Origin of the sequence: Sphingomonas floccifaciens, assembly GCF_042681125.1 — a bacterium.
Taxonomy (GTDB): domain Bacteria; phylum Pseudomonadota; class Alphaproteobacteria; order Sphingomonadales; family Sphingomonadaceae; genus Sphingomonas; species Sphingomonas floccifaciens.
The window spans coordinates 53,172-109,229 of the sequence record NZ_JBHUFC010000023.1; the positions used below are offsets into that span (position 1 = coordinate 53,172).

Annotated in this window: 55 protein-coding genes (1 of these 55 cut by a window edge); 27 read left to right on the top strand and 28 right to left on the bottom strand. The window is 65.5% G+C overall.

The genetic code is table 11. The features are described from left to right. The 4 genes in view from ACFSC3_RS18530 to ACFSC3_RS18545 are tightly spaced (at most 17 nt apart) and all read left to right on the top strand, a layout consistent with a single transcriptional unit that may run on beyond the window. A protein-coding gene (locus ACFSC3_RS18530; protein ID WP_066488100.1) for a hypothetical protein crosses the window boundary here: on the top strand, positions 1-3 show its 3' end. It extends 2,364 nt beyond the left edge of the window; only the last 3 of its 2,367 coding nucleotides appear in the window; its start codon lies off the left edge, out of view; its stop codon occupies positions 1-3. Between the two features lie 9 nt (positions 4-12). Further along, positions 13-957, top strand: a complete 945-nt coding sequence (locus ACFSC3_RS18535; protein WP_066488102.1) for a ParB/RepB/Spo0J family partition protein — start codon at positions 13-15, stop codon at positions 955-957. Positions 958-959: 2 nt separating this feature from the next. Then, complete coding sequence (locus ACFSC3_RS18540) at positions 960-1,301, top strand: hypothetical protein (protein ID WP_066488104.1); 342 nt, start codon at positions 960-962, stop codon at positions 1,299-1,301. A 17-nt stretch (positions 1,302-1,318) separates the two neighbouring features. Beyond that, complete coding sequence (locus tag ACFSC3_RS18545) at positions 1,319-1,837, top strand: hypothetical protein (protein ID WP_156445754.1); 519 nt, start codon at positions 1,319-1,321, stop codon at positions 1,835-1,837. Positions 1,838-2,202: 365 nt separating this feature from the next. Here the strand turns inward: ACFSC3_RS18545 and dpdD are convergent, their stop codons facing one another. The 3 genes from dpdD to ACFSC3_RS18560 are packed head-to-tail and all read right to left on the bottom strand — an operon-like array spanning position 2,203 to position 7,585. Next, the gene (gene dpdD / locus ACFSC3_RS18550; RefSeq protein WP_066488108.1) at positions 2,203-4,359 is read right to left on the bottom strand and encodes a protein DpdD; all 2,157 of its coding nucleotides are present in this window, start codon (positions 4,357-4,359) and stop codon (positions 2,203-2,205) included. Beyond that, the gene (gene dpdK, locus ACFSC3_RS18555) at positions 4,356-4,883 is read right to left on the bottom strand and encodes a phospholipase D-like domain-containing protein DpdK (protein WP_066488111.1); all 528 of its coding nucleotides are present in this window, start codon (positions 4,881-4,883) and stop codon (positions 4,356-4,358) included. The genes dpdD and dpdK overlap by 4 nt, the downstream gene beginning before the upstream one ends. After that, on the bottom strand, positions 4,883-7,585 hold the full coding sequence (locus ACFSC3_RS18560; protein ID WP_380941579.1) for a hypothetical protein: 2,703 nt from the start codon (positions 7,583-7,585) through the stop codon (positions 4,883-4,885). Before ACFSC3_RS18560 ends, dpdK begins: the two co-directional genes overlap by 1 nt. A 10-nt stretch (positions 7,586-7,595) precedes the next feature. On the opposite strand from ACFSC3_RS18560, the gene ACFSC3_RS18565 reads away from it, so the two are divergent. Beyond that, a complete protein-coding gene (locus ACFSC3_RS18565; protein WP_380941580.1) occupies positions 7,596-8,564 on the top strand; it encodes a ParB N-terminal domain-containing protein in 969 nt (322 codons plus the stop codon). Between the two features lie 21 nt (positions 8,565-8,585). Here the strand turns inward: ACFSC3_RS18565 and queC are convergent, their stop codons facing one another. From queC to ACFSC3_RS18595, 6 genes are read right to left on the bottom strand one after another with little or no spacing between them, the layout of a single operon-like run. Further along, positions 8,586-9,305, bottom strand: coding sequence for a 7-cyano-7-deazaguanine synthase QueC (queC, locus tag ACFSC3_RS18570; RefSeq protein WP_066487324.1), 720 nt, complete (start codon positions 9,303-9,305; stop codon positions 8,586-8,588). Further along, positions 9,295-9,657: a 6-pyruvoyl trahydropterin synthase family protein gene (locus tag ACFSC3_RS18575; RefSeq protein WP_066487322.1), complete on the bottom strand. Its 363-nt coding sequence runs from the start codon at positions 9,655-9,657 to the stop codon at positions 9,295-9,297. Before ACFSC3_RS18575 ends, queC begins: the two co-directional genes overlap by 11 nt. After that, positions 9,657-10,289 (bottom strand): 7-carboxy-7-deazaguanine synthase, encoded by a 633-nt coding sequence (gene queE, locus ACFSC3_RS18580; protein ID WP_066487320.1) that lies wholly within the window; start codon positions 10,287-10,289, stop codon positions 9,657-9,659. The genes ACFSC3_RS18575 and queE overlap by 1 nt, the downstream gene beginning before the upstream one ends. After that, entirely contained in the window at positions 10,289-11,425 is a 1,137-nt protein-coding gene (gene dbpB / locus ACFSC3_RS18585; RefSeq protein WP_066487312.1) for a DGQHR domain-containing protein DpdB, read from the bottom strand. The genes queE and dbpB overlap by 1 nt, the downstream gene beginning before the upstream one ends. Then, entirely contained in the window at positions 11,422-12,708 is a 1,287-nt protein-coding gene (gene dpdA, locus ACFSC3_RS18590) for a tRNA-guanine transglycosylase DpdA (protein ID WP_066487342.1), read from the bottom strand. The genes dbpB and dpdA overlap by 4 nt, the downstream gene beginning before the upstream one ends. A gap of 40 nt (positions 12,709-12,748) precedes the next feature. Further along, complete coding sequence (locus ACFSC3_RS18595) at positions 12,749-13,429, bottom strand: hypothetical protein (RefSeq protein WP_380941581.1); 681 nt, start codon at positions 13,427-13,429, stop codon at positions 12,749-12,751. A 69-nt stretch (positions 13,430-13,498) separates the two neighbouring features. On the opposite strand from ACFSC3_RS18595, the gene ACFSC3_RS18600 reads away from it, so the two are divergent. The 4 genes from ACFSC3_RS18600 to ACFSC3_RS18615 are packed head-to-tail and all read left to right on the top strand — an operon-like array spanning position 13,499 to position 16,005. Further along, a complete protein-coding gene (locus tag ACFSC3_RS18600; RefSeq protein ID WP_380941582.1) occupies positions 13,499-13,963 on the top strand; it encodes a hypothetical protein in 465 nt (154 codons plus the stop codon). Next, positions 13,963-14,844 carry a hypothetical protein gene (locus ACFSC3_RS18605; protein ID WP_066487293.1) on the top strand — a complete coding sequence of 294 codons (882 nt, stop codon included), beginning with the start codon at positions 13,963-13,965 and terminating at the stop codon, positions 14,842-14,844. Before ACFSC3_RS18600 ends, ACFSC3_RS18605 begins: the two co-directional genes overlap by 1 nt. A gap of 9 nt (positions 14,845-14,853) precedes the next feature. Then, a complete protein-coding gene (locus tag ACFSC3_RS18610; protein WP_066487291.1) occupies positions 14,854-15,234 on the top strand; it encodes a multiubiquitin domain-containing protein in 381 nt (126 codons plus the stop codon). A gap of 12 nt (positions 15,235-15,246) precedes the next feature. After that, the gene (locus ACFSC3_RS18615; RefSeq protein ID WP_066487289.1) at positions 15,247-16,005 is read left to right on the top strand and encodes a ThiF family adenylyltransferase; all 759 of its coding nucleotides are present in this window, start codon (positions 15,247-15,249) and stop codon (positions 16,003-16,005) included. A 15-nt stretch (positions 16,006-16,020) separates the two neighbouring features. Here the strand turns inward: ACFSC3_RS18615 and ACFSC3_RS18620 are convergent, their stop codons facing one another. Together ACFSC3_RS18620 and ACFSC3_RS18625 are read right to left on the bottom strand one after the other, a co-directional pair. Then, positions 16,021-16,869, bottom strand: a complete 849-nt coding sequence (locus ACFSC3_RS18620; RefSeq protein ID WP_380941583.1) for a hypothetical protein — start codon at positions 16,867-16,869, stop codon at positions 16,021-16,023. 49 nt (positions 16,870-16,918) lie between these two features. Then, on the bottom strand, positions 16,919-17,215 hold the full coding sequence (locus tag ACFSC3_RS18625; protein ID WP_066487285.1) for a hypothetical protein: 297 nt from the start codon (positions 17,213-17,215) through the stop codon (positions 16,919-16,921). A gap of 149 nt (positions 17,216-17,364) precedes the next feature. Here ACFSC3_RS18625 and ACFSC3_RS18630 point away from each other — a divergent pair, with 149 nt between their 5' ends. Further along, a complete protein-coding gene (locus tag ACFSC3_RS18630; RefSeq protein WP_269450473.1) occupies positions 17,365-17,499 on the top strand; it encodes a hypothetical protein in 135 nt (44 codons plus the stop codon). A gap of 43 nt (positions 17,500-17,542) precedes the next feature. After that, complete coding sequence (locus tag ACFSC3_RS18635; RefSeq protein WP_380941584.1) at positions 17,543-19,345, top strand: recombinase family protein; 1,803 nt, start codon at positions 17,543-17,545, stop codon at positions 19,343-19,345. A gap of 253 nt (positions 19,346-19,598) precedes the next feature. Here the strand turns inward: ACFSC3_RS18635 and ACFSC3_RS18640 are convergent, their stop codons facing one another. From ACFSC3_RS18640 to ACFSC3_RS18680, 9 genes are all read right to left on the bottom strand, one after another. Next, on the bottom strand, positions 19,599-20,867 hold the full coding sequence (locus tag ACFSC3_RS18640) for an enoyl-CoA hydratase-related protein (protein WP_380941585.1): 1,269 nt from the start codon (positions 20,865-20,867) through the stop codon (positions 19,599-19,601). After that, positions 20,864-22,246: an AMP-binding protein gene (locus ACFSC3_RS18645; protein WP_380941586.1), complete on the bottom strand. Its 1,383-nt coding sequence runs from the start codon at positions 22,244-22,246 to the stop codon at positions 20,864-20,866. Before ACFSC3_RS18645 ends, ACFSC3_RS18640 begins: the two co-directional genes overlap by 4 nt. Continuing rightward, positions 22,246-23,175 carry a 3,5-dioxohexanoate:acetyl-CoA acetone transferase gene (kce, locus tag ACFSC3_RS18650; protein WP_380941588.1) on the bottom strand — a complete coding sequence of 310 codons (930 nt, stop codon included), beginning with the start codon at positions 23,173-23,175 and terminating at the stop codon, positions 22,246-22,248. Before kce ends, ACFSC3_RS18645 begins: the two co-directional genes overlap by 1 nt. Positions 23,176-23,189: 14 nt before the next feature. Further along, complete coding sequence (locus tag ACFSC3_RS18655; protein WP_380941591.1) at positions 23,190-24,407, bottom strand: acetyl-CoA hydrolase/transferase C-terminal domain-containing protein; 1,218 nt, start codon at positions 24,405-24,407, stop codon at positions 23,190-23,192. Next, positions 24,408-25,202 (bottom strand): enoyl-CoA hydratase-related protein, encoded by a 795-nt coding sequence (locus ACFSC3_RS18660; protein ID WP_380941593.1) that lies wholly within the window; start codon positions 25,200-25,202, stop codon positions 24,408-24,410. A 3-nt stretch (positions 25,203-25,205) separates the two neighbouring features. Continuing rightward, positions 25,206-25,631 (bottom strand): PaaI family thioesterase, encoded by a 426-nt coding sequence (locus ACFSC3_RS18665; protein WP_380941595.1) that lies wholly within the window; start codon positions 25,629-25,631, stop codon positions 25,206-25,208. Position 25,632: 1 nt separating this feature from the next. Next, positions 25,633-26,394, bottom strand: coding sequence for a glucose 1-dehydrogenase (locus ACFSC3_RS18670; protein ID WP_380941597.1), 762 nt, complete (start codon positions 26,392-26,394; stop codon positions 25,633-25,635). 13 nt (positions 26,395-26,407) lie between these two features. Next, positions 26,408-26,869 (bottom strand): MarR family winged helix-turn-helix transcriptional regulator, encoded by a 462-nt coding sequence (locus ACFSC3_RS18675; RefSeq protein ID WP_380941599.1) that lies wholly within the window; start codon positions 26,867-26,869, stop codon positions 26,408-26,410. Between the two features lie 74 nt (positions 26,870-26,943). Next, complete coding sequence (locus ACFSC3_RS18680; RefSeq protein ID WP_380941601.1) at positions 26,944-28,137, bottom strand: acyl-CoA dehydrogenase family protein; 1,194 nt, start codon at positions 28,135-28,137, stop codon at positions 26,944-26,946. 367 nt (positions 28,138-28,504) lie between these two features. On the opposite strand from ACFSC3_RS18680, the gene ACFSC3_RS18685 reads away from it, so the two are divergent. Genes ACFSC3_RS18685 through ACFSC3_RS18715 form a run of 7 tightly spaced genes read left to right on the top strand, consistent with a single transcriptional unit; the run spans position 28,505 to position 35,380 of the window. Further along, a complete protein-coding gene (locus ACFSC3_RS18685) occupies positions 28,505-29,917 on the top strand; it encodes a 3-oxoacyl-[acyl-carrier-protein] synthase III C-terminal domain-containing protein (RefSeq protein WP_380941603.1) in 1,413 nt (470 codons plus the stop codon). A gap of 4 nt (positions 29,918-29,921) precedes the next feature. After that, positions 29,922-31,121 (top strand): acetyl-CoA acetyltransferase, encoded by a 1,200-nt coding sequence (locus ACFSC3_RS18690; protein WP_380941605.1) that lies wholly within the window; start codon positions 29,922-29,924, stop codon positions 31,119-31,121. A gap of 13 nt (positions 31,122-31,134) precedes the next feature. Further along, entirely contained in the window at positions 31,135-31,587 is a 453-nt protein-coding gene (locus tag ACFSC3_RS18695; RefSeq protein WP_380941607.1) for a MaoC family dehydratase, read from the top strand. Beyond that, positions 31,584-32,459, top strand: coding sequence for an HpcH/HpaI aldolase/citrate lyase family protein (locus ACFSC3_RS18700; RefSeq protein ID WP_380941609.1), 876 nt, complete (start codon positions 31,584-31,586; stop codon positions 32,457-32,459). Before ACFSC3_RS18695 ends, ACFSC3_RS18700 begins: the two co-directional genes overlap by 4 nt. Further along, positions 32,456-33,634, top strand: a complete 1,179-nt coding sequence (locus tag ACFSC3_RS18705; protein ID WP_380941611.1) for an acyl-CoA dehydrogenase family protein — start codon at positions 32,456-32,458, stop codon at positions 33,632-33,634. Before ACFSC3_RS18700 ends, ACFSC3_RS18705 begins: the two co-directional genes overlap by 4 nt. Before the next feature lies 1 nt (position 33,635). Further along, positions 33,636-34,550 carry an SDR family oxidoreductase gene (locus ACFSC3_RS18710; protein ID WP_380941613.1) on the top strand — a complete coding sequence of 305 codons (915 nt, stop codon included), beginning with the start codon at positions 33,636-33,638 and terminating at the stop codon, positions 34,548-34,550. Then, on the top strand, positions 34,547-35,380 hold the full coding sequence (locus ACFSC3_RS18715) for a MaoC/PaaZ C-terminal domain-containing protein (protein WP_380941615.1): 834 nt from the start codon (positions 34,547-34,549) through the stop codon (positions 35,378-35,380). The genes ACFSC3_RS18710 and ACFSC3_RS18715 overlap by 4 nt, the downstream gene beginning before the upstream one ends. Positions 35,381-35,424: 44 nt before the next feature. Here ACFSC3_RS18715 and ACFSC3_RS18720 read toward each other — a convergent pair whose 3' ends face one another. From ACFSC3_RS18720 to ACFSC3_RS18740, 5 genes are all read right to left on the bottom strand, one after another. Continuing rightward, positions 35,425-36,777: a 2-hydroxyacyl-CoA dehydratase subunit D gene (locus ACFSC3_RS18720; RefSeq protein WP_380941617.1), complete on the bottom strand. Its 1,353-nt coding sequence runs from the start codon at positions 36,775-36,777 to the stop codon at positions 35,425-35,427. A 25-nt stretch (positions 36,778-36,802) separates the two neighbouring features. Next, positions 36,803-37,939, bottom strand: a complete 1,137-nt coding sequence (locus ACFSC3_RS18725) for a 2-hydroxyacyl-CoA dehydratase subunit D (protein WP_380941619.1) — start codon at positions 37,937-37,939, stop codon at positions 36,803-36,805. Positions 37,940-38,008: 69 nt separating this feature from the next. After that, complete coding sequence (locus tag ACFSC3_RS18730; RefSeq protein ID WP_380941621.1) at positions 38,009-38,902, bottom strand: acyl-CoA dehydratase activase; 894 nt, start codon at positions 38,900-38,902, stop codon at positions 38,009-38,011. Positions 38,903-39,102: 200 nt separating this feature from the next. After that, positions 39,103-39,759: a TetR/AcrR family transcriptional regulator gene (locus tag ACFSC3_RS18735; protein ID WP_380941623.1), complete on the bottom strand. Its 657-nt coding sequence runs from the start codon at positions 39,757-39,759 to the stop codon at positions 39,103-39,105. A gap of 106 nt (positions 39,760-39,865) precedes the next feature. Next, complete coding sequence (locus ACFSC3_RS18740; protein WP_380941625.1) at positions 39,866-42,052, bottom strand: TonB-dependent receptor; 2,187 nt, start codon at positions 42,050-42,052, stop codon at positions 39,866-39,868. Between the two features lie 238 nt (positions 42,053-42,290). Here ACFSC3_RS18740 and ACFSC3_RS18745 point away from each other — a divergent pair, with 238 nt between their 5' ends. The 4 genes from ACFSC3_RS18745 (at position 42,291) to ACFSC3_RS18760 (ending at position 48,276) form a co-directional block, all read left to right on the top strand. Next, complete coding sequence (locus ACFSC3_RS18745) at positions 42,291-44,213, top strand: AMP-binding protein (protein WP_380941627.1); 1,923 nt, start codon at positions 42,291-42,293, stop codon at positions 44,211-44,213. Beyond that, positions 44,210-46,375 (top strand): molybdopterin-containing oxidoreductase family protein, encoded by a 2,166-nt coding sequence (locus ACFSC3_RS18750; protein ID WP_380941629.1) that lies wholly within the window; start codon positions 44,210-44,212, stop codon positions 46,373-46,375. Before ACFSC3_RS18745 ends, ACFSC3_RS18750 begins: the two co-directional genes overlap by 4 nt. Continuing rightward, the gene (locus ACFSC3_RS18755) at positions 46,372-47,154 is read left to right on the top strand and encodes an SDR family NAD(P)-dependent oxidoreductase (RefSeq protein WP_380941631.1); all 783 of its coding nucleotides are present in this window, start codon (positions 46,372-46,374) and stop codon (positions 47,152-47,154) included. Before ACFSC3_RS18750 ends, ACFSC3_RS18755 begins: the two co-directional genes overlap by 4 nt. A 72-nt stretch (positions 47,155-47,226) precedes the next feature. Then, entirely contained in the window at positions 47,227-48,276 is a 1,050-nt protein-coding gene (locus ACFSC3_RS18760) for a CaiB/BaiF CoA transferase family protein (RefSeq protein ID WP_380941633.1), read from the top strand. A 12-nt stretch (positions 48,277-48,288) separates the two neighbouring features. Here ACFSC3_RS18760 and ACFSC3_RS18765 read toward each other — a convergent pair whose 3' ends face one another. After that, positions 48,289-49,287 (bottom strand): LysR family transcriptional regulator, encoded by a 999-nt coding sequence (locus ACFSC3_RS18765; protein ID WP_380941635.1) that lies wholly within the window; start codon positions 49,285-49,287, stop codon positions 48,289-48,291. Between ACFSC3_RS18765 and ACFSC3_RS18770 the strand changes: the two genes are divergently transcribed. The 5 genes from ACFSC3_RS18770 to ACFSC3_RS18790 all read left to right on the top strand — a co-directional run bounded on the left by ACFSC3_RS18770 (position 49,277) and on the right by ACFSC3_RS18790 (position 54,511). Next, on the top strand, positions 49,277-50,779 hold the full coding sequence (locus tag ACFSC3_RS18770; protein WP_380941637.1) for a CoA-acylating methylmalonate-semialdehyde dehydrogenase: 1,503 nt from the start codon (positions 49,277-49,279) through the stop codon (positions 50,777-50,779). The genes ACFSC3_RS18765 and ACFSC3_RS18770 overlap by 11 nt on opposite strands. Before the next feature lie 2 nt (positions 50,780-50,781). Beyond that, the gene (locus ACFSC3_RS18775) at positions 50,782-51,858 is read left to right on the top strand and encodes an enoyl-CoA hydratase/isomerase family protein (protein ID WP_380941639.1); all 1,077 of its coding nucleotides are present in this window, start codon (positions 50,782-50,784) and stop codon (positions 51,856-51,858) included. Between the two features lies 1 nt (position 51,859). Next, a complete protein-coding gene (gene mmsB, locus ACFSC3_RS18780; RefSeq protein ID WP_380941641.1) occupies positions 51,860-52,744 on the top strand; it encodes a 3-hydroxyisobutyrate dehydrogenase in 885 nt (294 codons plus the stop codon). Next, entirely contained in the window at positions 52,741-53,490 is a 750-nt protein-coding gene (locus ACFSC3_RS18785; protein WP_380941643.1) for an electron transfer flavoprotein subunit beta/FixA family protein, read from the top strand. The genes mmsB and ACFSC3_RS18785 overlap by 4 nt, the downstream gene beginning before the upstream one ends. Before the next feature lie 91 nt (positions 53,491-53,581). Continuing rightward, the gene (locus tag ACFSC3_RS18790; RefSeq protein WP_380941645.1) at positions 53,582-54,511 is read left to right on the top strand and encodes an electron transfer flavoprotein subunit alpha/FixB family protein; all 930 of its coding nucleotides are present in this window, start codon (positions 53,582-53,584) and stop codon (positions 54,509-54,511) included. Between the two features lie 244 nt (positions 54,512-54,755). Here the strand turns inward: ACFSC3_RS18790 and ACFSC3_RS18795 are convergent, their stop codons facing one another. Together ACFSC3_RS18795 and ACFSC3_RS18800 are read right to left on the bottom strand one after the other, a co-directional pair. After that, positions 54,756-55,388 (bottom strand): hypothetical protein, encoded by a 633-nt coding sequence (locus ACFSC3_RS18795; protein ID WP_380941647.1) that lies wholly within the window; start codon positions 55,386-55,388, stop codon positions 54,756-54,758. Positions 55,389-55,391: 3 nt separating this feature from the next. Then, positions 55,392-55,922 carry a hypothetical protein gene (locus tag ACFSC3_RS18800; protein ID WP_380941649.1) on the bottom strand — a complete coding sequence of 177 codons (531 nt, stop codon included), beginning with the start codon at positions 55,920-55,922 and terminating at the stop codon, positions 55,392-55,394. Between the last annotated feature and the right edge of the window lie 136 nt (positions 55,923-56,058).

Here is a 56,058-nt window from a genome sequence, read left to right on the forward strand (position 1 = left end):
TGAGCGATCACGATGTCCCTCGCACTTACATGGCTGCCGCACGACGACCTCGACCAAGGCTGGGTGACCACCAGCCAAGAGGACCGCCCGATGACCGACCAGTTGCCGCTCGTTACCACCGCCCCGCGCTCGACGACGCGCGTCGTGCTCGTCGATCCCGCCGCGTTACGCATCTCGCCGCTCAATCCGCGCGTCGACACGCCGCACGCGCCCGACGCAATCGAGCGGCTCGCAGACGAGTTGAAGGCGGTCGGCCAGATCAACGACGCACATGGCGAGACCGCCGCCGACGGGATCGTGGAGATCCTCGCCGGCTCGCGTCGCTGCGCCGCCTGCCTCGCCGCCGGGCTTCAGCTCCGCGTCCGCCTTCATCCGGATCTTCCGCGCGATGAGGCGATCGGGATCGCCTACCGCGACGACCGCGAGGCGCTCCGCCCGAGCTTCTGGGATCTGGCAGGCGGCTGGGAGACGCTGCTCGGCCGGCGCATCGTCACCTCCGACAGCGCGCTCGCCCGGCTGGTCGGCGTGGACAAGTCCACGATGTCGCGTGGGCTCTCCTTCCGCAAGGCGCCCGAATCGATCCTCGCCGCCTTCGCCGACCGCCGCGAGATCAGCCTCAGCCAGTGGACCGATCTCGCTCCGCTGATCGAGAACGACGACACCCGCGAGGCCCTCCTGACCCGCGCCGCGCTGATCGCCGGCAAGGGCTATGCCGCACCCCGCGTCGCCGCCGAGCTGAAGGCCGCCGCCGCCGGCAAAGTGGCGATCCCGGCGATCGAGGTGCGTAACCGCCACGACCGCGTCATCGCCACCATCCAGCCGGGACACCGCGGTGACCTCACCGTCAAGTTCAAGCCGATGGCCGAGGCGCATCCCAGCTACCGGCTCGAATATGCGAGGCTCGTCCACGAGAAGCTGGTCGAGGTCATCAAGACCTTCTTCGACAAGGACGCCTGACGATGGCGAATCAATCCAGCGCCGTCGACCTGTTACCCACTGAGGAGGTCCAGCTCTGGTTCGGAGCTGCCAGCCGGCTCGTCGGACGCCACGACAGTCCCGTCCTCGCCCAGCTGCCCGTCAGCGTGTATCCCGATCCCGTGCCCGCCTGTGCGAGCTGCCCGGCCAAGGACTGGTATCTGACCGCCAAGGGACTGCGCTGCTTCTGCACGGAGAAGAACGTCGTCGCCTGGGTGTCCAATGCCGACCCGGTGCTCGCCTGCGACGCCCGCGAACGGCTTATCGCGGAGGACGTCGCCGACCGAAGCGACGACGCCGCGCCGAACCCGTGGGGCCGGACGTGAATCGGGCGGCGGCGCGGATGATGGCACGTGACCCGCGGATATCCGCCAGCGGCCTCCGCTTCCTGCTAATGGGGAACATCAGTGCCCGCGAATTCTGCGCCGGGTTCAGGATGCGGACCTGCGGCGAATGCCTCGCTCTCTCCACGCCATCGGCGCAGCGCCTCCCGGTCGCGCGCAAGTCGAGGATCCACGGCGGCAGGGGCGACTTCTTCAGCACGCGCTACGGCAGGATCATGCTCACCTATCACACCGACCGGTTCAGCTACGTCGAGGACTTGGTGTACGACGGCCCGCGCCGTGGCGCGGCCGACGTGCGGCTGACGCTGTGGAATGAGTATTTGCCCGACACCGTGGTAGACGCCCTGCCTAGCCGCCGCCTGGCCGATCTGATCGGCAATGGTGGGATCTTCCTCGCGGCGAAGGCGACCAGGATCATGCGGGCCGAGGTCGCGATCTATCCCGGCACAACCGCACTTCGGCTTGGTCTGCAAGTGCCTTGGTATCCCGCCTCGCGCGCATTTCCGATGATGGGCTGATCGTAGCAGCCGTTATCGGAGGCCTGAACGACTAACCACTATACCGAGGGCGCATCCCGCCAAGAGGCGCGACAGCTGGCGAGCATCAGTCACGTGACGTCCCTGCCGATGCTCAATGTCTGCATTTCGGCAAAGTTTGCGGAACTCAGACCTGCATTCATGGGTGGATTGCCGCATGTCCGATTTGAAGCACCGCGAAGCCATCGGTCATTCAGAAAGTAGCTGTGGCCTAAGATGCGGAATCGTCGCGCGACTACTTTATAGCAACTCCCAAGTTCGTCCGCCGATCGTTGGCGCGGGAAATCTTGTAGACATATTGAGTTCATAGGAGCCCACCAAAGGAGATGCGCGCTGCCCAATATATATTAGTCGGCTGATCTGCCGAAGAAGTCTTCGACGGCTCGGAGCAGGCTTGATAAACCCTTCCCCTCTGCATAAACTAGAGGGCGTCCTCCACGGTGCTCGCGTATGAAGTCGGTGGCCGCGTGCTTAGCGGCAGCCCATGCGATCACGAAAAGGTCGCTGTTTGTGGCGAGTGCGCGGAGGCGTGAGGTGCCCACATGTTCGCTGCTGAGCTGGACGTCGACGCTACTTGACAGACTCTCGAGCACCGCCTTCGCCTGTCGGTTCGCGTTCTCGACAAGCGAATAGATCGCTATCGACTTGTCGCTGAGGCGGGTACTCAAATCGTCTCTCGAGGCACTCGCAGCGATAGGAGCGGCGTTCAGCGACCAGCCAAACTCTTGGGCGAGACCGCGCACGGCTGCTTGCTGGAAGCTGCTGAGTCGTCCGCCGATCGGCGCCAGCCGGGCCAAGATTGAGTGTACCAACCGCTCCCGTTCCACTTCGTCGGGAGCGGCAGAGCGCATAAACAACTCGACCAGTTCAAGCGTCCAATAGGCCATGTCCACTCCGAGCCCTTGGCCGGCGATCTCGTCGACGTCGGCGATGAGTTCGCGATACCGTCCGCGATCCGTGCCGACGCTTAGCAGAGCATCGACGAGCACGAGGCTCGACCCGTAGGTTGCCGCGCCTCGAGCACTGCCCAGCGCCAGCAAGGTGAGCAGGCTGGAGTAGACCGGCATCAAGGCGGAGTTTGGAAAGGCCGGATCGCGGCGAAGTGCCGCCACCAAGTATGGCAGGGCCTGAGAAGTGCGTTCAGCGGCGAGGGGATCGGCTTGCGCCGCATCCAGTCCGTCAAGGAGAAGTCCCACCTCTCGCGGGTCGGCAGCGTTGCCGCCCATCGACCACTCGTCCGCACCCATCCGCGCCAAGTCGAGCGCGTTGACGAAGTCAGGGCTTGACGATCGGGCGAGCCACGTTGCCCACGAGGTCGGAACCTCGGCCGCTCCTGCTTCGTGTTGGAGCGCACGGAGTGCCGACCGGAACGGTTCTGCCTGGGCAATCTCCGCGCGTTGCGCTTCGCTCAGGCGAGCAAGGGCGGCCAGCGCCATCGCCATGGCATCGACGCTCTCCACCGCTTCGGCTTCGAACAAGCGTTCTCGCGCTTTGTCCGCCGTGTCCGACACCAGTGACTGATCCGGTGCCGGTGGGGAGGCCTGCGCGGGATCGGGCACTCCGGCCAGTCGCTCGGCAAGCCATCCAAGCTCTCCAATGCGGGAGGCGGCGAGGATCTTCAGGTCGCCGCGTGCTGGAACAGTCAGCGCTTCCAGGCCGGCGATCCGCAGCCCGCCCGTGCGTAGCGAGGGCGAGACCGGTGCCTGCAGCATCGGTGCCGCAAGGGCGCGCACCTCGTCGACGTAAAGTCGCTCGACCGCCGCCCGATCCCCCTTAGCAAAGAACTCCGCTAGCCGATCCCGGTACAAGGCTTCGAGAAGAATGGCCGTAGTCGCCGGCGTACGGCGCGCCTGCACGAGATTGGCGAAGCCCTGCAGCGAGACAATGCCGCTCCAGTCTTCAAAGGTCGCAAGGAGCTGGACTTGGAGAGCTCGAAGATTGAGCGCGTCGAGCCGCAGTTCGTCCCCAAGACGCTCAAGGACCCGTTCGGCAGCATCACGACGCCCGACGTTGAGGTGATCCTGAAAGCGGGCCAGCAGCCAGCTCGTCGGTTCCGGAGCACTCTTGGTCAGCAGTGGCGCGCGCGTCAAAGTATCGCGGGCGCGCGTGAGCGCGCGTAGCGCCGTCTCCCGTCCGGCGGGCTCGGCTGGTAGCCGGATGATCGCGGAAACGTGCGCCCCTGCCTCAGCGAGGATCGACGCGAGCTCAGGCGTGGGCAGGCCATCGGATGGCAGGCCATCGAAGGAGGTGAGCGTCGGGCCGGCAAAAGCACGCAACACCGGGCTGAGGCGGCGCCAGTCGGAGGGCGTCGCGGCGGCGACCACAACGAGTTCGGTGTCGGAGAGTTGCTCCGGGATCAGCGCGCCTGGGAAAGTCGGCAGTTCGGCTGTTTCGAGCAGGCGGCCGCAGAGCTCGGCCGTAGCCGCCGGCAGCAGGAACGCAGTTGCCCGCGCCCGCAAGTGCGTGGCGACCGCTCTTGCCACCTCCACCTCGGAGGCGATCACGACATCCTTCCTTCCCACTGGAACTCGAGCTGCTCGGCCTGCTCGGCGATCGCCGCCGGATCTGTCCGGAGAACGAGATGTTCGCCATTGACTGAAATTCCGCTGAACGTCAGATTCATGGACCCGCTGAGAAAGTAGTCGTCGCCGAGCAGCCCTTTTGCGTGGAAGTCCTTCTCGACGACCCACTTAAGCTGATCACCATAGCGGTCTCGAAGCGTGCGAAGCCGGCCGATGAAGAACTCGTTGTGGCCGTGTTCGCGTATCACGAGCCGGACGGATGTTCCGCGCGCCAGCAGCGCGCCCAAAACTTGTGAGAGCCTTATTGGTGCAGCCGGCCAGTCTGGCTCGATCGCGGCGAACCGCCGAGCGGAGTTATCGAGTATTTCGACATCGGAGATCCATGCGAAGAAGAGCCAGAGTTTCCGGCTTGGGCTCAGGAGTTCGGCGGCGAAGAGCGTCTGGAAGAGATCACGGACGCTCCGGGCTTGCGCTGGACCATGTAGATCGCGGGTCGGATGAGCCATCAGGCGTGCTCGCGCAGGATGAGATCGACGAGCACCCGATCCTCGCCGCGTTCAATCCGCTCGATCGCCGGGAAGAACTGTAGCACCCCGACATCGACCGGGGTCGCCCCCAACAACACGAGCGCGCGGCGCAGGTCGCGCGACTGCGCGTTGGTCGCGCTCAAGCGGCAAGCGCCGTCCTCGGCGAACGCCGACTGGAGTGCCTCCTGCCAATCGGCCGCTGCTAGTTCGACCGTCCTGATGGTCCGCCGCAGGACCAATGCTCGCACGATGGCGGGGTCGGTCGCCCTCGCGTCGCGGTAGGGATTGTACGACTGCAGGCTGGTCCGACGCACTTCGCTCTCGCGCGCCCAGAGCATGCTGAGGAGAGCCGCGTACACCGATGTGCCCGAGGCGGCACCGGCAGGCAGTGTCGCCGCGAGGTACTGCTCGACGCGGCCTCGCCAATGTTGCTCCCGGCTGGCGGCGTAGGCAAATTCGCGCATACCGAGCGACAGTCCGAGCCGATCTTCCAGGTCGTCCCACCAGGCAGTCAGGTCCGAGAGGAGGGCGTCGAGCGCCGGGCCGGCGCCGGACCGGAGCAGACGGCTGTTGAAGGCCACCACCAGCGCGTGGCTGAGGTCGATGCCGCCGCGCTGAGTCAGTGTTCGGGAGAAATCGCGCCAGATCTCGGCCGATTGGGCGTGCGATTCCGTGCCTCGCAGGCGGCTTAGGTCTTCGGCGACAGCAGGATCGCTGCCTGCCAGTGTCAGGATACGCCGCAAACCGCCATCGACCAGTTCGAGGTCGGTTGGAGCGAGCGCGGCTTCGACCGCATCGAAGAAAGAGTTGGGCTCGGCCGCGAACCGTTCGGCGAACGACTGCAGCGCGCCGGCGCCGCCGAGCGTGGTTTCGGTAATCCAGATCGAGGAAGGTTGATCCCCTGCCCCCTCGCGAATGTCGACTAGCAGGTTGTCGAGCGTCGCCTGGCGCGGCGCCGCGGCGATGCAGGCCTGCAGCATCGCTTCGCCGAGCGTCTCGAGCATCAGGCGTCGAAGCCAGCGCCCAAACAACGCGGGGTCGGGCGAAAGCGCTTCCTGCGCGAGCGCCCGCAATCGCTCGCGCACCTCCGGACGTGACAGGTGGAAGGTCAGGATTTGCTGCAGGCGTCCGGCGGCTCGGGTCGTCTGCGGCTGCGACGCCGATCCATGCTCATTGTCGTCATCAATCTCGTCCTCGGACACGTCCTCGTCGTCCGGGACGGGCGACAGGCCGGACCCGAGGAATTCATCCATAGCGCCAAGGAAGGTTGCATCGATGTGATCATCGCCAAGCAGGTCCGCGGCGGCTGTCGACAATTCGCCTCCGGCCGCGGCATGGGCGGCGATGACCGCGAACAGCATCTGGAAGATCCCTTCGCGCTGGAATGGGTTCAGGTCAGCCGGAAGGTCAGGATCGAGCCGGAATCGGTCTCGCAGGTAGGAGAGCCGCGACGCGCCGAGCAGTCGTGCGCTGAGGAGATGGCCGCCGACGCTCGCGTGGGAGGGCAGCACCAGGTCGAGCCGGAAACCGTCCACCTCGATCTCGAACCCGATCGCGGCTGGCCGATCGTCGTCGCTCCGGAAGGTCAACTCCACGGGAAACTCGTCCTGGAGGGTCCTGACGGTCGCATGCGCGGTTGGGGCAAAGCGGCGGACCGCCGCGCTGGCGCGGAACCGATGCAAAAAGAAGTCTACGCTGGAGACGAACGGGCGCCAGGGCGACCGAGGGGTCACCGGCACGCTCACTGGCTCGCCCTTCGCCACGATATCGGTCCGCCATGTCAGCAGGGCATTGCTGCTTGGAAGCGCCTCGGTACGCGCCACCTTGGCCAGCCTGACCGTCCACGGGCGGAAGACGAGGAGCGGCCCCTCCTCTCCCTCGTCGTTCAGCGAGGCGGTGAACTCGCCGACGAACTCGTGTTCCTCGGCGTAGTCGCTGATGCGGCGATGCTGGACGGGCAGCGCCGGATCTACCGGCACCCAGTGTGACAGGCCGCCACGCTCGAATGCGAACCGTCGTGTGACGCGCCCCGGAACGAGTTGCCGGAGCGCTTGGAGAACCGGCATGACGTCGGTCCGCCAGTCGTGGTTCACCGTCGCTGGCGGCACCAGGATGCGAACCTCTGGTAGGCTCAGATCGCTGAACAAGTTGCGGGGCACGAAGTCCGGGAGGGGGTGAAAGGGCTCGTGCAGGTCGAGGGCGGCTCCGCCCGATGGGAGGGCCAAGCGCCAACGGCGAAACAGCCGTCTTACAAGGGTCGGGACCGCCTCGAGGAGCAGCGAGCGCGGTGCCTCCCACAGCAGTCCCTCCGCGGTCTCCTCGTCGACCTGCAGAGCGCCGATCAGATGGGACCGCAGGCTCACGATCGCCGCGTCGTCACCCTGCACCAGGCGTGTGAGCAGGTCCCGCATCCGCTGAAGCACCGCTGCAGAAGAAGCCGAAGGCTGGTCGATCGGCCGGCTGAGGATGTCCCACGCCCATGCCTTTTCGTAGCCGGAGGTCTCCGCCGCGAGCCAGTCCAAGAAGGCAAAGGTCGCCTGCATCTTCAGCACGTAGGGATTGCCGACGGGGAGATATTGCGGATCGAGTTCCGGATCGAACAAGCGTTCGTAGGACTGGTACAACGCGCGGTCGCGGCCGTAAATCAAAAAGTTCTTCGCCGCCAATCCGAACAACGTCATCCCGACCAGTGTGACAATCGCCCTCGACGACACGGTAGAGCGCGTCGCCCAAGCCGCGGACGTGGACGGCAGGAAGGCCTATGCGCTCGAGGAACTCGGCGACGGCCTCACGCGGATCACGTTTGGCCCGGAGGTTCGCGGTTCGGCGTTCATCATCGACGGCCAGCACCGCCTCAAAGGTATGTCGGAGGTCGACGGCGACGTGCTGGTGCCGATTTGCCTCTTCATCGACCTGCCGACGATCGAGCGCGCCTTCCAATTCGTCACCATCAACAACAAGTCGCACAAGGTCCCGACCAGCAACCTCAAGTCGCTCATCGCAAACTTTGAGGCAATCGAGAGTCCGCTGAAAGCGCGTCTGACACAGGCGTCCATTACCGCGCCGCAGTTCGCGAGCGCGGTCGACGTGCTCAACGAGGACCCCGAGAGCCCCTTCCACAAGATGGTGGACTGGGTGAACAACCGCCACGCAGACGGCGTGCACCTCGTCCCGCCGACCGCCCTGGAGAACTCGCTCCGCGCGATCGTGCGGGCGTTCCCGGAGACGAGGGACGACGAGGGCGACGCGCTAGCGGTGCTCTACGCGATCTGGAAGCAGGTCTTTGGGCTCTACGGTGTCACCTTTGCGAATGCCGGCGAGTTCCCGAACCTAATGCTCAAGGCGACGATCCAGAAAGTGTCGGAGATGGTCGTGGACAAGCTCCGCTCCGACTTCGACCCCGCGTTCACTACCGATCCGGTGATGGGCGACAACGGCTCGCAGGCGGCCCGTACGGCTCAGGCGCTGGTCGGCGGCATCCCGTCGGAGTTCTGGACGCAGCCGTGGACGCTTAAGAGTCTCGACACCTCGGCCGGGCGCGCCCTCATCGAAGAGGGGATCCGCGAGATGAAGCGCCTGCTCCGCGAGGGCGGCGAGCCTCCCGCGGACGCGGTCAGGCGGGTCAGGCTGTTCAGTCCGGCGGGGAACGTCGACGACTAGGCGCGGCTCGCTGCATTGATCTCAGGCTTGTTGGCGAGCCAAGTAGCCTCGGTAGCCCGTCGCGCGTAGTTCGCATGCCGGGCACGCGCCGCAACCGTGGCCCCAGTCGTGAATGTGCTCGCGGTCGCCCTCGTAGCAGGTATGCGTCTGCGTGCGCACGACGTCCACAAGTTCGTCGCCGCCCAGCAGCTTGGCGAGTGCCCAAGTCTCGGCCTTGTCGATCCACATCAGCGGAGTGTGCAAAACGAACCGAGTGTCCATGCCTAAGTTAAGGGCCAACTGCATCGCCTTGATCGTGTCGTCGCGGCAGTCCGGGTAGCCGGAGTAGTCCGTTTCGCACACGCCGGTCACGATGTGCCTAATCCCCCGCCTGTAGGCGACCGCTGCGGCGAACGTCAGGAAAATGAGGTTGCGGCCGGGAACGAAGGTGTTCGGGAGGCCGTCGTCGGCCATGGCGATGGCCATTCCTTTGGTCAGCGACGTCTCGCTGATCCGGCCGAGGACCTGGAGGTCGACCATGTGATCTTCGCCGAGTCGGTCGCCCCAATCGGGAAAACTTCTCCTGATGCCGTCTGCCACGACGGATCGCACCTCGAGTTCGACCGCGTGGCGCTGCCCGTAGTCAAATCCGACGGTCTCAACGTGATCGTACCGGTCGAGCGCCCAGGCGAGCGTCGTAGTCGAATCTTGGCCGCCGGAGAAGAGAACCAGAGCGGTTCGATCCAAGAGTTCAATCCCCATAGTAGGTGCACGCCTCCCCGCTGGAGTCGCGGTGTATAACGATTCGGGAGAGGCCCGCACAGGTAGGCTTGAGCGTGCGCCAGACCCAGACCGCCAGGTTCTCCATGGTCGCGGGGCCGAGGTCCGGCACATCATCGAGGAACCGGTGGTCCAGGCCGTCGCGGGCCGCCTCCAGCAAGCGCTCGAAGTGCCCGAGGTCGATGATCATGCCGGTCTCGGGATCCGGCCTACCCCTCACGACCACCTCGGCACGATACGAGTGGCCGTGCACGCGCCGGCTCGGCTCGGCGTCGATGTCCCGGTGAAGGGTATGGGCCGCGTCGAAGCGAAACTGCTTGCTAAGTTCGTGCATCAGCGGATCCCCACGTGCTTGTGGTTCTGGAGGGTGAGCCGCCAGTGCGGGTTGTCGAGGCAGAAGGCGACGGCGGCGGCCGTGTTCGCCGCGGCATCGGTGTCGTCCATCGGCTGGAGGAGGAGGTGGCGGAAGCCCAGACCCTCGACGTCCGCGGGCGAGAGACGGGGGTTCGGGTAAACCAGCTTCAGCTCGTCCCCGCGCCGCGCGACAAGCGGCAGCGCCTTGGGGCTGACGCAGATCCAGTCGATGCCCTCGGGCGGCTCGATCGTCCCGTTGGTCTCCACGGCGATCTCGAAGCCCTTGGCGTGCAGCGCTCGGATCAGCGCGTCATCGACCTGAAGCAGGGGCTCGCCCCCGGTGAGCACCGCGAAGCGAGGCGCCGCGCCCGACCCTCGCCAGGTCGCCTCGACGGCGTCGGCGAGGTCGTCGGCGGACCCGAAGCGTCCCCCGCCGGTACCGTTGGTGCCGACGAAGTCGGTGTCGCAGAAGCCGCAGACGGCGCGGTGCCGGTCCTCGGCGCGGCCTGACCACAGGTTGCAGCCGGCGAAGCGGCAGAACACCGCCGCCCGGCCAGCGTTCATGCCCTCACCCTGCAGCGTGTAGAACACCTCCTTTACGGCGTAGCCCATCAGGCCACCCGGACCTTAGACCGCGCATGCGCGCGGCGCAGTTCCTGAACGAGGTGCATGGACAGCTGACGAACGTCGGCCGGCACGTTCTGTAGGCCGTTCCAGCGCCTGCGCTCGTCGCCGAACGTCCATTCCCCCTCGCTCCAGGCGGTCCGACCCCTGAGGAGCCGCAGTCCGTCCGCGAACGCCTCGCGCGTCGTAGCGCCCGTCGACGCGTGGATCTCCTCCATCACATACCCCATCGCGATTACGCCCGCACCGTGGACCAGGCGGGAGGTCTTGGGTGTCTTGCCGTCCCAGTCGCTCGCGAAGATGTGTCGGACCGCGTGGAAGAATTCGCTGATGAGCGTCGCGCCGCGGTCGAGCAGGAGCTGGTCGCTGTCGGCATAGAGCCCCAGCGCGCCATCGCTAATCGAGTTCATGATGACGCGCTGCAGAACCGTGTCGCGGATGATACCCTTGGGATTGGTCTGTTGCTTGATCAGGCCCCGGAGCGAGGAGCCTTCGCTGTAGTTGAGCTTCTCCGTGACGAGCGCCGCCTGACTACGGCTGGACATCCTGAACGGCAGGTCCCCGACCTGGGGGAGCAGCTCGTAGACAAGGGCCTTGGGCAACGGCCGGGTGTTGTTGATGAGGATGAACTGCTTCTGCAGCTCCTCGTCGTCCTCGCAAAGGAAGCCGGACACCAGCACCTCGAAGTCGCCGTCCGGAATCTCCGACAGGGCCGTGAACCTCTGCTGCCCGTCAACGATGAGCCCCGGGGCACCAGCCGAGAGATCGATGGTGAGGGTTCCCAGTCCGCTGGGTCTCGGCGACCTGCGCACCGATATGCGCCTGCCCCGCGGCGGCACGGGTTCCGGCAACACGAGCGGCGTCAGCTTCGCCCCGGCCGTGAAGGCAACGACGATCGGGTTCGGCAAGATCGCATTCGGCTTGACCAAGTAATCCCTGATCTCACGGATGTGGCCGGCGATCTGCGGACGCTGAAAGCCGCGCAGGGCACCGTCGTCGTCGCGTCCCGCACGCTGGATCCGCGCGAAGCGCGAGATCTCCGATGCAGATGCGGCGAACGTAAAGACCTTGTGGCGCTCGCTTTGCCGGGGGAGGACCACGGTGAAGGTCAGCTTGTCGGTCATTCGGCGTTGGTCCTGAAGGTCTTGAGGTGCTCGTGGAAGACGTGGAGGTTGTGCATCCCGCGTCGCTTGTTGCGGTTCGAGTTCCGGAAGATTAGTGCCTCGACGCCGATCTCGCGGCAGACCCGACAGGAGCAGGTCTCCCACGGCCTGTCTCCAAGCGTGCGCTCGTAGACAGTGCGCTGCTTCGCCATCGTGATCCGCCGCTGGATCTCAGACGTCTCTTCGGTCCAGTTCAGCTGTGCCCAGTATGCCATGACCGCGTCGAGTGCCGCATCGAGCCCGCCCCCTCCCGAGGCGAGCGCCCGGACGGAGTCGAGCGCCGTCGCCTCGAGCAGCTTGATCTCCTCCTGGTCGACCTGGCCGCGCATAGCCTTGGTCTTCAACCGGTTGTTCTCGATCGCCTGCGGGATCCGGACAGCGGTGTAATAGTCGAGGGCCCCCTCGGTCCGGGCCCAGTAGTTCTTCCTGGCGTCCTTGAAGGCGCGCACGAGCGGCGAGGTCGTGTCGAAGCTCGCGACGCCATGGCGCTCGATGTCAGCGAGGTTCTCGATCTTGCCGAACCCGAGCACGTGCAGCCGTACGCCCGGCGGGATCGCGGCGCGGATCGCCGCTAGCGCGCGGCAAAGCTGGTCGATCTTGAGCGGCACCGTGCCGCCGACCGCCAGGTAGTCGTACCCCATCTGTGCAAGGGCCGTGGCGGAGTCCGCCATGCTCGAAGCCGACCACCCTTGGATGACGCCCATTGGTGTGAACTCCGGCCCGAGACGGGCGGCCTCGACCTTGAACTCAGCAGCGTTCTGCAGGGTGACGTCGAAGCGGGTGAGCACGTCGGTGGGCACCTCTGACCGCGGCCGGTCGGCGCCGGCCTGGTCGAAGTCGAAGATCAGGTGGTCGGGCGAGCAGCCGTGCGAGAAGCCGCCGTCCGCGTAGAACTCCACGGTATCGGCCGCCTTATACGGAGGCTCCGCCATGTTGCGGTAGGTGAAGGCGCCGCAGTCGCCGACCATCATGCTGCCGGGGAAGTCGCTCTCCATGTAGCGGAGGAAGCGCCGCGCGCCCTCGCGCCGGAATCGCATGAGCTGCGACTCCGAGTACTTTCCGTTGTGAAGGACGTCGCCGACGATGCCACGCGACACGAGGATCCCGTCGTATGGCGCGACATCAAGGTATTCGTGCGGGAACTGATCGTCGCGGTGGATCGTGCGGCGCGCGCCGTTGCGGTCCGCGATGAAGTCGAAAGCCGGATCGACGAAGTCGAGCGAGTCGGCAAATACGAATTTCATCGACGTGCTCCGGCATGCATGAAAATGCACGATGGCCTGGTCATTGGACGGCACCCTGCTGGACTGCGGCATGGTACAGGCGCGTGAAGCGGCGCTGTTCGCACGCGATCTGGTCCTGCTCCCGGAGGCGCCGCAGTATGCGGCCAATGCCGCTGGTCGCGCGGAGGTGGCGGCGAATCGCCATGATCAGCACGTCGTCACCGGCGCGCGGCCGCTCGATCCTTTCGGGCGCGCGGTGGTCTTGGAGCGCTCGCGACACGGCAGCGGCGTCGTCGGCGGGGTCCTCGGAATGAACGACTGCCTTTGCGAAGTGCGCGAGCGCGCGCTGGGCGAAGTCGGTCCGGGTCCCGGGCCACAACGCGTCGAGGCGCGCATCGTAGGGCATGATGCTCGACCTGAGAGCGGCGGGCAGCACCTGGTCCAAGCCCGTGCCGAAGAAGCGCATGCGGCGGACGTCGATCGGGTTCATCGCGCTCAGGTCTTCGGCGATCAGGCCGGCGTAGGCCTGGCTGAGCGCAATGAGGACCAGCCCCCCAACTTCGACCACCGACTGCCACTGCATGGAGAATGGGCCGCCGGTGACCGTCCGCCACCATGCGGCTGAATCGATGCCGCCGGTCATGCGCGGTCCGATCGCGTCGTCGGTGCGCGTCCCGACCGTCAGGCCGTAGCTTGGTACCGCGCGTGTCCCCGCCACGACGCCCAGCCGCGCGGCAGCCATGCCGAACCGGTCGTCATCTGGAGCTGCGGCTTCGCCGACGACGACGGGCGCGATGCGCTGCTGAACGCGGTGAACGGTGGCGAGCTCGACATCACCTTCCTGGGACGGCTCACCATGATGTTCGGCGGAGCGGCCCTGGATGACCTTGCCAAGGCGCGCGTCGCCGCGGCCGTGGCCGAGCGCGCAGAGGCGCTGGAGGCGGAGGCGAAGCGCGCGCGTGACCGCCTGATCGTCAATCTCTACGCGCGCGAGGGCAAGTACGGCCGCCATCTGCTCGAACTGCAGCGCAAGAGCAGCGACGAGGCCGACTGGTCGATTCGGTACGATCGCGCGATCGAGCGCGACCGTCTGTGCGACTGGATGCGGTGGCAAAAGGATCGGTTCTTCGCCTTCCTCGATCACGCTGCCGAACATGGCGACGAGTCGCTCGCGCGGATGCTGGTCGACGAGATGTTCGCGACCGAGCGGCGCGTGAAGAAAGAGGGCCGCGGTGCCGGCGGCATGCGGCCCTTGCGGATGTGGAGGGGCGACTGATGGCGACGCTCGCCACTTTCCAGCCCGCGACGCCTGCGATGATCGTCGGCCACGGTTCGGGCGACGAGCCGCTGCCGCTCGAACTCGGCGAGCCGTTCGCGCTGCTCGGCGGCGATCGGCTTGGGCCCGACGGCATTCCGTTTCTGGTCATGCACGAGCACCAGCCCGAGTTTTTGGCGTGGGTGCGTGAACGCTGCGCCGCGATGCTCGTCGCCGAGCGGCCGTGGTTCGGCGGCGGCACGCTGATCCTCGGCGGCGTGCCCGGCGCGGGCCGCACGCATGCCGCACGCTGGTTGGCCCGAGTCGCCGGGGTGCCGCACGCCGTGGTCAACCTCACCGATCCCATCATCGCCGCCAACCTCGCGGCTTCCGGCGAGGTCGGCGAGGCGATCGGCGCGTCGTCCGTCACCATCGCAATGGCGACCGCCCGCTGCGCCAACCCCATCGTCACCGTGCTTGGCGCCGACCGGGTCGGTGAGGACGTCCTCGCCGGGCTCAACGCAATGCTCGATCCGGCGCGCTGCCGCCGCTGGCGCGAGGACCGGCTGGGGGTCGATGTCGATCTCGGCGAGGTGACCTGGGTGCTTCAGCGTGATCTCCAGCGCGGTGTTCCGTCCTGGGTCGCGCCGGAGGCGGACGCCGTCGCGCTGCGGCCGATCCCGGGGGGCAAGGATCACGTGCTGGCGCTGTCGATCTGCCTGGAGGCGATGGGCGATCTCGGCGTTGATCCGCGCAGCGGCGCCTGTTCGTGGGAGCGGATCAGCGCGCGATTGTCCCGCTACTCCTACTCCTCCGTCAAATCACTCTACGCCGATATGGTCAATGCGCTGCGCGAATGCCTGCGCCCGACCGACAGCCGTTCCGACCCCGAGCCCTTCTAGACAAGGAGAATGACCATGCTGCCCGCCGTCGCCGCTTCCGCAAGCACGTCCCTGTTGCCGTCCGTCCTGCCGGTGCCGGTCGCGCCGCGCCGCCGCGCCCTGTATCTCGTGGGCGAGGCAGAACGCTCCGCGCCGAAGCCCGCCGCCGCGGCGGGGCGCACGATGATCTCGATTAACGGGCGCTGGACCGCATTGCGCGGCCGCACCGTCAGCTACGCGCAGCTGCTGCGCATCGCCTATCCCGATCGCGAGGGGCAGAGCCCCGGCTCGGCGACGGTCTCGTATCGTCATGCGCACGATACCGCGCTGACCGGTCTGCTGACGCCGGGCGACGTCGTGCCGCTCGCCGACGGCCTCCTCGTCAACGTCAACGCCACCTTCGCCAGCTGAGGACGGCAGGACGTGGACGCCAGCATTCGCCCGAGCCCGTTCGTCTACCCGGACACCGCCTCGACGCGCGCCGGCATTGAGGCGGTGTCGGACCGGCTCGCCGGCGGCACGATCGCGATCGTCGGCCTGGGCGGCACCGGGTCAGTGGTGCTCGATCTCGTCAGCAAGACGCCTGCGACGCGCATCCTGCTGGTCGACGGCGACGCGGCCGAGCAGCACAATGCCTTTCGCTGGCCCGGCGCGATGGCGATCGAGGATATCCAGGCCGGGATGACCAAGGTCGAGTATTTCGCGCGCGTGTATGGCCGCATGCATACCGGCATCGAAGCGCATCCGGTGCATCTTACGGCCGACACGCTCGATCTGCTCAACGAGGCCGACTTCGTGTTCGTCTGCGTCGACAGCGTCGCTGCCCGTGCCTCGATCATTCCGGCACTCGAAACTCGCGACCTGCCCTATATCGACTGCGGCCTCGGGCTCAGCCTCGTCGACGACCGGCTGATGGGGCTGGTCCGGGTCACCACCAGTACCCCGATGATGCGCGACCACGTCCACGCGCATGACCGTATCCCGATGACCGGGGACACGGACGACGCGCTCTACCGCAGCAACATCCAGGTTGCCGACCTCAACATGCTCGCCGGCACGCTGGCGGTCATCCAGTATAAACAAATGCGCGGCTTCTACCTCGACACCGAGGCCGAGTATCACGCCATTTACGCGACCGACGGCAACGCGATCATCAACGCGGATCGCGCCGCGGGCGCGTGAGCGAGCGGACGTGTCTCACGCCGGGCCGCCGACCAGACGTCGTCCCGCTTCGACCAGCCGGTCATGCTCGCGGATCTCGCGCGCGGTCGGCCGCCACGGGTACGCCGGATCGGCATCCCGCGGCAGTACGGCCCAGGCTTCCTTCGGCACCGGTGCGAGCGGCGCCTGGTGGCTCTCCACCTCGAACACGACCGCCGCGCCATCATGGTTCACGCCAGCGAGCTTCAGGTCGGCTGCGGCGATGAACGGATGATCGACGATTTCCGAGAGGCTGCGCGGGGCATTGCGCCCGCTGTCCTGCTGCAGGGCACCGAGCAATGTATCCGGGAATGCGGCGACATCGATGCGGATGCACGCCCTGTCGCCGAGCACTGCGACGCTGACCGGGCGCTCGGCGAGTTCGATCGCCTCGGCCACGGCCACGCCCTGCCGCACCCGGATCCTGGCGGCGTGCTGGCCAAGCTCCCGCCGCGCGCGCCGCGCCAGATGGCCGGAGACAGGCGCCTGACCCAGCGCGTCGCTCAGGCGGAGCGTCTTGCGGAGCGCCTTCCCCGATCCCGACCAGCTGAGCCAGCGTGCCAGTACGTCCGATCCGCTGACCAGCCACAGGGGCAGCGGCCCGGCGGTCGGTGCCGCCGCCAGCATGGCGTGGGCGCGCTCGAACGCGATCCGCGCTTCGACCGCGAAGGCGAGCTGCTCGAACGCCTGTCCGACGGAAGCTGCGCTCGCATCGAATACGATGCTGGTTCCCGTAATCGCTATCCTGAACGCCGCGGCCTTGCCGGTCAGCTGCCAAGCCGCGGGATCGACCGTCGCCAGCAGTCGTTCGGCGATGGCGCGCGGCGAACCCCCTGCTCCTGTCATGGCTGCCCCGTTGGTCTGCTCCGGCGCGCCCGTCACCATCGCAGCGGCTTCAGAACGCAGCGAGCTTATGCGCGCGGACCGCCACGTGCGGCAACAGGCTCGTGAACACCGTCATGTCGAGAGCAGCCTTTAAGCCACGCCGCAACGCCCGGCGCTCGGCACGGGTCGGCGTTCGGTCCCAGCCGGCGGCGCCAACCGGACAAGCGCATTCCAGCAGCCTCCGGCGGGCGCGACGCCCGGCACGGACGAGGACCATGCCGACGATGGTTGCGACCAACTCGGCGAGCAGGCGCGGCGCAATGCGGCAGGCAAGACAGGCGAAGGCGATGACGAGCAGCATGGACATGACGATCTCTCCTTTTCCCCGGCTCCCGCCGGATCACTCCAGCTCTTCCCTTCCGGCTTCCAGGCCGTTCCCGGCGGCAGAGCCACCCCATCCATATCGTGCGGGACTTACATGGCTGGCGTACATGGCAACGCCGCATTGCCGAGCGCGTGGAGCCTACCCATCCTATCCCGGCCTCGACGCCCCCCGAACTGCTGGCGTTCGTCAAGGCGCTGGCTCGCGACCTGGCGCGCAAGGATGCCGAGCGCGTCCGCGCAGTCGTGCGATCACCCGACGATCTTTGAACACCGCGGCCGGCGAGCCTGCGAGCAAAATGGGAGCGTTCGGATGACGACCACCGGCATGAAAGTGGCGATCTACGCCCGCTATAGCTCTGACCGGCAGTCGGAGCGCTCGATCGAGGACCAGATCCGGCTTTGCCGCGAACGGGCCGCCCGCGAGGGCTGGACCGTCGTCGAAGTGTTTCCCGACTTCGCGCTCTCCGGCGCGACACGCGACCGCCCCGGCCTCAACGCCATGGTCGCACGCGCTGCGGATTTCGACATCGTCATGTCCGAGGCGCTTGACCGGATCAGCCGCGACCAGGAGGACATCGCGGCGATCTGGAAGCGGGTCGAGTTCGCGGGCTGTCGGCTCGTGACGGTGTCCGAGGGGCTGATCAGCGAACTCCAGGTCGGTTTTACCGGCACAATGTCGGCGGTGTTCCTGAAGAACCTCGCGGACAAGACGCGGCGCGGCCAAGTTGGCCGGGTCGCGGCTGGCCGCATCCCGGGCGGGCTGTGCTACGGCTACGAGGCCGACGTCCAGGTGCTCGCCAACGGAGAGATCGATCGCGGGCGGCGACGGATCGTGCCGGAACAGGCCGAAGTCGTGCGGCGCATTTTCACCTGGCGCGCGGAGGGCCGGAGCACCAGCTTCATCGTGAAGCGGCTCAACCGCGAGGGCGTTCCGGGGCCGACCGGCGGCCCGTGGCGCATCTCGACGATCTGCGGCAGCCGGCAGCGGCGCAACGGCATCCTTCACAACGAGCTCTATATCGGGCGGATCGTGTTCAACCGCCAGCGGTTCGTCCGCGACCCGGCGACGCGCAAACGCGTGTCGCGCCCCAATCCGGAGGGCGAGTGGAAGGTACAGGCGGTTCCCGAGCTGCGCATCCTCGATCAGGCGCTGTGGGACACGGTCGCTGCGATAGAGGGCGCGCCCGAGCGGACGGCCGGCATCCGCCGGCAACCTTCCAAACGCCTGCTATCGGGCCTCATCACGTGCGGCGTCTGCAGCGGTTCGTTTACGGTCGTCGGGGCAGAGCGGTGGGGCTGCAGCACCTCTCGGGCGACGGGGACGTGCACCAACACGCGCACCATCGGCACCGCCCAGCTCGAGCACCGCATCCTGGACGCGCTACGCCATCGTCTGCTCCAGCCCGACCTCGTCGCCGCCTTCATCGAAGAATACCGTCTTGCTAGCGAAGCGAGCCGTAAGGCCGCTGCGGCCAGTCACGCGAAGATCGAGCGGAACAGGGCAAAGGTGACCGGGCGTATCGAGCGACTGACCGACATGATGGCAGATGGCGTCGGCAATTATGTGGAAATGAAGAAGCGACTGCTGGCGGCACTCGCCGAGCGTGAGGAGATCGACCGGCAGTTGGAGGATGTCGAGGTCGCTCCTGCGATCGCGCTGCACCCGAACCTTGCCGACGCCTATCGGCGCAACATCGAGACGCTGGTCGAGGCGCTCAACACGCCTGAGTTGGAGGGTGGCGAGGCGCGGCTGGCGCTGCGCAACCTCATCGAGCGCATCACGGCCGAGCCACGGGCGGAAAGTCGCGGGCTGGACCTGCTGGTGCATGGTCGCCTTGCGCAGATCCTGCACATTGCAAACGGCCGCCCGGACGTGAGCCAGGGCGGCCGTTCGGTGACTGCGCGGGTCAGCACAAGTCGCTGCAGCGAGGGCGGCGATGCGCCTGAGGGCGCCGCCGGCGATTGTATGTTCGAGTTGGTTGCGGGGGCGCGCAACAGCGCAAATCAACAAAAGGCGCCCGAAGGCGCCGATTGTATGTTTCGGATGGTTGCGGGGACAGGATTTGACCGCTGCAGAACTCGGTTTCGCGTGAATGACAGCAAGGTCGTTTGAACAACAACACCGATCTGTCGGCGCCGTACTTCATCCGGAGTGGAGTCCCGCGGACTTTCCGAAAGATACTTCGGACGTTGAACAATTCCGACGAGCCACCCCAGATCGCAGCGTCGACAGAGTCAACGGAGCTACACTGAGGGAGATCGTAACGATGTGATCCCGTCAATGCCAGATACGTGAGCAGCGGGGGGGGGGCAGGATATGATCTACCCGGCGTAATACCGCTCCCGCGCCTCGCCAAAACCGCTTCCTATTGCACCTTTGCTCGTTTCAAACGCGCGTAAGGCCCCCCCAGATAGGCCGGATACCCTGCCCCAACCACGACTGCGTAGTCCGCAATCGAATGGTATTCGGGTGGCAAGTGAAGATCGGCAACGATAGCAGCGTCGATCCGATCGATCGCGGTTCGAGCCTCACGGCCGAATTCGGTGTCGATCCAATATCCATTTTCCGATCGCCGGCGTATCGATTGTCCACCACCGCCAAAACCGGCTGGACCAATCGTATCGCGATCTTCGGCGGCGATGGCCGATGTTGCGATCGCTACGAGTTGCTCCAGCGCCGGCGGCAGTTCCCCTTTTCGGCGTAGGCGCTCATATTCAGTTTTGGCGAGGAACATCGTCGCAATCATGTTGCGCGGTTCTTCGCGCTGGATGAGCTGAGCGAAGATCGCCATCTCGGTTCGGATCGCGGCGTCGAACGCCTGGGGCAGGCCGAGTTCGATACAATCGAGGATCGCCAAGGGCGCCGGATAATGGCCTTGCGTCTGCTGCAGCACCCTGTCCCGCACAATCGAAATCGTCGCGTGTACATCGCAAAGTTCGGCTGGTTGCCAGTTACGTCCGTCCCAGGGTTGCGACGACGCTGGGTTTGCCAGAACCCATGCCTCTGCCGCTTCGATTTCCTCGCCCGCCGCGACAAGCGTGCCGACCAAACCGGTGTCGAGCGCGACCTGACCGGACAGGCGCGCACCCTCCATGAGGATAGGCAACGCCGCCTCGATCCCGATCAGACGCGGCAATCTTTGTGTCCCACCTGCGCCGGGGAGCAGGCCAACAAGGGACTCCGGCAGACCGAGGCCAATGCGCGGATCATCGACCAGTACGCGGTGGTGTGCCGCCAACGCGAGCTCGCAACCACCACCCAGCGCGAGTCCGGCGATAGCTGCGACGACCGGCTTGCCGCTCGTTTCCAGCGCTCGAAGCGCGCGACTGAGTGGAAAGAAATGGTCGTACGCCAGGTCGAACCGCCGCCGCTCGGGCGCAGCGACGATCATGTCGTAGGCGACGCCAAGCTCGGTCAGGTCGGCGCCCGCACAAAAGGCGTTGTCCTTGCCCGACCGAATGACCACCCCGGGCACGTCCGCGTCGGTCAGCCAGGCCGCAAAGGTGCCAATGTCCGCGATCGCCGCCTCGGAGAAGACATTCATCGTCCGCCCCGGACAATCGAACACCAGGTGGACGATGCCGCTGCGTCCTTGCTCGATGCGAAACTGGGTCATCACGGGATGCTCGGTCATGTCGCTTTCTCACTGCTTTTCCGGAATTTCCCGGCGTCGTCCCGCACCTGGGTTGCGCGAACCTCGATCGAACGCGGCCATTTCGCGCGCAGGAGATGTGCATCGAGAACACCCTCCAGCCGATCCAGAGTTATGGCCACATCGCTTTCGAGAATCGCGTGAACGCTTTGCCCCAAATCGGCGTGGGGCTTGCCCACGACAGCGCACGACCGGACGTCGGGATGGCGAAGCAAGGCCGCCTCGACCTCCGCTGGCCAGATGTTGATCCCGCCGGAAATGATCAGATCGTTGCGGCGATCGGTAAGATAGAGATAGCCGTCCGCATCGAGCCATCCGCAATCGCCGACGGATTCCCAACCTTCCGGATCGGCCCGCCGCTCCGCGCCAATGTAGCGATACGTCGAGCCGGGACCGCCCGGCGGCATTGCGAAGACTTCACCGATCGTCCCGGCCGGGACGCTGCGCCCGTCCTCGGCAACGATTTGCAACCGCGCTCCGCCGATCGGGCGACCGACCGATCCCGGCCTGTCCAGCCAGTCCCGGCCGCCAATCCAGCATCGCACCAGGCCCTCGGTCGCGCCATACACTTCCCAGATGTGGTCCGGGCCGCGCCAGTCGATCCAACGCCGCTTGACCCATTCCGGCATCGGTGCCGCGGTGTGAACGACCATCGTCCAGGACGACAGGTCGTACTGCGCCCTTACATCTGCGGGCAGCGCCAGAATCCGGCTGAGCATCGTCGGCACCGTGATCGACCAGTCGACACGCTCTCGATCGATCAGCGCCAGGGCGCCCTCGGCATCGAACCGGTCCATCGTGACGACCCGCGATCCCCGCCACAGGGCAAAGACCGCGGCGCTGAACGATGCATTGTGATAGAGAGGGCCAGGAACCAACACGACGCCGTCGGCCGGGATGCCGATGAACGCCATATCGTCGGCAAACGCCGCAGGCCGGGCGTCGACGATCACCTTGGGCGTGCCGGTACTCCCGCCGCTCGTACACGCTTTCCACGAGGCTGCGGTCCGGGTTTGGTCGATGTGCGTGCAGGTTACATCCGGGCGAGAGTCATGATCGACGAAAATCCGCGGTTTCATGACTTGCAGGATCGCGGCGCGCTCTATGGCCGGCAGCTTGGGCGAGAGCGGTGCGGGTGTCGCTCCGACGCGGTAGATACCGAATGTCAGCGCGAAAAACTCTGGTCCGTTCGGCAGGGCGAAGGCGACCAGATCGTCCGGCCGAACCCCGCCAGCGACCAGCGTGGCCGCCCACGCGGCAGATCGTCGATCAAGGTCGCCGTACGTCCAGCGGGCATCGCCGTGGGCGATGGCCACCCGATCCGCGGGGAAATGTACCGGAACGTCGGCGAGTGCCCGCATCAGAAGGCGACCCTGTCCCCGCCCTTCAGGCTCAGGATCGCCCGCGCGTCGTCCGGCGTCGCGATCTGAAGCCCCAGACCTTCGAGGATCGCCCGAACCCGAACCACTTGTGCCGCGTTCGACGGTGCCAGCTTGCCTTTGTCGAGCCAGAGGTTGTCTTCCAGACCGACGCGGACATGCCCGCCCATCGCCGCCGCCTGCGCCGCGACTTTCATCTGCGACGCCCCGGCACCGAGCACGGACCAATGGTAATTGTCGCCGAACAGGCGATCGGCGGTCCGCTTCATGTGCAGGACCTCCTCCGGGTGCGGGCCGATGCCCCCCAGAAGGCCAAAGCAGGTCTGGATGAACAGCGGCGCCCTCACCAGTCCTTCGGTCCAGAAGTAATGAAGATTGTGGAGGTGGCTGGTGTCGTAACACTCGAATTCATAGCGCGTGCCGGTTTCGTTCAGCGTTTCCAGGGCATAGCGGATGTCCTTGAAGCTGTTGCGGAAGACCAGGTCGTGGCTTCCTTCCAGCATCGCCGGCTCCCAGGCATGTTTGAAGTCCTTGTAGCGCTTCAGCATCGGGAACAGCCCAAAGTTCATGCTGCCCATGTTGAGGCTGGCGACCTCCGGCTTCCAGACCGCGGCGGGGCGAACCCGCTCCTCGACCGACATGTAGGGGGATCCTCCGGTCGTCAGGTTCACGACGACGTCAGAGGCTTGTTTGATGACCTTCAGAAACGGCTCGAATGCCTCAGGCGACTGATCGGGCCGACCGTCCTGCGGGTTGCGCGCATGGAGGTGGACGATAGCCGCGCCGGCCTCCGCCGCGTCCAGCGCGGACTGCGCGATCTCCTCGGCCGTGACCGGCAGGTGCGGCGACATCGACGGCGTGTGGATCGAGCCGGTCACGGCGCAGCTGATGATGACCTTGTTCATTGCCATAGGATCGTTCCTCGTCAGAATCGTACGCTCAGTGCGTCCCAGCCTTGCGTGAGGGCGGCTCGGTGATCGGGGGCCGCGATTGCGATCAGCGCGGATGCGCGCGCGGGGTGGCTCAGCCCGCGAAGGTCTGCCGCGCCATGCTCCGTTATGACCACATCGACATCCATCCGCCCGAGCGAAACCGGGCCGGCAGCATCCGCCGGAAGTATGATGCGGCTCACGTCCCTGGCACGTGCCGGGAGCACGACGATCCGCAGGCCATCGGTGCGCGCACCCCGGGCATAATCGGACGCGCCGCCCGGCCCAGAAATCCAACCGGTCGCCGTCAATTCGGCATAGGCCTGCCCATAGAGATCGACTTCCAGCGCCGAATTTATCGTAACGAGCCGCAGGCCCGCCAGCACCGCGGGGCCATGCGTGACGGATACGGGTCGGAAGTCGAACGGGGGGTGCCGGACGGCCTCGTACAGAGCGGGGCTGCCGATTGCGCAGCCGACCGTGGCCGCGCGCAGCGACCCACTTTCGACGAGTGCCAGCGCGCCGTCGCCGACGAGCCCGGAATGAAGGCGCAGTTCGCGACGATCGACCAGCGCGGCCAGCACCGCGTCCGGTACCTTGCCCAGCCCGGTCTGGAGCGTGTCGCCGTCCCGGACGAAGGGCGCAACATGAAACGCGATGGCTGCGGCGGTGCCGTCGGCCGGGCGGGCGGGGGTGCCCAGCAACGGGGCGTCTTCCTCGATGAATGCCGTCAGCGCGTCGAAGGGGATGCCCACATCACCCGCGGTCTGCGGCATCGACGGGTTGATGTGCGCGATGCGAACCGGAATGTCTCGCCATAGCTCGGCGATGAATGCCACCTCCGTTCCGAAGCTGCACCGTCCGGCAGCGTCCGGCGGCGAACACGTGAAAAGCGCGGCGCGCGGTCGCCGGCGGCGAATCTCGCGCAGAATGTCCTGATAGCACAGGGGCAGGAATTCGACCCGTGCACCCTCTGCCCGAAGCTCCGGCGTCTGGAAGAAGGTCAGCACCCGCGAGGCTGCCCCCGCCCGCCAGGATCGACGGTTCAGGCCCGGCACGAAGATCCCGCAAAAGGTCATGTCGCCCAACGCCTCGCCGGCCATCGCAACGGCATCGGCCAACACGCCGGACTCCGCCGAGCAGGACGACACCAGCGTCAGCCCGCCCGCAGGCAGAACGGACGCCAGGTCGCCCCGCTCGATGCGTCGCGTCATCTACTTCACGAAAGCGTGGAAGTCGGGCGTGCGGCGCTCGTTAAAGGCCGTCACGCCCTCCTTCGATTCCGCCGTGTCGTAGAAAAGCTTCACGGCATTGAGCGCGAGCATGCTGATTCCACGGATGTTGTCGCTGTCGGCGTTGAACGACCGCTTCGCCAGCGCCAGCGCGGTCGGCGAGCGCTGGCCCAGCGTTTCTGTCCAGGCGTCGACGGCGGCGTCCAGTTCGGCCGCCGGCACGACCTTGTTCACCAGCCCCATCTCGTAAGCCTGCTGGGCCGTATATTGTTCGTTGAGGAACCAGATCTCGCGCGCGCGCTTGTCGCCGACATGGCGGGCGAGCAGCGCCGTGCCCCAGCCGGCATCGACCGATCCGACCTTCGGTCCGACCTGACCGAATTTCGCCGTATCGGCCGCGATGGTGAGATCGCACAGCGTTGCGAAGACATTGCCCCCGCCGATCGCGAAACCGTTCACCCGTGCGATCACCGGCTTGGGAATGTCGCGGATGATCGACTGAAATTCATCGATCGGCAGACCGACAATACCGCGGCCGTCATATTGCCCCTCATGCGCGGACTGGTCGCCGCCGGTGCAGAAAGCCTTGTCGCCGGCCCCGGTCAGCACGACCGAGGAAACGCCCCGGTCGTCGGCCGCAAGCTTGAAGGCGGCGATCAGTTCCTCGATCGTTTGTGCGCGGAAGGCGTTGTACAGCTTGGGGCGATTGATCGTGACCCAGGCTGCGCGGCCGCGAACTTCGTAGAGGACATCCTCGAAAACAGTCGGATCGATCATCGTTCATGCTCCTGCATGCTGGAAATTTCGGTAGATCGCGTTTGACCGCGCGGCCAATTGGCCATCGACCGTGACGGCGGCCTCGGTGAAGATCAGCGTCTGCGTTCGACGCAGCACGCGTCCGGTGAGAAGAAGCCAGGCAGCGACGTCGACCGGCGCGAGATAATCCACGGTCAAGGTGATCGTCGGCGTCCGGGGGGCAGCATCGGTGGGATAGCTCGGATCGGCGCAGAGCTGCGAGTCGGCAAAGGTCGCCATCGCCCCGCCGTGCATGACGCCAAAGGCGTTGCAGTGCTGCGGCCCGACGTGCAGGCAGTAGGCGCTGGACTCGCGATTCAGCCAGACCACGCCAACCGACCATGCACCCGTGTTGCCGAGCTCCGCCTCGATCCAGTGTCCGGCGAATGGCGGGCGGACGACGCTCGCCATGTCAGATCATGTTCATGCCGCCGGCGACCGAGAAGGTCTGGCCGGTGATGAACCCCGCATCGTCGGAGGCGAGGAATGCGACGATACCGGCATAATCCTCCGGCTCGCCCATGCGCTTCAGGGGGATGCCGCGCACCATCGCATCCTTCCACTTGACCGCCTGCTCGCCCTCGCCGAGCACGCTGGCCATCATCGGGGTGTTGGTCGGTCCGGGGCAGACGGCGTTGAGCAGTACCCCCTTGGAGGCCAGTTCACGCGCAACGGACTTGGTGAAGCTGATGACGCCGCCCTTGCAGGCGGAATAGACCGCTTCGTTGCTGGTGCCGACCCGGGCGGCGTCCGATGCGATGTTGATGATGCGCCCACCGCGTCTCTCGACCATCAGCGGCGCGATGGCGGCATGGGTGTGGAGCGGGCCGTAGAGGTTGATCCGAATGATCTTGTCCCACAGCGCCTTGTCGGTGGCGAGGAACGGCGCGGGCTTGTCCCAGCCGGCATTGTTCACCAACGCCCAGATGGGGCCCAGTTCGGCTTCCACCGCGGCGACCGCAGCGTTGACCGCGTCCTGGTCGCCGACATCGACCGACCAGGTCCGGATGGTCGCCCCGCCCCCGGCGAGGGCTGCCGTCTCTTCGCCGGCTTCCGGCTTCAGATCGAAAATCGCGACCTTGCAGCCCTCCTGAGCGAGCCGCAGCGACAATGCTCGACCAATTCCCTGGCCACCACCGGTAACGACCGCTACTTTGCCCTCAAGTCCACGCATCTCGGCTCATCTCCTAGTCTTCGGTGTCGTCCGCACCCGCGATGCTGCGCAGCGTCTTCTTGATCGTGCGCATCGTGCGTGCGGTGGTTTCCAGATCGGCCTCGCTGACGTCGGCCAGAATTTCCTGTTCGGCGTGTTCGATGTTGACCCGGATGGTCGCGAGGAAGCGATTGCCCGCCGGGGTAAGGTACACGCGGCGGATGCGACCATCGCGCTGGTCGGCGCGACGTTCGACAAAGCCGGCCGTTTCCATCCGATCCAGCAGGCCCCCGATCGCAACTTTTGTCAGGTCGAGGTCGGTCGCCAGCGCTGTCTGCGTCATGCCGTCGCGACGGCCGAGAAAGGACAGCACCCACCACTGCGACCGCGTGATGCCGACGGGTTTCAGGGCACGATCGATCACGATGCGCCGCAACCGCGACACGTCGTGAATAAGAAAGCCGAAGCGGACGGCGGTGGCAAAGTCCTTGGACATAGGCGTTCCTGCAGCGAAGACGGAGTCCGTCACGCTAAGCATTTCCCCCTCGTCATGCACACCCAAAACCATGCTCAGGCCGCCCCTCGACCCTTCAACCGGCCCTTGAACATTTCGCGCGAAATGATCGTCTTCATGATCTCGATCGATCCGCCGGCGATCTTGACGATGCGGGCGTCGGCATAGGCGCGGGTGATCGGATATTCCCACATGTAGCCCCAGCCTCCGAAGAGCTGCAGGCACTTGTCCGCCGTTTCGCAATGCAGTTCCGCGGTCACCATCTTCGCCATCGCCGCAGTGACGGAATCGAGCTTGCCGTCCATGAACAGTTCGATGCATTTGTCGGTGAACACCCGGGCCATGACGCTGCGCGCCTTCAGGTCGGCCAGGACAAACTGTGTGTTCTGGAAATCAGCGATCGTCTGGTCGAACGCCTTGCGCTCCGCGGTGTAGTCGACCGTCCACTCGATCATCGTCTCTGTCACCGTCGCCGATCGGATGGCCTGTGCCAGCCGCTCCTGCGACAGCTTGGTCATCATCAGCTTGAAGCCCTGCCCCTCTTCGCCAAGCATGGCGGAGGCCGGGACGCGCATGTCCTCGAAGAACAGCTCGGACGTGTCCTGCGCCTTCATGCCCAGCTTCTCGAGGTTCTTGCCGCGATTGAAGCCGGGGGTGGCCGCGTCGACCAGGAACAGCGATACGCCCTTGGCGCCCGCCGCAGTGTCCGTCTTGGTCGCCAGGACGATCACATCGCACAACTGGCCGTTCGAGATGAAAACCTTCTGCCCGTTGATGACGAAATCGGCGTCATTGTCGCCCGGCGTGGCGTCCGGGTCCCGAACAGCGCGCGTCCGCACCGCCTTCAGGTCGCTGCCGGCGTGGGGTTCGGTCATGCCGAGCGAACCGATTGCTTCGCCGCGGACCATTTTCGGCAGCCAGTGCCGCTTCTGCTCGTCGCTCCCGAAAGACAGGATGTACGTCGCAACCAGATCGGTGTGGATCAGAAATCCGGGGCCGCTCGCACCGACCCGCCACAGTTCCTCGAAGACGACGACGTCGAAAAGATAGTCGAGGCCGAGACCACCATATTCCTCGGGCACGGTGCAACACAGCAGCCCGGCCTTCCCGGCCTTGAGCCACAGGTCGCGCGGTACAACGCCCGCCTCTTCCCAGGCGGCGTGATACGGAACGATCTCCTTCTCGATGAAGCGGCGCACGGTCTCGCGCCACATCTCATGCTCTTCGCGAAAGATAGTGCGCTCGATCATGCCCGCACTCCCATTCCAGCCGGTGATACCGGGAATGCGCGTGACAACCCGATCGAAAGGCCCGCACCATCGGGAACGCTCGGATCCGTTCTCCAGTGTACTTGATTGGTATCATAATCGGCGACGCCACACTGCCGAGCCGGTCTGTCGATTTGGGCGCCACCGCGCCTCGGAAGTTGCGGGCCACACGCTACTGAAGCCGATTGGCTCAGGCTTACCCAGCCACGGACCAGATCGCTTTTCACACCGCACCTCCCCACACTGGCCGCCCGAGCGGCTCAAATATTCGTGAACCTGTTTACAAGTGTGCCGGAGGGTGTCAACATTGAAACGCTGAAAAGGTGACGCAACTAGACACGTGGTGAGGATGTCCCAGGCAATTTCGGCCGTAGGCTGCTATCTTCCGTTGCTGCGGCTCGACAGGGCGGCAGCGGCAAAGGCTTTGCGCTTTTCCGGGCTGGGCGGCCGTGCGTCGGGGCACCGCGCCGTGGCCGGCTGGGACGAGGACCCCGTCACGCTCGCCGTCGAGGCGGCACGGGGGTTCGCACCGTCTGACCGGTTGGTATTCGCGTCGACCTCTGCCCCCTTTACCGAGCGGGAGCATGCGACCCTCGTCGCGGCAGGCCTGGGTTTCGCGGAAACCATCCGGACCAGCGATGTGTCGGGATCCCGACGCTGCGGCGTCGGCGCGCTTCTCGACGCGCTTCTGTCGAGCGGCGACGTCATCGTCACGGCAGGCGAGAAGCGTCCGACACGCGCCGGCCAGCCCGCCAACCTGGCCTGGGCCGACGGCGGCGCAGCCGTGACGGTCAGCGCCGAAGGCCCGGCCCGCCTCATCGGGCATGCCAGCCGCAGTCACGACATGCTCGACGTGTATGCGTCGCGTGACGTCCCGACGCCCTACGCCGCGGAAGAGCGGTTCGTTCGCGACACCGCAGGCGCGCTGATCGCCGATGTCACACGCGCCGCCTGTCGAGCCGCCGGCGTGCAGCCCGCGCAGATACGGCACGCAGCGGTGCATGAGCCGCTCCCCGGAATGTGGCGGGACATCGCGCGCCGCATCGGCACCGGGGCGACGAATCATGCCGAGATCCTCTTCGCCAAGGCTGGCGACCTGGGCGCCGCGCATACGCTCTTCGCTCTGTCGATGGCGCTCGCCGCCGCCGCTCCGGGCGACGTCGTCCTCCTGGCAGGCTTCGGCTCCGGATGCGACGCTCTCGTCCTCGAAGTGACCGGGGTGGTCCCGGGTGCCGAAAATTCCGTGGCTGCGCTGGACAGCGGCATGGTCCTCACGGACTTCGTCCGCTTCCTTTCGCTCTCGGGCTCTCTGAACCTCGACTTCGGTGTGCGGTCCGAGTTCGAACAGAAAGCGCAGGCCGCGGTGTCCGAACGACACGCCCGCGACGCGATGGCCTTCCTGGGCGGTCGCGACGAGGCCGGCAACATCCAGTTCCCCAAGACGCGCATCCCGGTCAGGCCGGGTGCGAAGGGGGCGGAGAGCCTGGAGGACGTGCGACTGGCCGACACTTCGGCGAAGGTCGTGTCGGTGACGGCTGATCGTCTGAACTTCACACCCGACCCGCCCTTCTGGTTCGGACTGGTGCAATTCGACGGCGGCGCGCGCATCCTGATGGAACTCACCGATGCGGATGCGGACGGGTTTGCCGTCGGCGACCCGCTGACGATGCGGTTCCGTATCAAGTCGCAGGATCGGCGCCGGGGGATGCGAACCTATTTCTGGAAGGGCGCGCCCGCCGTGCGTCCGCGGATGGAGGGCTGAGGCCGTGGCAAGCGGAATCAAGGATCGCGTCGCGATCATCGGCATGGGCTGCACGATATTCGGCGAGCGCTGGGACACCGGCCCGGAGGACCTGATGGTCGAGGCGTTCGAGGAGGCGATCGCCGACGCAGGCATCGAGCGCAGCCGGATCGAGGCAGCCTGGATGGGCAATGCGCTCGACGACATCAATGTCGGCAATTCGGCGCTTCCCCTTGCCCATGCGCTGCGCCTGGAAACGATTCCCGTCAGTCGCGTCGAAAACATGTGCGCGACCGGGACCGAGGCGTTGCGCGCGGCAACCTATGCCGTTGCCAGCGGCGCGGTCGATTTCGCCCTCGCGCTCGGCGTCGAGAAGCTGAAGGACACGGGCTACGGCGGCCTGCCGCTGCGGACCAAGGGCCTCGCGAACGACCTTTGGATGCCCTATGGCTCCGCCCCGGGCACGTTCGCGCAACTTGCCGGCGCCTACACCGCGAAGCACCGTGTCGATCCGGGCGATCTGAAACGCGCGATGGCGCATGTCTCGTGGAAGAGTCACCGCAACGGCGCAAAGAATACCAAGGCCCATCTGCGCAAGGCGGTGGAGATGGACGCCATCCTGTCTGCCCCGATGATCGCCGATCCGCTGGGGCTGTACGATTGCTGCGGCGTTTCCGACGGAGCGGCCTGTGCGATCGTCACGACACCGGAGATCGCGCGGTCGCTGGGTCGCCTCAACCCGGTGACGATCAAGGCCATTCAGCTGTCCGCCAGCAACGGGTGGGAAATGAGCTATGGTGCGTGGGACGGTGCGTCCGTCCGCAATACGCAGGTCGCGGCCCGACGCGCCTATGCGGAGGCCGGTATCACCGATCCCCGCCGTGACCTGTCGCTGACCGAGGTTCATGACTGTTTCTCGGTCACCGAATTGGTGACGATGGAAGACCTGGGCCTGTCGGACGAAGGCCACGCGATCACCGACATTCTCGATGGTCGCTATGACGCCGACGGCGCGATCCCCTGCCAGATCGACGGCGGCCTGAAATGCTTCGGCCATCCGGTCGGCGCGTCGGGGCTACGCATGGCCTACGAAATCTACACGCAGCTGGAAGGACGTGCCGGAGCCCGACAGCGCGACGATGTGACGCTGGGCCTGACTCACAATCTGGGCGGATCGCCGTTCAACAGCGTCGCCGCGGTTTCGATTCTCGGCCGGCTCGACTGAGGAGGGGGAGTGCATGGCAGGTCTGTATTTCGAAGAGTTCACGGTCGGCCAGACGTTCGCGCACGAGGTGCGGCGCACGGTGACCGACATGGACAACATGATGTTCTCGTCGCTGACGTTCAATCCGGCGGCACTGCACATCGATCATGCCTATGCGGCCGGGACCGAGTTCGGCCGGCCGCTGATGAACTCGATCTTCACGCTCGGTCTGGTCATCGGCCTCAGCGTGCAGGACACGACGTTCGGTACGACGGTCGCCAACCTGGGAATGACCGACACGACCTTTCCCAAACCGGTTTTCGCAGGTGACACGATCCACAGCCGCACGACCGTGCTGGAACTGCGTCCGTCGAAGTCGCGGCCCGGCCAGGGTATCGTCACCTTCGAGCATGTCGGCCTGAATCAGGACGACGAGATCGTGTGCCGGACCGTTCGCAACGCGCTGATGCTGGCGCGACCGCAGTGAGGCTGCGGTCACTCCTGTTCGTCCCCGGCGACAGCGAGCGCAAGTTCGTCAAGGCATTCGGGGCCGGTGCCGACGCGCTGATCCTCGACTTTGAGGACGCGGTCGCGCCATCGATGAAGGATGCCGCCCGGGCGCAGGTCGCGGCGTGGCTCGACGACGGTGCGCCGCGCGACTGGGCGTTCTTCGTGCGCGTGAACCCCTTCGACACCGGCCTGACGCTTCCCGACCTGGTTGCGGTCGTGAAGCCGGGCCTCGACGCCATCCTCCTGCCCAAGGCGAACGGAGCCGACGACATCGTCAGGCTGGGTCATTACCTCGACGCCCTGGAAGCGCGGGCCGGCATGGCACCGAACAGCGTGAAGATCGCGGTCGTCGCGACCGAGACGCCAGCGGCCATGTTCGCCCTGGGCAGCTACACCCCGGCGCACCCCCGCCTCGTCGGGTTGACCTGGGGGGCCGAGGATCTGGCCGCCGCGATCGGTGCGACCGGCAACAAGAGCCCGGACGGCGACTGGGCGTTTCCGTATCGGATCGCCCGCGCGAGTTGCCTGTTCGCCGCCGCCAGTGCCGGCGTGGCGCCGATCGACACGCTGTTCGCCGACTTTCGTGACGCCGCCGGACTGGAGGAATCCTGCCGGACCGCACGGGCCGACGGCTTCACCGGCCGCATCGCGATCCATCCCGATCAGGTCGCGACGATCAACCGCTGCTTCTCACCATCCGACGCGGAACGCGCCGAGGCGCGCCGCATCGTCGATGCCTTTGCCGCCGCACCCGATGCCGGCACCCTCGGCATCGACGGCAGGATGTACGACATTCCCCACCTGAAAGCCGCGCAGCGCACGCTCGCCGCGGCAGGAGACCAGGCATGACCGCCCCCCGCCCCCTTCCCACCGCCGAAGATCTGGAGGCGATCCGCGACGGCGTCCGCGCCGTCTGCGCGCCGTTCGGTGACGACTATTGGCTCGACCACGACAATACCGGCGACTTCCCGCGCGAATTCCACCGCGCGATGGCCGACGGTGGCTGGCTGGGCATCACCATGCCGGAGGAATATGGCGGCTCGGGACTGGGCGTGACCGAGGCGATGACGATGATCCGCGAGGTCGCGTCCTGCGGCGGCGGCTTTGCCGCGTCGTCGACGATCCATATCAATCTGTTCGGCCCCCATCCGATCGTCGTGAAGGGCACGGCGGAACAGAAAGCGCGCTGGGTACCGCGGCTGGTGTCAGGCGCGGATCAGGTCTGCTTCGGCTTCACCGAACCCGATGCCGGGCTGAATACCACCCGCATCAAGACCTTTGCGGAGAAAGTGCCCGGCGGCTACCGCGTGAATGGGCAAAAAGTCTGGACCTCGACTGCGCAGGTCGCGAACAAGATCATGCTGCTGACGCGCACGACGAAATTCGAGGATGTCGCGCGGCCCACCGACGGTATCACGATCTTCTTCACCGACCTCGACCGCAGCCGGATCGACGTCCACCTGATCCCGAAGATGGGCCGCAAGGCGGTCGATTCGAATGCGATCTTCATCGAGGACCTGTTCATCCCCGACGAGGATCGGATCGGCGAGGAGGGCAAGGGCTTCGGCTACATCCTGCACAGCCTCAACCCCGAACGCATCCTGATCGCAGCCGCCGCGATGGGGATCGGCAGCGATGCGCTGCGCCGCGCAGTGCAATACGCCAAGGAACGCGTGGTTTTCGACCGCCCGATCGGTCAGAACCAGGGCATTCAGCATCCGCTGGCCGAACGCTGGATGTATCTCGAAAGCGCGTGGCTGATGGTCGAGAAGGCGGCGCAGCTCTATGACAGCGGCCTTCCCTGCGGCGCGGAGGCCAATGCCGCCAAATTCCTCGCCGCCCGCGCGTGCCACGATGCCGCATGGCAGGCGGTCGCGACGCATGGCGGCTTCGGTTATGCAAAGGAATATCACGTCGAGCGGCTATATCGCGAAAGCGCGCTGACCCGCCTCGCCCCGATCACCGAACAGCTGATTTCCAGCTTCATCGCCGAGAAGGTTCTCGGCCTGCCCAAGAGTTACTGACATGGGAATGCTCGAAGGAACCGTTGCGCTGGTCACTGGCGCTGGCCGCGGGGTCGGTCGCGGGATCGCATTGGAAATGGCGCGGGCCGGCGCGGCCGTGGTTGTCAACGACCTGGGTGTCGCGCTGAAGGGCGACGGGGCCGATGACGCCTCACCGGCGGAACAGGTCGTCGCCGAAATCCGGGCGTCTGGCGGTCGTGCCGTCGCCAATCATGACAGCGTCGCCGACTGGGATGGCGGATGCGCGATGGTCCGCCAGGCGATCGATGCGTTCGGGCGGATCGACGCGGTGGTCAACAACGCCGGAAATCTCCGCGACATGCTTTTCCACAAGATGGGGCCGGACGACTTCGATGCCGTGCTGGGCGTCCACCTGCGCGGCAGCTTCAACACCAGCCGCGCCGCAGCGCCGATTTTCAAGGAGCAGGGTTCCGGGGCGTTCGTGCATATGACGTCGACCAGCGGCCTGATCGGCAATCTCGGCCAGGCCAATTATTCGGCCGCCAAACTCGGCGTGGTCGGACTGTCCAAATCCATCGCGATCGATATGCAGCGCTTCGGCGTGCGATCCAACGCGGTCGCCCCGTTCGCCTGGACGCGAATGGTCAGTTCGATACCGAACGAAACCCCGGAACAGCAGAAGCGGGTCGCGGGCCTGAAGAAACTCGTCGCGGAAAAGATCGCGCCGTTCGTCGTCGCGCTTTGCTCCGATGCGGGCAAGGCCGTGACGGGCCAGATCTTCGGCGTTCGCAACAACGAGATCTATCTGTTCAGCCAGCCCCGCCCGATCCGCACCGCCCACACCGCAGAGGGCTGGACGGCCGAGGCGATCGCCGACCGCGTGTTCGACCAGTTCGCCAACGATTTCTACCCGTTGCACAAATCGGGCGACGTCTTCACCTGGGATCCGGTGTGACGTTTCGCCCCGAGCGAATCCTCGCGCATGACTTCGGCGAGCTTCGGCAGACCTATGACGCCCGGGATGCCATCCTGTACGCGCTTGGCGTCGGACTGGGGCCGGGCGAGGAAGATCTGGCCTATCTCGACGAAACGCGCCTACAGGTTCTGCCGCCCTTCGCGCCGACGCTGGCGTCTCCAGGCATGTGGATCCGCGATCCGGCGTTCGGCGTCTCGTTCGACAAGCTCGTGCATCTCGCGCAGGACGCGACCTTTCTGTCCCCCCTGCCGTCGAGCGGCACCGTGATTGGAACCGCCGCAGTCGCGTCCCTATCCGATCGTGGTGAGGGGCGCGGTGCGGTGCTCGTACTGGAGCGAGCGATCCGTGACGCCGAACGCGGGACCCTTTACGCCACCGTTCGCCAGACGCTGTTGCTACGCGGGGACGGAGGGTTTGGGGGTGTGCCGGCGGAGCGCACCCGGCGGCGGGTCCCGGAACGCGCGCCCGATCTTGTCGCCTCCACTCCGCTGTCCCGCCGCGCCGCATTGATTTACCGGCTGTCCGGCGATCGTAATCCGCTGCACCTCGATCCGCAGTTCGCGCGTCGCGCGGGTTTTCCCGCGCCGATCCTTCACGGCCTTTGCACCTATGCGACCATCGGCATTGCGGTTGCCAGAGCGTGCGGCGCGGATCCGAGTGCTATCCGACGTCTTGCGGCGCGTTTTGCCGGCGTCGTCTTTCCCGGCGACGTAGTGACGGTAAAGATCTGGCGCGAGGACGCCTCGACGATTTTTACGGCGGACGTTGGCGATCGCACGGTGCTGGACGACGGCCTGATCGAACTTTGATTCGAAGGGGGCCGCCGTCCGGATCGACGGCGGCCGCCCCCCAATCAAGCCAGACGCCGTCGACTGTCGATGGTTTCGAGCATCGCTTCCAGCCGGCTCTCCAGGACCGCGTCCTTGTAGAACGACTCGTCGGCCACATCGCCTTCGAAGAACATGGTCTGGAGCCCGGCCTTCTGCGCCATCTGGGCCATGATCGTCTGGCCGTTCGTCGCCGAGCGACAGGTGCGCGTCGCGTGGAACACCACCCCTTCGACGCCATAGGCTTCGCATTCGCGCAGCAGCAGTTCGCCCAGGGTCTTCGCGCTGTGGTTGAACGGGCACAGCAGATAATGCTGCGCCATCCCCAGAATGGGATCGTCGGGGTCGATCAGCTGCGGTTCGTGCCAGAAGCTGTTGTGCGTGTAGCGCCCGACCATGACCGCCGCGTCGTTTTCGGCGAACTTGTTGGCAAGCCACCCGACCTTGTTCCAGTTCATGATCCCGTCGAACGCCAGCCGGTAGCGTTCGTTGGGCAGCGCCGCGACGCCGTCGATCAGGCGCTGCTCGATCTCCGCCTTCACGCCGGCGAAATAATCGACCAGAGCCTGATTGCCGGGCAGGAAGTTGATCGGCGCGATGCTCGCGATCCAGTCCCAGAACGTCGCCGGCGCCGGCTTCGCGCGACACAACGCCATAGCCTCCAGTCGCAGTTCACCGGCACGCTTGATGTAATGCATTGCCTCGCGCAGAGCTTCCCAGTCGAACGGCCGGCCTGTGTGGTGTTCCAGGAACTCGATCAGCTTGTGCAACTGCGCAGCGACATAGTGCGACGCCCGTTCCCATTCCGGACCCCGGAGATACCCGTCTTCCGGGCTGTTTCCCCACAGCAGCGGATAGGAAACCTTGAAAAGCGGCAGCTGTTTGTTGAACAGCCGGTACGAAATCTCGTCCCACTGCTGTCCGGTGCTGCATCCTGCATAGGCGTTCACGAACAGGTCGGGGGGCGGCAGGCGGCTGGCCAGCACATCCGTATCCGGCATGAGGCCACCGGCCGAGCTTTCGGCCGCCTGCTTCGTCAGGACCGCGCAGCCTAGCGTCGTGCGGGCGTACGAACACAGTTCGTTGATGTAGCCATAGCCCTCGCCGGCCTGCTGGGCCGGCGCCTCAAGATGCATCGCGGCGAGGCGGGCGCCGAACGCTTCGCCGTGGCACCACTCGATGCCCGCTGCCTGAAAGATCGGATTCAGGGCGGCGCCGTTGTACCAGACGACGGTGGCGCCTCGCTCGCGGGCTGTAAACAGCCGGTCCCAATATTGCTTTACCAGGGCACCGCCAGCGCGCGTGCTGAGCAGGCGGTTTGGCGCTGCGCCGGGCGCTTTCGACAGATGCGGCGCCGGTGTCGGGAGCTGAAGGTTCATGGGATCGCTCTCCTCGGTGATCGGTTCAGACGAATTCGCGCGCGACGGTCACGCGGCGTTTGATCGTTTCAAGAAAGGCCTCGACCCGCACCCGGACAGCCTCGAGTGCCAGGCCCTCATGCTCCGTCTCGACCAGGAGATGGGGGATGTCATGGGCCTGCAGCGCCTGCCGAAGCTCCGGGTAGTAGAGCATGTGCGGCTCGCAGAATTTCGGCATCAGCATCACGACGCCGTCGGCCGCCGCGTCGCGGACCTTTGCGATCAGGAACGCTTCCCAATCCACCGATTTCTGCGCGCGGGTCGAACAGGGCGCGGCGACGTTGCGGGCGAAATACCAGGCGACGAGGCCGTGCAATGGCTCCAGCGCTTCGTCGACGTCGGTCGAGATGAAGCGATAGCCGGTGAACAGATCATCATCGACCACGCTCGCCCCGCAGTCCTCGATCGCCTGAAGCAGTTCCGGGCTGGCAGCGTGGCAAAAATGCGCGGACAGGTGCAGCCGGACTGCCGATGCTATTGGGGGCCGCTCCTCCTCCAGCCGGTCGACCAGCTCGGCCAGTTTCCCGGCGTGGTCGGCGACATCCATTATCATCGCCGATTTCACCAAGATCTGCATTTCCGCAGACGTCAGATACGCGCGCCCGGTCCGCCGAAGCTCGTAGATCCGTCTCAACAACGCGCGAGCCCGATTGTAGAGCGAGATGCTGTTCTGCAGGCCCTCGTCATCGATGTCCGTACCGCACAGCCCGGTCAGCCGGTCACGCAACAATGCGACGCGTTCGACGACCTGTGCCGGGCTCCAGGCCTCATCCATCGACGCCACGAACTGTTCGAGCACCACGGGCATGTCCGGCAGCGCGAAGCGAATGGCGTCGACCGCGCCGAGAAGGGCGACGCAATGATCGACCAGGAATATGCCGTCGAGATGGCTAAAGCGGCCGGTGACCGCCTGATCGACCAGACTGCGCGTATAGCCGCAGTAGAATTCGAGGATCAGATTGCGACCCAGCGTGATCGGCTCGCTGCTCTCCTGAATCAGCACGGGAAGGGCACCCGCGGCATGCACCAGTTCGGACGGAAAATTCATCGGCAGGACGCCGATCGCCTTGCGCCCGGTCCGCGCTTTCCAGTCGCGGACATAGGCATCCGGGTCGTCGGCCACGCGCCTCAGATCCTCAATGATGTGCGCGACACGCCCCATATGACTCTCCCTTCGTCCCGTGTGATGCCGTCAGGCGTCGGCGCGCGCCGTACCGCGACAGGCCGGCGCACATGCCGGGCCGGCCGCGATGCCGTCATCGATGTGATGATCCTCGGCCACGCCGGGGGTTCGCGCACATTCGGCGCGATAGTCGTCGAGGCCGATCAGGGCGGCCCCATAGGCCCCGGCGATCTGCGGCTGCAGCGGCAGCGTCATGGGAAGGCCGAGGACGGTTTCGATATGACGAACCGCGGCAGGATTGCGCGCCACGCCGCCCGTCATCGTGATCGGGCCGGCCTTGCCGACGCGACTGACCAGACCCAGCGTCCGGTTTGCGATGGCACGATGCACGGCGGCCAGGACGTCGGGTTTCGAGTGCCCCTCCGCACGCAAGGATATGACCTCGGTCTCCGCGAACGTCGCACACATGCTGGAAATCTTCAGTTCGCGCTGGGCCGCCAGTGCCGTTTCGCCCATCTCGTCGAGTGGAATTTCCATCGCTCGTGCAAGCACTTCCAGAAACTTTCCCGTGCCTGCCGCACAGCGGTCGTTCATCGCGAACTGCACCACCAGGCCTGCATCATCGATCGAGATGACCTTGCTGTCCTGCCCACCGATGTCGATGACCAGCCGGGTGCCCGGCACCATCGCCGCGGCTCCGCGGGCATGGCAGGTGATTTCCGTGAAATTCTTGTCGGCAATCTCGAGCATCCGGCGCCCGTAGCCGGTGCTGACGGTCCGCCCGATGTCGGCTTGGCCAAGTCCTGCCGCTTCAAGGACCGCCGCAACGGCGGCTCGCACCGCCTGCTCGCTTACCGCGCCCATGTGCGCGACGTGGGACGCCACGATCTCGCCGTTCAGATCGACGATGACCGCCTTGGCAGTGGTCGATCCGAAGTCGACCCCCATCACATGCGCCTTCATCGCTCCTCCTTGCCCGTCGAGACCACATCTCGAACGATCTTGTCGGCTGAAGATAGGAATGCGGCTCTAGTGAGTCAAGCTCACTTAATATGCGCGCCTAACTCTGCAGGGCAGTTCGTGACCGTGCTAATATCCTTTCGACTCTATGAGATCAGGCATGAGCCAAACTCACTTGTGGCCCAGGATGTCGTACCAAGGGCCTACGCCCCTAGCCCTGAAAGCCGATCCGCGATCGCCTCCAGCCGGCGCACGACGGGCGCGAGTTCGGAGGGCTTGTCAGCCTCCACGGCGATCCCTCGGACGACGATGTCCGTAATACCCTGCGCAGAGTGCTCGATCGATATGTCGCCCTCCCCGCGCAGGTAGGACCACACCTGATACTCGATACATCCCTGGATCATGTTGCGAACCGTGCGAATCTGGATGTCGGCGCGCACAGCGCCATCGCGCAGGCCATCCTCAAGGATCTGGCTGATCCCCTTCGCCACCTGACGGTTCTGCTGATAAATCCGCATCGATCGATAGGCGGGATCGGCGCGGAGGTCCGAGAGCAGGAAACGCGTCAACGATGGTTCTGACCGGATGATCGTCAAATTCTTTCGAATGACCTGAAGCAGTCTTTCGCGGAACGGCAATTCCCGATCGTGAGGATGCTCGTCCTCAAGAAATTCTTCGAACCATTCCTCTGCGACCTGGATGAGGAGATCGCGGCGGCTCGCGAAATATTTGTAGATCGTGCCTTCGGAAATCCCGCACCGTTCGGCGAGTTCGGACGTCAGAAACGCCTCCGCCCCCCGCTCACGCAGGAGCGATCGGGCCGCCTTCAGGATTTCGGCGACCCGATTGTCCTTAGACAAGCGGCGGGGTTTGGTAGCGGGTCCAGTGGTCGACATGAGGCGTTTCTATGCCCGTCGCACCGGCTGTGTCACGGCCATATACGGCCCGTAACACAGCCAACCCGCTTCAGAATTTGAAACGCACCTCGCCGCCCCAGACCCGCCCCCTCGACAGGGGCGAAAAGGTCGGCAGCGGACGCGGACCGCTCGGACCGTCTCCGCCGAATGCGGCCGTATCGGGCAGCACCGCGTCGTTCCCGTACATGGTCTCGTTCGTGATGTTCTTGCCGTAAAGCGAGAAGGTCACCGCGCCCCCTTCCGGCGTATAGGACAGGTTCACATCAACGAGGTCGACCGGGGTGTAGAAGCCGAGGTTGTTATCGGTGTGGAACGCCCGGTCGCGGTGACTATAGGCACCACGCGCCGAGATCACGCCAGAGCGGAGCGGAATATCGAGGGTCGCGCTGGCGCCATATGTCCAGGGCGACTGCCGCGGCAACTTCAGCGCGAAGTCCGCCGCGTTGATGACTCCATCACCGTTCAAATCGACCGACAGCGACCGATAGACGCCATCGGTATAGCCGAATTGTCCCGCCAGGACGAGGTTTCGGACCGGAACGAACTGCACCTCGCCTTCAAATCCGCGAATGCGCGCCGTCCCGACATTCTGGATCAGCTGCGCGATACCCACGCCGACCACAGGCACCTGCACTTCGCGCTGGATGTCGTCGATCGTATTCTGGAATACGGCCAGGTTGACGTTGCCCAGCCGACCGAACTTCTGCTTCAGGCCGACTTCATAGGCGTCCTGCGTTTCCGAATTGAATGGACCCGGTGCTGCGCCGACCAGCGTGTTGCGGAAATTGTAACCGCCGCTCCGGAAACCCTTCGCGTAGAACGCATATAGCTGTGTCTGCGTGCTCGGCTGCCACTGCACGCCGACGCGGGGCGAGAAGTCGCTCCACTTGGCCGAGCTGTTGAAATCCGGGACGAGCGTCCGCGCCAGGTAATCCGCGCCACCGGTACGTACGGTGGCGATACTGACTTTCTTCGTTTCGCGCGTGTAGCGGCCGCCGACGTTCAGCGTGAGAGCATCGGTGATGTGCCAGTCCACCGCGGCAAAGGCGCCGAATGTGTCGAACGTGCCCGTCCCCCCGCCCGCCCGCCGGACAGCACCGCCCGCCAGGGTCCGATCCTCAAGATAGGTCAGGTCCTGCGTGAAATAGTAGAGGCCAACCGTCGGCTCGAATCGACCGAACGTGCCCGCGTATCGCAGTTCCTCGCTGAACTGTTCCTGGTCGGTGTAGGTCCCGATGTTGAATTGGATCGTATTGACGCCGTCGAGGTCGGACAGCGTGTCCCCCTTGAAGCGCCGCCAGGCGGCGATGTTCGTGATCGTCCCGTTGCCGAAACCGACATCGATGTTGGTTTCAAAGGTCGCCTGGTCCCAGCGGTTGTTGTAGAACCCCCGGGTGTTGACGAGGAAATCGTGCGACTGCCGCGAATACAGAGCATGGTTCTGCGTCGGCGGGCCATCGCCGGTCGCGGTGCCGTGTTCGAGCCGCAGAAGCATCTCGACCGACGCGCTCGGCGTGAATCGCAACATCGGCCGGACAATGAACTGACGGTCCTTTCCATACGAGGATCCGTCGAACAGGTTGGTAAACCAGCCGTCGTCATATGTGTAATAGGCCGCGATCTTGGCGCCGAGCTTGCCGTCGATGAGCGGGCCGGAAACCGACGCATCCGCGACCATGCGCGGACCGGTTTCGGCCGCCACGCGCCCGCGAAACTCGACCTTGTCGCCAGGCTTTCGGGTCCGGACGAGTACGGCGCCGCCGGTCACGTTCCGTCCGAAGAGCACCCCTTGCGGACCGCGCAGGACCTCGATCGCCTCGAGATCGAAATTGTCGAATACTTGCCCGGCGTTGATGCCCTGATACACCCCATCGACGAATACGCCGACGGTCGGGTCGATCGAAGGGATCGAGCTGTTGATGCCGACACCGCGGATCGAGAAATTGGCGTATCCCTTCGACGTCCCGTTATCGTCGAGCGCCACGTTCGGCATGGTGAAACTCAGGCTGCCGACGTCTCTGAAATTGAGCGCCTCGAGCTGCTCGTTTCCGAAGGCGGTAACCGCCAGAGGCACGTCCTGCACATCCTCGGCCCGCTTAGTCGCGGTAACGATGATTTCCTCGGTCAGCGCGGCCGCTGCACCGACAGGTCGGGTATCCTGGCGACCTTCCTGCGCCGGCGTCGCGGCCGCGTCCTGCGCTTTCGCAGGTGTGGAAACGCTTAGGATTGTCGTCATGCAAACTGCCGACAGCAGTGCGGACCGACGAGCGATCGCCCGATGAGCCATTCCAGTTCCTCCCCGTCGTTCCGCCTCTTTCGGCGGTTGGTAAACCCGACTTACCGCAGAGAATGTTTGAACTGGAAAAATATGTCAAGTAGTGTACGAAAAAGGAGGAGAAGACCTTCACATTCGTCGCGAAACCGCGCAAAATCGTTTGGTGAGCCAAGATAGAATTGGCCTCTGGGAGAGGTATATGACCGTTACGAAATCGGGTCGTAGTCCGGGATGGATCGAGGAGGTCGGTCCTGGCCGTTTCCCGCGTGGCGTGATTGAAGGCCTGATCGACATCGAAGCGATCGAATCGCACCATCCCGACGACGCCATGCCCGGCCGGACCGCCTATGAATGCCTCGTCCGCAGCGCTGCGCTGGACCCGGGCAAGACGGCCGTCATCGCCCTTGAGGCCGGCGGCAGCACGCGCGTCGCGCAGAGACTGACCTACGCCGACTATCTGTCGCAGGCGACCGCGGCGGCCAACATGTTTCGATCGGCTGCCGCCGGCATTCCGAGCAATGTCGCCATCATATTGCCCATACTGCCAGAGGCGCTGGTGGCCGCATGGGGCGCGTGCGCGGCAGGAACGGTCACGCCGATCAACCCCCATCTCGAGCCCGCGCTCATCACCTCGATCCTGAATGCCACGCGGGCCACGGTGCTCATAACCACGCGAGCACATGGCCGGAGCGCGGCAGATCACATCGCCGCGATCCGCGCGAAGGTCCCGACGCTCCGCATGATCTACACGGTCGGCGACGACGGCCCCTTCCCCGATTTCCTGGCCTCGCTGGCCGATCATTCCGCAGAAGCGCTCACCTTTTCGCCCTGTACCGATCGCGGCGCGGAGGCGATGTATCTTCCAACCGGCGGCACCACTGCGGCTCCGAAGCTCGCCCGCCTGACGCATGGCGGGATGGCCCTGAGCGCCTGGATTGCAGGCGCGGTGATGGGCGCGGCGGCGGATGAGGTCATCGGACTGGGCATGCCGCTGTTCCACGTGGGTGGCATGCTCATGCTGGGCTTGCGCGGCGCCGCGCTTGGCCAGACCGTGCTGCTGTTGAGCCCGGCCGGTTTCAGGGACCGGGGCGTCGTTGAGAACTTTTGGAATATCGCCCGTGCGCACGGCATGACCTCGTTGATCGCGACCCCGACCAGCGCCGCAGCACTCCATGCCGCCGAGGGCGAGGATCATCGGGGCCATGTGATCCGGACCTTCAGCTCGGGCGGCAGCACCGTCCCGATGGAACTGGGTCGCGCCTTCCCCCAGCGCTTCGGGGTCGAGATCCGCGAGGTTTGGGGCAGCACCGAATTCCACGGCTTCCTCGGGTGCCAGCCCAATGGCGTGCCGCCGCTGATCGGGTCCGTCGGCCTGCGCACGCCGTGGCACCGCATCAAGGCGGTCGAGCTCGATGCCGACAACCGCTTCGTCCGCGAAATGCCGGCAGGCGAACAGGGGGTCATCATCGGCGCCGGTCCCTGTCTAGCCTTGGGCTATGTCGATCCGTCCCTGGACGATCAGTTCTTTGTAAAGGACGGTCCCGACGGGCTGCAGTGGGGGTCGTCGGGCGATCTCGGGCGCGTCGATGCCGATGGCTATGTCTGGATCGACGGGCGCGCCAAGGACGTCATCATTCGTGGCGGCCATAATATCGATCCAGCGCTTATCGAAGAGGTCCTCGCGGCGCATCCCGACGTCCTCTTCGCTGCTGCGGTCGGCTATCCTGACAGATCGAAGGGTGAATTGCCGGTCGCCTATATCGAGGCGGCGCCCGGTCGCACCTGCGATGTCGAGACGCTTCTCGCGCACTGCCGGTCGACTATCCAGGAACGGGCGGCGTGCCCGGTGGCGATCTTTGCCCTCGACTCGATGCCGCTGACCCCCGTCGGCAAGATCTTCAAGCCCGCCCTTCGCGAACGCGCGCTGCGCCACGCGGTTACCGCGGCGTCGCGCACGATCATCGGCAAAGACCCCGATGCGATCCTGATCGACGCAACCAAGGGGCGCCCGCACGTGATCGTGCGTGTTCCAAACGTCTCCGAAGCGGAGGCGATGGCGTTGAAGACCGCGCTTGATGGCTTCTCCTTCACCGCTGCGGTGGATGCGTCGTCGACGCTATGACAGCCCAGCACAGCTTTTGTCGGCTTTGCCTCAACGGCTGTGCATTGATCGTGGAGGTCGACGACAACCGGGCCGTGAGGATCGCGGGCGACAAGGACAATCCGGTTTACCGCGGCTTCACCTGCGTGAAGGGGCGCGAACAGGGGCGGCTGCTGGCCGACGACCGCAGACTGCGGACCAGCCTGAAACGCCAGTCCGATGGAACGTTTCGACCTATTCCCGTCGCTGACGCCATTGCCGAGATTGCCGAGAGGCTCGATGCGATCCTTTCGGCGCATGGGCCATCGGCGATCGCCGGCTATCTCGGAACTTTCTTTGCAGCGTCGGCGGCCACGATGCCGTTGTTCGGCGGGTTCATGGAGGCGATCGGCTCGCCGATGGCGTTCAGCCCGGGGACGATCGACAAGCCGGGCAAGAAGATCGCACAGGCGTTGCACGGAGCCTGGGGTGCGCCGGCTGTCGGTTTCGACGACCCCGAGGTCATCCTGCTGCTCGGCTCGAACCCACTCATCACCTTCACCGGATTTCCCTATGGCAATCCGGGCAAGTGGCTGAACGACAGACTGGCAGCGGGAACGAAGCTCTTCGTCGTCGACCCCCGCCGAACCGATGTCGCGCGGCGCGCGCACATCCACCTGCAATCCAGGCCTGGCGAGGACGTGTCGATCATCGCCGGACTGATCCGTATCATCCTGGCGGAGAAGCTGTACGACGCGGCGTTCGTTGAGCAGTACACACGAGGCCTCGCCGAGCTGACGGCGGCCGTCGAGGAATTTACGGCCGAGCGCGTCGGGGAATGTGCCGGGATCGACCCGGACGACCTTCGCGCGATCGCCCGGGCGTTGACCGCCACCCGACGCGGCTACATCAATGCCGGCACCGGGCCGAACATGGCCGGCCGCGGGACGTTGACGGAATATCTGCTCCTCGTCCTGCACACTCTCTGTGGCTATTGGCTGCGGGAAGGCGACAAGGTGCGCCACCCCGGCGCACTTGCCGCGACGCTCACCCCGCGCGCGGAGGTGCTGCCGCGCACGCCCGCCTACGGATTTGGGATCGACCTCGGCGTGCGGTCGCTCACCAGCACGGCAGCCGGGCTACCCACTGCAGCCCTGCCCGACCTCATGCTGCGCGACGACGAACCGCGCATTCGCGCCATGATCAGCTGTGGCGGCAACCCGGTCGCGGCCTGGCCGGACCAGACGAAGACCATAGCTGCGCTCGATCGGCTGGAACTGCTGGTCCAGATCGATCCCTGGATGTCCGCAACGGCGACATTGGCCGATTATGTCATAGCGCCGCAGATCTGGCTCGAAGTGGCCGGGACTTCTCAAGTCCTGGACTGGCTGACGCGGAACGGCACCGGCTACGGACAGGCGGATCCGTACGCGCAATACAGCCCGGCCCTGCTGAATCCTCCACCGGGGTCGGACCTGATCGAGGAATGGGCGTTCTTCTATGAGCTCGCACGCGCGCTCGGCCGGCAGGTCAGGATTTCGCCTGCGCTGGGTCCCGCCATGCCCCCGATACCACTCGACATGTCCAGGCGGCCATCGACCGACGACGTTCTGGAGATCCTGTGTCGTGGGGCGCGCATCCCGCTATCGGACGTCAAGATGATCGACGGCGGCGCTATCTTCCCCGGACACCCCGTACACGTCGCCGCCGGACACGGCGAGGAACGATTCGAGCTCGCCGATCGTCAGATGATGGCTGACCTGAGCGGTGAAACCGGCCGGCCGCGATCGGGCAATTACCGGTTCCGCCTTCTGTGCCGGCGCATGATGCACGTCTATAACAGCGCGTTCGTGGGCGCCCTTCCGTCATCGATCCGTCCGTACAATCCCGTTTGCCTTCATCCCGACGATATGGTGTCGCTTGTCCTCGTCGATGGCGACGTCGTCACCATCACCTCGGACAAGGGCAGCATCCCGGCCATCGTTGCCGCCGACCCGACCCTGCGGAGGGGAACGGCGTCGATGAGTTTCGGGTTCGGCCGCCTTCCCCGGGACGACCCCGATTTCCGACGGATCGGCAGCAATCCGGCGCGGCTGCTCAGCAACGACGACGTGTATGACAGCTATTCCGGCCAACCCCTGATGACCAACATTCCAGTGGACATCCGTGCTGCGGACACTGAGATTTTTGAGGAAATGCAATGACGCAACCGCTTCACTACGCCAACGCCCGCGCGCTGATCGTCGGTGGTACGTCGGGTGTCGGCATGGCCACCGCCCGGCGCCTGGGACAGGCCGGCTGCCGGCATATCGCGATCGTCGGCAGGAATGCGGAGCGCGGACGATCGGCGGCGGAACAGCTTCAATCCGCCCTTCCGGATGCCGTGATCGCCTTCATCTCGGCGAACGCCAACGATCCTGCCGAAGCGGACCGTGTCGTCGGGGAAGCGGAGGCGGCGATCGGACCGATCGATATTCTCGTGAACTCGACATCCACCGGCTACCTGCCCGATCTCTTCTTTCGCACTGCCCCACAGACGATCGCCGGTCTTCTCGCCGAGCTTACCCATGCGCCGATCTATATGTCGCGCGCGGTCATCGACGGCATGAGGGCGCGTGGCCGCGGGGTCATCATCAACCTCGCCTCGGACGCCGCGAAGGTACCGACGCCGGGAGAGACGATCGTCGGCGCGGCGATGGCCGCGATCGTCATGTTCTCTCGTACCCTGGCGCTGGAAGCCAAACGCGATGGCATAAGAGTGCACGCACTGACCCCCTCCCTCATCGCCGGAACGCCGACCGCGGAGAATGTCACGCGGGGCGGCTTCAGCGCAAAGCTGTTCGAAAGCGCCGCTGCCCAAGCGCATCTGGGTGTGGCCGAACCGGACGACATTGCATCGACGATCTGCTTCCTCGTCGGCCCGGAGGCCGCGCGCATGACGGGACAGGTCATCAGCATCAACGGCGGCATCTCTGTCGCCTGATCCCGCATGGAGGACCGCGATGAGCTCAATCGCTGCCGATCGTCGCTCGGCCCGGATCGTCGGGGGGATGCGATGACACATTTGCCGCTTGCCGGATTGACCGTGGTCGAGATGGCAGGGATCGGCCCTGCCCCCTATGGTGGGCTGCTCCTCCAACAAATGGGTGCGCACGTCACCCGCATCGACCGCGTGACCTCTTCGGGTCTAGGCATCGAAATTCCAGAGCGGTTCGATCTGCTCAATCGCGGCAAGACGACGGTCGCGCTCGATCTGAAGTCGGCAACGGGACAGGCCGAGGCGAAACGGTTGATCGACGCTGCGGACGTTGTGATCGAGGGATTTCGCCCGGGCGTTATGGAATCCCTCGGCCTTTGCCCCGCCGCCTTCGCTCTCAGCAATCCGAAGCTGGTGTATGGCCGTGTCACCGGTTGGGGACAGGACGGACCGCTCGCGAAGGCGGCGGGACACGACCTGAATTACATCGCGATCACCGGCGCACTGGACGCGATCGGCGAAGCGGACGGTCCACCCGTCGTCCCGCTTAATCTTGTCGGTGACTTTGCGGGCGGCACGCTGTTCCTGATCGCAGGCGTCCTGGCGGCGGTACTCGCGGCCAGGGAAAGCGGCCGCGGGCGCGTGGTGGATGCGTCGATCGTCGATGGCGTCACCAACCTGCTGACCCTTCAGCACGCGCTTCACGCGATGGGGGAGATGTCGACCCGCCGCGGCGACAATTTGATCGACGGCGGCGCGCCATTCTATGCGGTCTATCGGACGGCCGACGATCTTTGGGTCTCGATCGCGGCGGTAGAACCAAAATTCTATGCGGAATTGATCGGGCATATGGGTCTGTCGTCCGCTGATCTACCGAAGCAATATGACCGGTCGCGTTGGAATGACCTGCGGACGATCTTCGCGGATGCGTTCCGCACACGGACACGCCAGCAATGGTGCGAGGTGTTGGAAGGGACGGATTCCTGCTTCGCCCCGGTACTCGACATCCATGAGGCGAAACTCCACCCCCAAATCGCGTATCGAAGCGTTTTGACGGACGCCGCTGGCGTGACGATTCCCTCTCCCGCGCCAAGGTTTGCGTCGCTGGCGCCCGAATCCTCCCGCTAGGACGCCGACGGTTCAGGCATCGCTGCCCAGAAAATACTGCCTTCGCTCTTGGACGGCGGCGATCAGCCAGTCCTGAAACACGCGGATCCTCCGAAGCTCGCGGGTGTCGCGATGGGTTACGAGCCAGAACGTCCGCTCGATCTGTTTGTCCGGTATAATCGGACGTAACGCCGGATCGGCATCGCCGATGAAACGCGGCAGAACGCCTATTCCGGCACCGGCAGCAATCAGGCGATACTGCGCATTGATACTCGAACTGCGCAACGTCGCCGAAAGCTGAGGATCGATCTCGTCAAGGTATCGAAGCTCGGGCGCATAGAGGAGGTCGGGGATATATCCGACCAGCACCTGTCCCTGAAGATCGGCGACGCTGCGGAACGAAGCGCTGGACGCCGGATGGCCGGCGGCGGCGTAGAGCCTGAGACGATAGGACGACAGCTTCCGAGCTACCACCGGCCCCGATCGCGGCCGCGCGAGCATCACGGCAAGGTCGGTTTCCCGCTTGGACGGGCTGAGAAAGCCGGAGGTCGCGACGAGCTCGATCGTCGTACCGGGATGGGCCTGGTGAAACTGCTTCAGCACGTTGGCGATGAACCAGGTCCCAAAGCCTTCGGACACGCTCAGCCGGATCGTGCCGGAAAGCCCGCCGTTGTTTTGCGGCACATCCTGGATGCGCTCGGCCGCGCGGTGCATCTCCTCGACATGAACGAAGAGCCGTTCGCCGGCGTCGGTCAGAACATGACCGCCGCGTGTGTGTTCGAACAGGGTCACGCCCAATCGGCTTTCCAATCGCCGAATCCGCCGGCCGATAGTCGTCGCATCGACGCCAAGGCGTGATGCCGCGCGAGAGAGTTGCCCCACTTGAGCGAGAACCGAGAATTCCTGAAGCTCAGTCCAAGGGATCATTTCATCATCCTGCAGTTCTGCAGCCGGCATCTGCAAATACACAGCTTGCCTGCATCGTTGCAGCAATAGAGATGTCGTCGCAAGGAGACTTGCGATGCGCACCATCGACCATGTGATCGCCGGCAGCGGCAGCGGCGGGGCTGGGACCAGCCGGTTCGGCGACGTCTTCGACCCCAACAGCGGCCAGGTGCAGGCGCGCGTTGGCTTGGGCACCCCTGCGGATCTGGAGCGTGCGGTGGCGGCGGCGCGAGAAGCGCAGCCGGCATGGGCGGCGACCAACCCGCAGCGCCGCGCGCGCGTGCTGTTCAAGTTCAAGGATCTGATCGAGGCGAACATGGACGCGCTCGCCCACACGCTGTCGTCCGAACATGGCAAGGTCATCGCCGATGCCAAGGGCGACATTCAGCGCGGGCTGGAAGTCGTCGAGTTCGCCTGCGGCATCCCCCACGCGCTGAAGGGCGAATACACCCAGGGCGCCGGGCCAGGCATCGACGTCTATTCGATGCGGATGCCGCTGGGCATCGGCGCGGGCATCACGCCGTTCAATTTTCCGGCGATGATCCCGATGTGGATGTTCGGCGTCGCCATCGCCTGCGGCAACGCCTTCATCCTGAAGCCGTCGGAGCGCGATCCGTCGGTGCCGGTGCGGCTGACCGAACTGATGCTGGAGGCGGGGCTGCCGGAGGGCGTGCTTCAGGTCGTTCACGGCGACAAGGAAATGGTCGACGCGATCCTCGACCACCCCGCCATCGCCGCCGTCAGCTTCGTCGGATCGAGCGACATCGCGCATTACGTCTACCAGCGGGGCGTCGCGGCGGGGAAGCGCGTGCAGGCGATGGGCGGCGCCAAGAACCATGGCATCGTCATGCCCGACGCCGACCTCGACCAGGTCGTCGCCGACCTGTCGGGCGCGGCGTTCGGCTCGGCAGGAGAGCGCTGCATGGCGCTGCCGGTCGTGGTGCCGGTGGGCGAGAAGACCGCCGACGCCCTGCGCGAAAAGCTGATCCCGGCGATCGATGCGTTGCGGGTCGGCGTGTCGACCGATGCGGAGGCGCATTACGGCCCGGTCGTGAACGCCGCGCACAAGCAGCGGGTCGAAAACTGGATCCAGACCGGCGTCGACGAAGGCGCCGAACTGGTCGTCGATGGCCGCGGCTTCTCGCTCCAGGGGCACGAGCAGGGCTTCTTCATTGGCCCGAGCCTGTTCGACCGCGTGACGCCGCAGATGCAGAGCTACAAGGAAGAGATTTTCGGCCCCGTTCTTCAGATGGTCCGCGCCCCCGACTTCGAAACCGCGGTGCGCCTGCCGAGCGAGCATCAATACGGCAACGGCGTCGCCATCTTCACCCGCAACGGCCACGCCGCGCGCGAATTCGCCGCACGGGTCGAAGTCGGCATGGTCGGCATCAACGTGCCGATCCCGGTGCCGGTCGCGTACCACAGCTTCGGCGGGTGGAAGCGCAGCGCGTTCGGCGACGTCAACCAGCATGGCATGGAAGGCGTGCGGTTCTGGACGAAGGTCAAGACGGTGACACAGCGCTGGCCCGATGGCTCGCCCGACGGCGGCAACGCCTTCGTCATCCCGACGATGGCGTAAGGATGGACACGGACACGATCCTGGCCGGCGTGGATGGCGCTGCGGGTCGCCTACGCCTTAACCGGCCCAAGGCGCTCCACTCGCTTGACCTGGCGATGGTCCGTCAGATGACGCACGCGCTGCTGGCGTGGCGCGATGATCCCGACATCCGCATCGTGATGATCGACCATGCGCCCTCGACGGATGGCGATCCCAAATACGCGCGGGGCTTTTGCGCGGGTGGCGACGTGGTGACGATCGCCAAGGCGCTGGAAGGCCGCGAAAAGGCCGCGCGGTCGTTCTTCTACGAGGAATATCGCCTCAACCACCTGATGTACACGTTCCCGAAGCCGGGCGTGGCGTTCATGGACGGGGTGACGATGGGCGGCGGGGTCGGCATCGCCTGCCCATGCCGCTACCGCGTCGCGACCGAACGGACGGTGTTCGCGATGCCGGAGACGGCGATCGGCATCTTCCCCGACGTCGGCGGCGGGCGGTACCTGTCGCGCCTGCGCGGGCGGGTTGCGCAATATCTGGCGCTGACCTCCGCGCGGCTGACCGGTGCGGACTGCAAGGCGCTGCGCCTCGCGACGCATTACCTGCCGTCCGAAGCGCTGGATGAGGCCAAGCGCCGCGTCGCCGCCGATCCGTTCCGGGTGGAGGCGATCCTCGACGAACTGTCGGTCGCGCCGCCCGAGGCGGAAATCATGGCCCGCCTGCCGCTGATCGACCGCTGCTTCGCGAGCGACAATCTGGACGCAATCCTCGCCTGTCTCGACGCCGAGGACGACGCGTGGGCGACCAAGACCGCCGCCAGCATCCGCGCCAAGTCGCCGACCGCCTGCGCCGTCTCCCTGCGCATGCTGGTCGAAAGTCCGAAGCAGCCGCAATTCGTCGACGAGATGCGGATGGAATATGCGCTCATGGTCCGCATGATCGCCTTCCCCGACTTCGCCGAAGGGGTGCGCGCGCTGCTGATCGACAAGACGAACGATCCGCAGTGGCAGCCGCAGGCGGATACCGACCCGTTCTTCGAACCATTGCCCCCAATCGACGCCTGGAGCCCGCTCGACGGGTTTTCATCCGTAAGGAGCCTCTGACGTGGCTAAGCTGGCTTTCATCGGTCTCGGCAACATGGGCGGCGGGATGGCCGCTAACCTCGCGAAGGCCGGCCATGACGTCCGCGCCTTCGACCTGTCGGCCGACGCGCTTGATCGCGCGAGGGCGGCCGGCTGTCTGCCGGTCGAAAGCGCCGCGGCGGCATGCGACGGCGCAGAGGCGGTCATCACGATGCTGCCCGCGGGCCGCCACGTCGAAAGCGTCTATACCGACAGCATTTTCGACACGGCGCCCAAATCTGCGATTCTGATGGACTGCTCGACAATCGACGTCGCCACCGCAAAGCGCGTCGCTGAGGCGGCCGCTGCCAAGGGTCTGGCGATGGTCGATGCGCCTGTGTCCGGCGGGATCGGGGCAGCCAACGCCGGCACGCTGACCTTCATGGTCGGCGGCTCCGCGGCAGCGTTCGAGCGTGCCGAGCCTTTCCTGGGCGACATGGGCAAGTCGGTGATCCATGCAGGTAGCAACGGCAGCGGACAGGCGGCGAAGATCTGCAACAACATGCTGCTCGGTGCATCGATGGTCGCGACATGCGAGGCACTGGTGCTGGCCGAGAAGCTGGGGCTGGAGCCGCAAAAGTTCTACGACATCGCCAGCGTCTCGTCGGGATCATGCTGGTCACTCAACACCTATGCCCCGCTGCCCGCCGTTGGCCCGCAGACGCCGGCCGACAACGACTATCAGGGTGGCTTCGCCGCGGCTTTGATGCTGAAGGATCTGCGGCTGGCGATGGGCGCGGCCGGTAACGTCGGCGCCGACACGCCGATGGGACGCCGCGCGACCGAGCTGTACGAGGCGTTCGTCGCCGCAGACGCGGGCGGCCACGACTTCTCCGCGATTATCAGAACATTGGGAGCGACAGGATGAAGGTGCTGGTGCCGGTCAAGCGCGTGCTTGATTACAATGTGAAGCCCCGGGTGAAGGCCGACGGCAGCGGGGTCGACCTCGCCAACGTCAAGATGAGCATGAACCCGTTCGACGAAATCGCGGTCGAAGAGGCGATCCGCCTGAAGGAAAAGGGCGTCGCGACCGAAGTCGTCGCCGTCTCGATCGGCGAGCTCAAGGCGCAGGAAACGCTGCGCACCGCGCTGGCGATGGGGTGCGACCGCGCGATCCTGATCACGTCGGAGGAGAAAGTCGAGCCGCTGGGCGTCGCGAAGCTGCTGAAGGCGATCTGCGACGAGGAACAGCCCGGTCTCGTGATCCTCGGCAAGCAGGCGATCGACGACGACAATAACCAGACCGGCCAGATGCTGGCCGCGCTGACCGGCTGGGGCCAGGGCACCTTCGCATCGAAAGTCGAGGTCGCCGACGGCAAGGTCGCGGTCACGCGCGAAGTCGATGGCGGCGCCGAGACCGACACGCTGACGCTGCCGGCGGTGGTCACCACGGATCTCCGCCTCAACGAGCCGCGCTATGCCTCGCTGCCGAACATCATGAAGGCGAAGTCCAAGCCGCTCGCGCAGAAGACCGCGGCCGACTACGGCGTCGACGTGAGCCCGCGCCTCACCACGCTGAAGGTCGAGGAGCCGGCCAAGCGCCAGGCGGGCGTCAAGGTCGCCGATGTCGACGAACTGGTCAGTAAGCTCAAGGCTCTGGGCATCGCGCAGTAACATCCCCCGTTCGTGCTGAGCGAAGTCGAAGCACGTGCCCGGAACACGCCCTTCGACAGGCTCAGGGCGAACGGACTGGAAGGATTTGGATATGAAAACCCTCGTTTGGGTCGAACACGACGGCCAGGCCGTCAAGGACGCCACGCTCGCCACGGTAACCGCCGCGGCCAAGCTGGGTGAAGTCCACCTGCTGGTTGCCGGCCAGGGTGTCGACGGCGTCGCTGCCGAAGCCGCCAGGATCGCCGGCGTCGGCAAGGTCCATGTCGCCGACGACGCAGCCTATGCGCATGCGTTGGCGGAGAATGTCGCGCCGCTGGTCAATTCGCTGATGGACAGCCACGACGCCTTCGTCGCGCCGGCCACCTCGGGCGGCAAGAACATCGCGCCGCGCGTCGCCGCCCTGCTCGACGTCATGCAGGTCAGCGACATCCTGTCGGTCGAGGGGCCGGACACGTTCACGCGGCCGATCTACGCCGGCAACGCGATCGCGACCGTGCAGACGAAGGACGCGAAGCTGGTCCTGACCGTCCGCGGCACCGCGTTCGAAAAGGCGGCGACCGAGGGTGGCTCGGGCACGATCGAGGCCGTCGCCTCGACCGGCGACGCGGGCGTGTCGACCTTCTCCGGCAGCGAGATTGCGAAGCTGGAACGCCCGGAGCTGACGAGCGCAAAGGTGATCGTCTCGGGCGGCCGTGCGCTGGGGTCGGGCGAGAAGTTCGTCGAGTTGATCGAACCGCTGGCCGACAAGCTGGGCGCCGCGGTCGGCGCATCGCGCGCTGCCGTGGACGCAGGCTATGTCCCGAACGACTATCAGGTCGGCCAGACCGGCAAGATCGTCGCCCCGGAAGTATATATCGCGGTCGGTATCTCGGGCGCGATCCAGCATCTGGCGGGCATGAAGGATTCGAAGGTCATCGTCGCGATCAACAAGGACGAGGATGCACCGATCTTCCAGGTCGCCGACGTCGGGCTGGTGGGCGACCTGTTCAAGGTCGTACCGGAGTTAACCGAAAAGCTCTGATCAGCTGTGCGTACCCTCGCCCGTTCGCTATTCGATTTTGGCAGCGAACGCGGCCGGAGTTAGCTCAGCCAAACGACCAGTGCGGTCGTTCGGTGTTGTAAGCGTCGTTTCAGCGGGCGAAGATCGAGCGCCGCCGCTGGTCACCGATAACATGTTTGGAACGTGGGACATCCGCAAATGGGTGTCACGGCATAGCTGTTACCTGCGCGGCCATCTCAATCCGCGCAGGTAGCATTCTATGGCATTACTCGGCGGGCAACCTCGCCAACGCCGCGCGCACACGCTGCCAGTCTGCTGCGAAAGCACGGTGCATATCGGCGGGACCGTCCTCAAACATCGGATGAACGGCAGAATAGCCCGACAGGTGATGCGTGAGCACCGGCGTGATAATATGCACGTGAGGCCCCCGGCTCGACCGAATATCCGATGGCATGTGCTGCACGATTAGGCTGCTGAGTGCCTTGGGCTGCAGACACAACGCCACGTGCATGTACGCGGCGTGCATCATAGCATGACGCGGCAGCGATGGTGAGAAGCGCAGCGTCTGGATCACCGCGAGCAGGTTCTGCCCCGGCAGGACAGCCGCGTCATAGCTTTCAAAGAAAGCCTTCGGCCCGCTGACATCGGCAACGCCATTTGCCTGGACCAATCGATGATCCGCGGCCGTAATCACCCACTCTGCGTCCGCAGCCGTTATCTCGGTGGCAGTCGGCTTGCGTGGCTGAAGCTTCGCACGAGCAAGGTCAGCAGTGCGATGAGCGTGCCCCTTCCCATCGCCCGACCAGAGTAGTGCGAAGCCGAAGTTGGCGTCAGGCCCGATCCGCGCCGGATCGTCGAATACCATGTCCATCGCCTTTGCGGGGCTCATCCAATCCATCGCTCAGCCCTCCATCGCGTGGCGGATCAGATCGCGGGCAGTGGCAAGCCCGCGACGATGATCGATCTGGTTGGAGAACGGCGCCTGGCGATGGTCCAGTGCGTCGCCACCCAGGCAAAACGAAGGCTGCGCGTCGATCGGCGCACGGTGATCGGGCACCAGCCAGATGCCGCCATCGGGCGCCACCCACGGCAGATGCGGTCCATACCAGTGGGCACCGAGCATCGACCACTGGCAGACCAGCGCCGACATCTGTGGAAGCCCGTCAGCCGACCGCATGACGGACAGCACCAGCGCGTCGCTGCGTGCCGCCCGCACTCCTGTCGAAACCGTGGCGCGCAGGGTCCGCGGATCGCTCGTGGTAGGCACGAGCAGGACCGAAGCTTCGGGGACGTAGAGGTAGTTCCAGAAGTCGTCCGGAAGGGCGATCGTGGCGTCCTTCTCGATCGTCCATCCGGCGGCTTTGACGAGCGTAAGGCTCGCGTCAATTACCTGCGCTTCCGCGATGCGGCGCGTGTGATTGTCGTTGGTCACTTGGGGTCTTCTCGTTCGGCGCTGACGCCGGCTGCGAGCGTGCGAGGCGCACGGGAAATTTCACCTTACGGTACAGCCGCAGGCTCCTTCACAATCCCCCTTCATCGCGATCGACGTACCGCAACCGCGGTCGTCA

Excerpts from the sequence above, each read along its gene's own strand:
- ACFSC3_RS18660 (WP_380941593.1), bottom strand. The coding sequence starts at position 25,202 with ATGATCGATCCGACTGTTTTCGAGGATGTCCTCTACGAAGTTCGCGGC.
- ACFSC3_RS18740 (WP_380941625.1), bottom strand. The coding sequence starts at position 42,052 with ATGACGACAATCCTAAGCGTTTCCACACCTGCGAAAGCGCAGGACGCG.
- ACFSC3_RS18575 (WP_066487322.1), bottom strand. The coding sequence starts at position 9,657 with ATGCACGAACTTAGCAAGCAGTTTCGCTTCGACGCGGCCCATACCCTT.
- ACFSC3_RS18605 (WP_066487293.1), top strand. The coding sequence starts at position 13,963 with ATGGCGACGCTCGCCACTTTCCAGCCCGCGACGCCTGCGATGATCGTC.
- ACFSC3_RS18765 (WP_380941635.1), bottom strand. The coding sequence starts at position 49,287 with ATGGTGCGCATCGCAAGTCTCCTTGCGACGACATCTCTATTGCTGCAA.
- ACFSC3_RS18655 (WP_380941591.1), bottom strand. The coding sequence starts at position 24,407 with ATGACGCGACGCATCGAGCGGGGCGACCTGGCGTCCGTTCTGCCTGCG.
- ACFSC3_RS18665 (WP_380941595.1), bottom strand. The coding sequence starts at position 25,631 with ATGGCGAGCGTCGTCCGCCCGCCATTCGCCGGACACTGGATCGAGGCG.
- ACFSC3_RS18635 (WP_380941584.1), top strand. The coding sequence starts at position 17,543 with ATGACGACCACCGGCATGAAAGTGGCGATCTACGCCCGCTATAGCTCT.
- ACFSC3_RS18775 (WP_380941639.1), top strand. The coding sequence starts at position 50,782 with ATGGACACGGACACGATCCTGGCCGGCGTGGATGGCGCTGCGGGTCGC.
- queE (WP_066487320.1), bottom strand. The coding sequence starts at position 10,289 with ATGGGCTACGCCGTAAAGGAGGTGTTCTACACGCTGCAGGGTGAGGGC.
- ACFSC3_RS18645 (WP_380941586.1), bottom strand. The coding sequence starts at position 22,246 with ATGCGGGCACTCGCCGACGTTCCGGTACATTTCCCCGCGGATCGGGTG.
- ACFSC3_RS18680 (WP_380941601.1), bottom strand. The coding sequence starts at position 28,137 with ATGATCGAGCGCACTATCTTTCGCGAAGAGCATGAGATGTGGCGCGAG.
- ACFSC3_RS18610 (WP_066487291.1), top strand. The coding sequence starts at position 14,854 with ATGACCATGCTGCCCGCCGTCGCCGCTTCCGCAAGCACGTCCCTGTTG.
- ACFSC3_RS18745 (WP_380941627.1), top strand. The coding sequence starts at position 42,291 with ATGACCGTTACGAAATCGGGTCGTAGTCCGGGATGGATCGAGGAGGTC.
- ACFSC3_RS18760 (WP_380941633.1), top strand. The coding sequence starts at position 47,227 with ATGACACATTTGCCGCTTGCCGGATTGACCGTGGTCGAGATGGCAGGG.
- ACFSC3_RS18755 (WP_380941631.1), top strand. The coding sequence starts at position 46,372 with ATGACGCAACCGCTTCACTACGCCAACGCCCGCGCGCTGATCGTCGGT.
- ACFSC3_RS18535 (WP_066488102.1), top strand. The coding sequence starts at position 13 with ATGTCCCTCGCACTTACATGGCTGCCGCACGACGACCTCGACCAAGGC.
- queC (WP_066487324.1), bottom strand. The coding sequence starts at position 9,305 with ATGGGGATTGAACTCTTGGATCGAACCGCTCTGGTTCTCTTCTCCGGC.
- dbpB (WP_066487312.1), bottom strand. The coding sequence starts at position 11,425 with ATGACCGACAAGCTGACCTTCACCGTGGTCCTCCCCCGGCAAAGCGAG.
- ACFSC3_RS18685 (WP_380941603.1), top strand. The coding sequence starts at position 28,505 with ATGTCCCAGGCAATTTCGGCCGTAGGCTGCTATCTTCCGTTGCTGCGG.
- ACFSC3_RS18540 (WP_066488104.1), top strand. The coding sequence starts at position 960 with ATGGCGAATCAATCCAGCGCCGTCGACCTGTTACCCACTGAGGAGGTC.
- ACFSC3_RS18730 (WP_380941621.1), bottom strand. The coding sequence starts at position 38,902 with ATGAAGGCGCATGTGATGGGGGTCGACTTCGGATCGACCACTGCCAAG.
- ACFSC3_RS18695 (WP_380941607.1), top strand. The coding sequence starts at position 31,135 with ATGGCAGGTCTGTATTTCGAAGAGTTCACGGTCGGCCAGACGTTCGCG.
- ACFSC3_RS18750 (WP_380941629.1), top strand. The coding sequence starts at position 44,210 with ATGACAGCCCAGCACAGCTTTTGTCGGCTTTGCCTCAACGGCTGTGCA.
- ACFSC3_RS18670 (WP_380941597.1), bottom strand. The coding sequence starts at position 26,394 with ATGCGTGGACTTGAGGGCAAAGTAGCGGTCGTTACCGGTGGTGGCCAG.
- ACFSC3_RS18790 (WP_380941645.1), top strand. The coding sequence starts at position 53,582 with ATGAAAACCCTCGTTTGGGTCGAACACGACGGCCAGGCCGTCAAGGAC.
- kce (WP_380941588.1), bottom strand. The coding sequence starts at position 23,175 with ATGGCAATGAACAAGGTCATCATCAGCTGCGCCGTGACCGGCTCGATC.
- ACFSC3_RS18595 (WP_380941581.1), bottom strand. The coding sequence starts at position 13,429 with ATGGCTGCCGCGCGGCTGGGCGTCGTGGCGGGGACACGCGCGGTACCA.
- ACFSC3_RS18710 (WP_380941613.1), top strand. The coding sequence starts at position 33,636 with ATGGGAATGCTCGAAGGAACCGTTGCGCTGGTCACTGGCGCTGGCCGC.
- ACFSC3_RS18785 (WP_380941643.1), top strand. The coding sequence starts at position 52,741 with ATGAAGGTGCTGGTGCCGGTCAAGCGCGTGCTTGATTACAATGTGAAG.
- ACFSC3_RS18770 (WP_380941637.1), top strand. The coding sequence starts at position 49,277 with ATGCGCACCATCGACCATGTGATCGCCGGCAGCGGCAGCGGCGGGGCT.
- ACFSC3_RS18625 (WP_066487285.1), bottom strand. The coding sequence starts at position 17,215 with ATGTCCATGCTGCTCGTCATCGCCTTCGCCTGTCTTGCCTGCCGCATT.
- ACFSC3_RS18675 (WP_380941599.1), bottom strand. The coding sequence starts at position 26,869 with ATGTCCAAGGACTTTGCCACCGCCGTCCGCTTCGGCTTTCTTATTCAC.
- dpdA (WP_066487342.1), bottom strand. The coding sequence starts at position 12,708 with ATGAAATTCGTATTTGCCGACTCGCTCGACTTCGTCGATCCGGCTTTC.
- ACFSC3_RS18795 (WP_380941647.1), bottom strand. The coding sequence starts at position 55,388 with ATGGATTGGATGAGCCCCGCAAAGGCGATGGACATGGTATTCGACGAT.
- ACFSC3_RS18720 (WP_380941617.1), bottom strand. The coding sequence starts at position 36,777 with ATGAACCTTCAGCTCCCGACACCGGCGCCGCATCTGTCGAAAGCGCCC.
- ACFSC3_RS18705 (WP_380941611.1), top strand. The coding sequence starts at position 32,456 with ATGACCGCCCCCCGCCCCCTTCCCACCGCCGAAGATCTGGAGGCGATC.
- dpdK (WP_066488111.1), bottom strand. The coding sequence starts at position 4,883 with ATGGCTCATCCGACCCGCGATCTACATGGTCCAGCGCAAGCCCGGAGC.
- ACFSC3_RS18640 (WP_380941585.1), bottom strand. The coding sequence starts at position 20,867 with ATGACCGAGCATCCCGTGATGACCCAGTTTCGCATCGAGCAAGGACGC.
- ACFSC3_RS18545 (WP_156445754.1), top strand. The coding sequence starts at position 1,319 with ATGATGGCACGTGACCCGCGGATATCCGCCAGCGGCCTCCGCTTCCTG.
- ACFSC3_RS18560 (WP_380941579.1), bottom strand. The coding sequence starts at position 7,585 with ATGACGTTGTTCGGATTGGCGGCGAAGAACTTTTTGATTTACGGCCGC.
- ACFSC3_RS18620 (WP_380941583.1), bottom strand. The coding sequence starts at position 16,869 with ATGACAGGAGCAGGGGGTTCGCCGCGCGCCATCGCCGAACGACTGCTG.